Origin of the sequence: Paraburkholderia ribeironis (assembly GCF_900019265.1) — a bacterium.
Classification (GTDB): domain Bacteria; phylum Pseudomonadota; class Gammaproteobacteria; order Burkholderiales; family Burkholderiaceae; genus Paraburkholderia; species Paraburkholderia ribeironis.
Genome location: NZ_CYGX02000037.1, coordinates 57176 through 113186, shown reverse-complemented (window position 1 = coordinate 113186; position 56011 = coordinate 57176). Strand labels below are relative to the sequence as shown.

Genomic DNA, 56011 nt, shown 5'->3' with positions numbered 1-56011 from the left:
CGGCGTCGCAGTCGGGATACACGTCCGGCTTCTCGGTCGACACGCTCGCGGCCCGCACTTGCGGATGCTCGAGCATGGTCCTGACGAGGTCGTCGCACAGCGTTTCCTGCAAGTGGATATGGCCTTGCTCGACGCGGCGCGCAATGGTGGAGCGCATGAAGTCGTAGTCGACGACTTCGTGCAGCTTGTCCTGAACCGGCGTGGATAGCGCGAGCGGCACGAACAGTTCGACGTTGATCACGACGCGCTGTTCGCCGCGCTTTTCGAAGTCGTGCACGCCGATGTTGATGTGCACTTCGTAATTGCGCAGAAAGAGCCGGCGGCAATCGGCGAGCCGGGGATGCGAAAGAGCGGCAAACATGTTCGTTCCAGTCGAAAAAAGCGTGCGTGGCACGCAAAGGGGCGCTTCAGGCGCCCGTCAAAAACATTACGTCGCGCGGCAGCGGCACGAGATGCTGCCCGCCGTCGACCACCAGCGTCGTTCCCGTGACGCCGGTTGCATCCGCGAGATACAGCGCGGCGGCGACAATATCCTCGGGACGCGACGCGCGACCCAAAGGCGTGGCACGGTGAGCGGCTTCAAAACCATCCTGCGTCTGATCGGCGGATTGCAGCGTCAGGCCTGGCGCGAGCCCGACCACCCGCAGCTTCGGCGCCAACGCCTGCGCCAGCGCGACCGTGGCGGTCTGCAACGCCGCCTTCGACAGCGTATACGACAGGTAATCCGGATTCATGTTGTACAGCTTCTGATCCAGCACATTGATAACCACGCCCCGCTGACTTTCGTCGGTGCACGCGGTGTCCGGCGTCGCGTCGAACAGCATGCGCGCCAGCACCAGCGGCGCGCCGAGATTCATCGCGGTCAGCTTCAGCAGCAGCTCGTAGCCGACGTTGCGCGCCGTGTCCTCCTCGAAACGCGAAGCGTTGTTGACGATACACACCGGCCGGCCCAGCGCGGCGCTACAGGCCGGCAACAGCCGCTCGACCTGCGCCTCGTCGCCCAATTCCGCGTGCAGCGCAACCGCGCGGCGGCCTAGCGCGGCGATTTGCGCCACTACCTCGTCGGCTTCTTCGCGCGAGCCACCGTAGTGGACCGCTACGTCCCAGCCACGCGCGGCAAAGCCGAGCGCGAGCGCGCGCCCGATACGGCGGGCGGCGCCGGTAATCAGCACGACGCGCGGCGCGTCAGGCGTGCGGGGGGCGGCGGTGTCCAGAGAGACGGTCATTTACAATGCGGGGATGAATCCGAAAGCTCACCAACCCGATAGTTTACCTGCTCCCGGCCCGAGCGCGCTCGCGCAGTCCGCGGCGCTGGTCGCGCTGATCCGCGCGGAGCTCGACAGCGCCGGCGGCTGGCTGCCGTTCGACCGCTACATGGAGCGCGCGCTTTACGCGCCGGGACTCGGCTATTACAGCGGTGGCGCGCGCAAATTCGGACTACGCGGCGACGACGGCAGCGACTTCGTCACCGCGCCGGAGCTATCGCCGCTGTTCGCCGCCACGCTCGCGCGCCCGGTGGCCGAGGCGCTGCAGACAAGCGGCACGCGCGACGTGATGGAGTTCGGCGCCGGCACCGGCAAGCTGGCCGCCGGATTGCTCAACGCGCTCGAAACGCTGGGCAGCGAGTTCGACAGCTACTCGATCGTGGATCTGTCGGCCGAGTTGCGCGAGCGTCAACGCGAGACGATCGAGGCCGCCGCGCCGGCGCTGGCCGCGAAGGTACGCTGGCTGGACGCATTGCCGGAGCGGTTCGACGGCGTGGTGATCGGCAACGAGGTGCTGGACGCGATGCCCGTGCGGCTTTTCGCATCGACCGGCGGCGCCTGGCATGAGCGCGGCGTGGTCTGGCGCGATGGAGCGTTCGCGTTCGACGACCGTCCGGTGTCGGCGCAAGCGGACCTTGCATTGCTCGCGGAGATTGCGGAAATCGACAGCGCAGGTGGCGACTACGTGACCGAAACGCACGAAGCCGCCAGCGCGTTCACGCGCACCATTTGCACGATGCTTGCCCGCGGGGCGGCCTTCCTGATCGACTATGGTTTTCCGCAGCACGAGTACTACCATGCGCAGCGCGCGCAAGGCACGCTGATGTGCCACTACCGGCATCGCGCGCATGGCGATCCGTTCCTCTACCCGGGGTTGCAGGACATTACCGCCCACGTGGAATTTACCGGCATCGCGCAAGCCGGCGTGGAGACGGGCGCGGACTTGCTGGGCTTCACGTCGCAAGCGCGGTTTTTGCTGAATGCGGGGATCACCGAGGCGTTGTCCGCCATCGATCCTGCCGACACCGCGCGGTTCCTGCCCGCGGCGAATGCGGTGCAGAAGCTGTTGTCCGAGGCGGAGATGGGCGAGCTGTTCAAGGTAATCGCTTTTTCGCGCGGACTGGATGACACGCTGCAGGCGTTTGCCAGCGGCGACCGTTCGCATACGCTGTGATTTTTTGCCCTACTGACGCGAGGAACTCGCGATGATCCGCTGGCTGTTGACCACGTTCGTTGCGACGGCGGTGTTGTCGTCCTGCTGGCCGTGGCTCAGAAAGATCGGCATTGGGCGGTTGCCCGGCGACGTGACGCTGCACCTGTTCGGTCGGGAGTATCCGTTTCCGTTCATGTCGACACTGGTGTTGTCGATGCTGCTATCGCTTTTGGTGAGGGTGCTGTAAGCGCCGCCTGCCTCCGGCCACGGCGGCATGCGCCGCGCCAGAGGCAAGCACACACCTTGCTGCGTCAACCGAGCGCCGCTTCCACCGCGCGCACGCGCTCCTGATGAACGGCGTCCTTGATGCCAGCGGGCGCATCGGCCAGCCGTTGCGCCACCGCCCCAGCATCGACGCCACGCGCGGCGACCAGCGCCACTCTGAGCCGCTCAGCCTGCGGATACTCGCTCATCTCGAAGCCGAGCCGGCCACGCGCATCGGCCTCGCAAGCCTGCAGGGCTTCGGCAAAGCGCGCCGGCTTACGGATCGCATCGCTGCGCTCGATCAATCTCACCAGCGCGGCAGCCCCCATCTCCATCACACGATGAATGTTGCCGTGCTCGCGCGCCACCAGCTGCGCAAGGTCGCGGCAGTCGTTCGGCACCCGCAGCCGTTCGCATAGCGGCTTCAACAGATCCACACTGCGCCCCTCGTGGCCGATATGTCGGGGCAGCAGGTCTTCGGGTGTGGTGGCCTTGCCCAGGTCGTGCGTCAGCGCGGCAAACCGGACCGGCAACGCGTAGCCCTGCTGTGCGGCATGATCGACGACCATCATCACGTGCACGCCGGTATCGACCTCGGGGTGATAGTCGGCCCGCTGCGGCACGCCAAACAGCGCGTCGATCTCCGGCAGAATCCGCGCGAGGGCGCCGCATTCGCGTAGTACGTCGAACATCCGCGAAGGCTTCTTCTCCATCAGGCCGCGCGACACTTCCTGCCATACGCGTTCGGCGACCAGCGCATCCACTTCGCCATCAGCGACCATCTTGCGCATCAGCGTCTGCGTCTGCGGCGCCACCGTGAAATCGACGAACCGCGCCGCGAAGCGCGCAATCCGCAAGATCCGCACGGGGTCTTCGAGAAACGCGTCGCTGACGTGGCGGAAAAGCCGCGACTGCAAGTCGGCCTGACCGTTGAACGGGTCGAGCACCGGCCCGGTCAACTCGCCGTCTGGGCGCACTTCGCGCGCCATCGCGTTGATCGTCAGGTCGCGGCGCGCGAGATCCTCCTCCAGCGTGACGTCCGGCGCATAGAAAAACTGGAAGCCGTGATAGCCCGCCGCCGTCTTGCGCTCGGTGCGCGCGAGCGCGTACTCCTCATGCGTGTGCCGATGCAGGAACACCGGAAAGTCCTTGCCCACCGGACGATAGCCTTGCGCCACCATCTGCTCCGGCGTCGCACCGACCACCACGTAATCGCGGTCCTGCACCGGCACGCCCAACAGTTCGTCGCGGATCGCGCCGCCTACCGCGTAGATCTTCATGGGCATACGTCTTGGTAGGCAATCGCGTGGGTTTCCTGCTGCGCGGCGTCGATCCATGCTGTTACCGCCGGCAACGCGGTGAGCCGCTCGACGTAGCCCGACGCGGTGGCGGACAACGCCGGCCGCCAGGTGTTGAAGCGCATCGCCACTGGCGCATACATCGCGTCGGCAATGCAGAACTCGCCAAACAGGAAAGGGCCGCCATACGTGTCGAGGCAGTCGCGCCAGATCGCCTCGATCCGCGCGATATCGGCCAGCGCGCCCGGCGTCGCGTTCTTGCCCGGAAACGACGCGCGAATGTTCATCCACATGTTCGAGCGCAATTCACCGAAGCCCGAATGCATCTCGGCACTCACGCTGCGCGCGTGTGCGCGCGCCACCGCGTCGCGCGGCCACAGCGCATGCTGCGCAAAGCGCTCGGCCAGCGTCTCGGCGATCGCCAGCGAGTCCCACGTGGCCCGGCCCGCATCGTCGATCAGGCACGGCACCTTGCCCGGCCCGCGCGGCGCGTGCGCGAGGATCGCCGCGGTCGTACCGGGTTCATAGAGGTGGATCAGCACCTCTTCAAAAGGGATGCCGAAATGCTTCAGCAGCAGCCATGGACGCATCGACCACGACGAATAGTTCTTGTCACCAATCAGCAGTTTCATGCTTCGTATGAATGGGCAGTGAGAAAGTGAGGAAGGGGTTCAGCGGCCCGCGCTGGCGCGGAACGTATCGAAGCGCGAACGCGACGACGCGCCCGTCAGATACACAGGTGCGATCGCTTCGATGCTGGTCGGCTCGATGCCGAGTTCAGGCGCAAGCGGCCCGCTCAACACGTTGTCGACTTTCATCGAATCCAGATTGTCGCGCGAGATCACCGGCTCGCCGGGCGCCATTTCGAAGGTCAGCGCCTGCAGGCGCGCCAACGCGTCCGGCAGACGGATGATGCTGGCATGCTTGCCGATCACGCTACCGCAATACGCGACGAGGTCTTCGAGCGTATAGACGGTCGGGCCGCCCAGCTCATAGGTCCGGCGGCTCGCAGCATCGAGATCGAGCACGTTGACGATCGCCTTCGCCACGTCGTCGACATACACCGGCTGGAATTTCGCATCCGGCATGGCGAGCGGAATCACCGGGAACATGCGCTGCAGGAACGCGAACTTGTTGAGGAAGCGGTCTTCGGGACCAAACACCACGGACGGACGAAAGATCGTCCACGCGACGTTCGCCGCGTGCACCGCTTTCTCGCCGTCGCCCTTCGAGCGCGCGTACATGCTCGGGCCGTTCACATCGGCGCCGAGCGCGCTGATGTGAATCAGCCGATGCACGCCCTTGCCTTCGCAAGCTGCGACGATTCGGGTCGGCAGCTCGACATGCACTCGCGCAAATTCCGGGCCGTAGGGCCTGGCGCGTTTGCCATTGAGGGTACCCACCAGACTGATCACGCAATCGGCGCCTTCGACGAAACGCGCAAGCTGTACCGGATCGAACACGTCGGCTTCGATCACGTCGATGGGCAGCATGGAGAGATGGCGCGCGTTGTAGCGCCGCCGTGTGGCGATGCGCACGTCCTTGCCGAGTTCGACGAGCGCGTTGACGAGGTGGCTGCCGATAAATCCAGAACCACCGATGATCGCAATGGCTTGATGTCGCATTTTCGACTCCCTGGTGGAAGCCGTGGCAACGGCTGGCGTGGCGCGCCGCGGCCTCGGAGCGAGGCGGCGGCGGCACGGCGCTTACGGTGCGATATAACCCAGACGCGCCTTCAGCGATTGCGGACGGCCTTCGAACAACGCCGCGTAGTAGACCGTATTGGACAGCACGTTCTTGACGTAGTCGCGGGTTTCCTGGAACGGAATCGCCTCGGCGAAGATCGCGCCTTCGACCGGATGCTGCAGCGACTGCCGCCAGTTGCGCGGGCGCCCCGGGCCAGCGTTATAGCCTGCCGTGGCGAGCACGGCGGACCCGTCGAACTGATTGTAGATCATCGACAGATAGTTCGTGCCGAGCAGAATGTTGGTGTTGATGTCGTTCATCTGCTCGCGCGAAAGCGGGCCGAGGCCGATCTTTTTCGCGACCAGTTGTGCGGTGCCCGGCATCAGTTGCATCAACCCGCCCGCGCCGACTTCCGAGCGCGCGTTGATGATGAAGCGCGACTCCTGGCGAATCAACCCGTACGCCCATTCCACATCGAGCCCGCTCGATTGCGCATCGCGCTCGACGATATCGCGAAACGGCGACAGATAACGCAGCGAGAAATCGTGCTCGCTCTTCGTGCGGTCCGCGGTGTTCACGGTGCGGTCATACAGCTGGATACGGCGCGCGTATTCGGCGACCGCGAGCAGTTGCCGGTCGGTCATATTGCGCAGCGGCCAGTTCCATTCGCGATTGCCTTCGAGCCGCAGATTCAGCGCATAGAAACGCTGCGCCAGATCGAAGCCCGGCGTGTTGCCGGCCTGTTGAATTTCGGCGTCGGTCACCGTGGTTTTCGGCGGCACGGTGATCTTCTGGCCAAGTTCCTCGGCGGCCAGCTGGCCGTAGAAGTTGTAGCCCTGCGCAATCGATTCGAATTCCTGATTGGCCGTGCTGGTTTCGCCCGCCTGCTTGAGCGCGCGCGCATGCCAGTACACCCACGACGGCTGGTTACGCAGCGTCTCCGGCATCTGTTCGATCGACCAGCGCACCATGTTCCAGTCGCCGGCCAGAAGCGCGGTGCGGGTGCGCCATTCGTACGCGGGGTTCGACAGCGGCGCATTCACCGACAGCCGGTACCAGTCCACCGCGCTCGGCATCTGCTTCGCGGCGGCCTGATAGGCAATCGTGCCCCAGCCGATCGCACGCTCGGGCGAATTCAGCGACGGCGCCACTGAAGCGAACGTGGCCGCAGCCATCGCCGGATCGTTGCGCGCCATCCGCGTGATCGCCAGCAACGCCAGTTGATGCGACTGCGCATCCGCACCGACGCCACGCGCCAGCAACAACGGCGGCGTGTCCGCCGCCTGGCTGAACAGCACCGGGTCGGGCGCCTGGTCGCCGAGCGCATCGACCAACTTGCTGCCCGTGCTGGTGTTGTTCTGCTCGTACGCGAGACGGATCTGCTGCCAGATGTCGTCGGCGCTGAACTGGTGGTGGATGCCCAGCACCGTGATCAGATCGACACAGCCGTCACCGTACGATTTCGGATCGACCAGCAGCGCGCGTGCCGCGTCGGCGACGTTTTCACCGCGCGACGCACGCGATTCGAGCGCGTAACACTTTACCTGGGTATCGTCGTTCAGCACGAAGCGAGCGTATTGCTGATCGAAGTTGCGCCAGTCGTGACGCGTGCCGAGCACGGTGAGGTAGTCGTTGCGCAGGCGGTCGGCGATCGCCTCGCCGTCGTACTTCTGCAGGAACGCGAGCACCGGCGCATCTGGCGCATCGACCCGCGCATGACCGGTCGAATCGAACAGTTGCGGCTTGAGCTGGAAGTACTCCAGATACGAAGGCGCGGGATAGTTCGGGATCATGCTCGCCAGTTGAGCCGCACGCGCCGCGTCGTTGTTGCGGGCGGCTTCGCGTAACTGGACGAAGGTCTGGTCGTCGTTGGTAAGCTGCGAAAGGGGAAGTGGCTTGACAGCCGAGGCGGTGCTGCACGCGACGAGTGCCGCCGCAGCAAGCGCCAGACCGGCCGCGCGATATACTCGGTAAAGGCGTTTTGACATCGTTGTTTCTGGAGCGCGAATTGGACCCAAGCATAGCACGCAACCCTGACCCGGCAGCGAAAAAGGCGCTGCGTCGAATGCTATTGGAAGCAAGGCTGCAAGCGGCTTCCGAGCCGGCGCACAATGCCGCGCTCGGGCGTCGCGTGCTCGATGCGTTAAAGCGCTATGACGTAGACCACGTGGGATTCTACTGGCCCCTCGCGGGCGAATTCGACGCGCGCCCCGCGATCTCGATCTGGCTGGCGGCCAATGCGCGGCGCGAGGCCAGTTTGCCGGTCATCAAGGAACGTGGCACGCCACTCGAATTCCATGCATGGACGCCCGATACGCTGATGAAAATCGGTCATCACAAGATCGCCGAGCCGACCTCGGGGCAAGTGGTGATTCCGGGCCTGCTGTTGGTGCCCTGCGTCGGCTTCGATGCCAACGGCTACCGGCTCGGCTATGGCGGCGGCTACTATGACCGCACGCTGGCCGCGTGGCCGGGCGCGCACAAGCCCATCACCGTCGGCATCGCGTACGAAGCGTGCCACACGCACGCGTTGCAATGCGAAGCCCACGACATCCCGCTCGACCTGATCGTCACCGAAGCCGGGTTCTATCCGGGCCCGTCGCGCTGAGCGGCCGGCGCCGCACTCGCCGCCGCACCCATCGCGCGGTTATAGAGACGCTGCCGCTCGCGCCGCCGTGTCGTACAGGCCGGACGCGTTGCGCATCAGCTGCGCCGCCTCGCCGATCTGCTCATTGGTCAGACCGCTTTCCTTCAGCGTCGAAATCAGGCAGCTCTCGCGCACGTCGCGATACTTCAGACACAGCTCGCGGCCCGCTTCAGTGACCGAGAAAAACACTTCCTTGCCGGTCTTTTCGCTTTTTACATACCCTCTAGCTACGAGCTTCTTCAGTGCGTACGTGGCGACGTGCGTGTCTTCGATGTTCAGCACGAAGCAGATGTCCGCCAGTTTCTTGCGACGCTCGCGATGGCTGACGTGGTGCAGCAACGACACTTCGATGGCGGTCATGTCCTTGTCGCCGGCCGCCGACATGCAGCGCACCATCCATCGGTTGAAGGCATTGCCCGCCATGATCAGCGCGTACTCGAGTTCGGACAGTTCCGCGCTGGTCTCGGACACGAGATGTTCCGAGGAGACGATCTTGGTGGGATGGCGCGGCATGGCAGGAACTCTCGTGGCACAGGATAAGAAAGTGTCGGAAGTGTACGACGAGCGGCCGACGCCGGGGGAGCCTGGCAAAAACTCTTATTTATAAATTGTTGATATTTTATTGATAATGTACGCTTCGAACACCGCGTACCGATCCCGACAACGGCCCCGGGGGGAAGCATGAATAGATCCGCCGACTCGACCAGGGCCGTCAAGCGATATGAGCCAACCTAGAATCTTTCCGCTCGGCGACGCCGCGCTTGTCTGCGAAATGCCGCCGCCGGCCACACTGGAATGCCAGCGGCGCGTGTGGGCGGCGGCCGTTGCGGCGCGCGACTGGCCGCATGTGCTGGACGTCGTCCCGGGCATGAACAATCTGACGCTGGTCTTCGATCCGCTCGAAGCGGATCGCGAAGCGCTGGCCAAGCAACTGCTGGCGGCATGGGACACGGTCGGCGAAACGCCCGCGCCCGGCCGCGAAGTCGCCATTCCGGTGCAGTATGGCGGCGAGTTCGGCCCCGATCTGCAAGCGGTCGCCGACCACACCGGCCTGAGCGTGCGCGAGGTCGTGCAGCGTCACGCGCAAGGCGATTACGTGGTGTTCTTTCTCGGCTTCCAGCCGGGCTTCGCCTACATGGGCGGGCTCGACGCCGCGTTGCACACGCCGCGCCGCGCGTCGCCGCGGCTGGAAGTGCCGGCCGGTTCGGTCGGCATCGGCGGCGAACAGACCGGCATTTATCCGGCCGCCTCGCCGGGCGGCTGGCAGTTGATCGGCCGCACCGAACTGCCGCTCTTCGACCCGGCACGCCGCCCGCCCACGCTGTTGCAGCCCGGCGACCGGGTGCGCTTCACCATTGCGGGGATGCACGCATGATCGACGTGATTCGCGCGGGTCTCTTGACCACCATTCAGGATCTCGGCCGTCACGGTCACCGGCACCTGGGCGTCGCGATGGCTGGCGCGCTCGATCGTCTCGCGCTCGAAGTCGGTAACCGGCTGGTCGGCAACCGGCCCGACGCGGCCGGTCTGGAAATCAGCTTCGGCCCGACCGCGTTGCGTTTTCTGCGGGCGACGCGGGTCGCCATCACCGGCACCGAATTCGGCGCGACGCTCGACGGCAGGCCAGTCTATTCGTGGTGGAGCCTGCCGGTGCAGGCCGGCCAGGAACTGGTGCTGAACTCGGCGAAACGCGGCATGCGCGGCTATGTGTGCGTGGCGGGCGGCATCGACGTGCTGCCGATGCTCGGCTCGCGCAGCACCGATCTCGCCGGCCGCTTCGGCGGACTCGGCGGCCGCGCGCTGCGCGACGGCGACCGCCTGCCGGTCGGCGTGCCGCCACAGCGCGGCCGCGTCGGCTTCACGCCCGAGGCGCCGGAGTTCGGCGTGAAGGCGCCCAGCTGGTGCAAGTTCGTGCGGGTGCACGAGCCGCTGCGGCGCGGCCGCCACCCGTCGGGGGTGCCGTGGGCCGTGCCGATCCGCGTGCTGCGCGGCCCGGAGTACGACAGCTTCACCGACGCCGCGCACGAATCGTTCTGGTCCGATGAGTGGCTCGTCACGCCGAACAGCAACCGCATGGGTTATCGCCTCGCCGGCACGGAACTGGAGCGCACGCGCAAGACCGACCTGCTGTCACACGCGGTGCTGCCCGGCACCATCCAGGTGCCGCCGAACGGCCAGCCGATCGTGCTGATGAGCGATGCGCAAACCACCGGCGGTTATCCGAAGATCGGCGCGGTGATTCAGGCCGACCTGTGGAAGCTCGCGCAGGTTCGCCTGAACGCCGCCGTCCGCTTTATGCCGACGACGCCATATGAGGCGCGTCAGGCTTTGCTCGAAGAACGCACGTACTTGCGGCAGATCGATGCTGCGATCGCGATGCATGAAGAACGCTGCGCGCGCCAGTTGGCGATCGCGGTGCTGTGATACTCGGTAGGGGAACACCATGGAAATCGATTTGAACGCCGACCTCGGCGAAGGCTGCGGCTCCGACGAAGCGCTGCTCGATCTGGTCAGCTCGGCGAATATCGCATGCGGCTGGCATGCGGGCGGACCCAACGCGATGCGCGACTGCGTGCGTTGGGCGGTGCAAAAAGGCGTGTCGATCGGCGCGCATCCGAGCTTTAACGATCCGGAGAATTTCGGCCGCAAGGAAATGGATCTGCCGGCCGGCGAGATCTACGCGGGCGTGCTGTACCAGCTCGGCGCGCTGTCGGCGATCGCCCAGGCCGAGGGCGGGCGCATCGCGCACGTCAAGCCGCACGGCGCGCTGTACAACCAGGCCGCACGCGACGCGAAAATCGCCGACGCAATCGTCTCGGCGGTACATGATTTCGATCCGTCGGTCGCGGTGTTCGCGCTCGCCAACAGCGGTCTCGTGACCGCCGCGCGCAACGCGGGGCTGACCGCCATCGAAGAAGTGTTCGCCGACCGCGGCTATCGCGCCGACGGCTCGCTCGTGCCACGCAGTGAACCCGGCGCGCTGCTCGACGATGAAGACGAAGTGCTGCAGCGCACGCTCACGATGATCCGCGAGCAGCGCGTGCAGGCCGTCGACGGTCAATGGGTGCCGCTGAACGCGCAAACCATCTGCCTGCACGGCGATGGTCCGCATGCGCTGGCCTTCGCGCGACGCATCCGTGGCGCGCTGGAAGCGGCCGGCATCGAAGTCCATGCGGCCGGCGCGACCCGCGTCTGAGCGCCGGCACGGCCGCGAGCCAGACAGCGATTCAACTCCCTTGTCCCCTCTGACGCCCCGCCATCAGCGGGGCGTTTATCAGGTGCCGGACGCGTTGCAGTAGTCGCGCAGCAAATCAGCAGGTGCAGCAGCACGTGCAAGTGAATGCAGTTCACAGCAACGCGGCCGTCAAGAGCCGCGACAAGAAGACGGCGTATGTAACACGACGCCGGCCCACGTAAGCCGCCACCCGCGGCGAGGTTGAAACCCTGTTTGGAGATCCTGATGCAAACGACAGTCAGTCTATGGCCGCTCATTGGCGTGGCCGTCATCATCGTCGGCTTTTTATTGCGGTTCAATCCAATGCTGATCGTGGCGGTCGCCGCGATCGTCACGGGTCTGGCCGCTCACTTCCCGCCTGAAAAGATCCTAGCGTTGATCGGCACCGGCTTCATCAAGACGCGCAATATCCCGTTGATCATCCTGCTGCCGCTCGCCGTGATCGGTCTGCTCGAACGACACGGCCTGCGCGAGCGCGCACAGGCATGGATCAGCGGCATCAAGGCGGCCACCGCCGGGCGTCTGCTGATCGTCTATCTGCTGGTGCGCGAGTTGACTGCCGCGGTCGGCCTGACCGGGCTTGGCGGCCATCCGCAGATGGTGCGTCCGCTGATCGCGCCGATGGCCGAAGGCGCGGCTCAAACCCGCTTCGGCCAGATCAGCGACGCGGTGCGTTTCAGATTGCGCGCGTTCGCCGCCGCGACCGACAACGTCGGCCTGTTCTTCGGCGAGGACGTGTTCGTCGCGTTCGGTGCGATCGTGTTGATGACCACCTTCCTGAAGGAAGCGGGCATTGTCGTCGAGCCGATTCACGTCGCAGTGTGGGGCATTCCGACCGCGATCAGCGCATTCATCGTTCACGGGTTCCGCCTGTACCTGCTCGACCGCAAGCTCGAGCGTGAATTGCGCGGCAATGTCGACAGCGGCCCCGTCGCTGCTGCGCCTGTCCAATCCGCGGGAGACCAGGCATGACGTTCACAATGACCTATCTGTTCTGGCTGCTGGGTGCGGTGCTGCTGATCGTCGGCGGCATGATCGTCACGGACCGGGAGCACCCGCGCCGTTTCACCGCGGGCGGCTTCTGGATTCTCTACGCGCTCATCTTTCTGATCGGCGACCGCCTGCCGCCGGCCGTGATCGGCGTGGCCGTGATCGTGATGGCGCTGATCGCCGGCTTCGGCGGCGTCACCGCGGGCAAGCCCAAAACGCTGTCGCTCGACGCGCGCAAGGCGAGCGCCGCGCGTCTTCGCAACAAGCTGTTCGTGCCGGCCCTGACGATTCCGATCGTCACCGTCGTCATTACGTTGGCGGCCAGTCATCTGGTGTTCGGCGGCATGCCGCTGATCGAGAAGGCGAACGTCACGCTGATCGGCTTCGGCATTGGCTGTGTGATCGCGCTCGCGGTTGCCTGCGTGATCACGCGCGACACCGTAGGTCAGTCGATGAAAGAAGCGCGCCGGCTGGTCGACGCGTTGTCGTGGGCCGCGGTGCTGCCGCAGATGCTCGGCATGCTCGGCCTCGTGTTCTCGGATGCCGGCGTCGGCAAGGCCGTCGCGCACGTCACCACGTCCTACATCAGCCTCGACTACCGCTTCGTCGCGGTGGTCGTGTACTGCATCGGCATGGCGCTGTTCACGATGGTGATGGGCAATGGCTTCGCCGCGTTCCCGGTGATGACCGGCGGCGTCGGCGTGCCGATTCTGGTGGGCGTATTTCACGGCAATCCGGCCGTGATGGCCGCAATCGGCATGTTCTCCGGCTACTGCGGCACACTGATGACGCCGATGGCCGCGAACTACAACATGGTGCCGGCCGCGCTGCTGGAACTACCGGATAAAAATGCGGTGATCAAGGTGCAGGTTCCCACCGCGCTGACGTTGCTGGTCATCAACATCTTCCTGTTGAATTTCCTGATGTTCCGGTAGCACGCCGGCATTCGCCGACGGTGCTCATCAATGCATCGCAGACTGCGGCTGCGGTGCATCAACCCGCCTCGACCACGAACCCGTGCTGCCGCAAAACCTGCAGCACGCCTTTCGGCCCGCCCAGATGCAAGGCGCCGATCGCCACGAACAACGGCTTGTTCGGCGCGGCGAGCTGCAGCATCCGCGACACGAAGCGCCGGTTGCGTTCATAGACGATCCGGTTGTCGATCGAATCGGAGATGCGCTTGTCGCGGGCGAGATTTTCAGACTTCGCGGCTTGCCACGCGGCAATCGCGTCGGCATCGCCGACCTGCCACAAGCGATGCAACGCGCGCACGTCGGCGACGTTTTGCGCGGCCGTCTGCACCAGGTCCTGCGCGAGCATCTCGCGCTGCTGCGCAAGCGAAAGCCCGGTGAACGCGTGCATCTGTTGCGGCAACGTTTCGAGGCCGACGATCTTGCCGCGCGTCTTGAGATACACGTTCTGCAATTGCGCTTCCGTGCCGTACTCGGTCTGCAGGCCGGCGCTCAGCGAATCGTAGGTTTCGACCACCAGCGACGCGAGCCACGGCCGCATCTTCTTGATCGCCTCGAGCGCGGCGGGGTTGCCGCGCAGACGCAAAGCGAGCTTGTGCCACAGCGGGTCAGTCAGCAAACGGGGCAGACAGTCGTGCCGGCAGACGCCGTACTTCGACACATCGTCTTGCGAGACCAGCAGTTCGTCGGGCGAGAGTTCGAGCGCGAGCGTCGGCGACGCGGCCAGCGCGGCGAGGATGGGTGCGCGAAATGGCTGGTCGGCCGGATAGTCGGCTGGATCGCCGACATGCAGCGTGCCTAATACATAGATAGTGGTCGCGCCGCGCGTTGCGACATAGAACGGCATGCGCGCAGGCTGCGCGCGCACCGGACCGCCTGCGGTAGTGCCGGGTGTGGCCGGCGGCGGGTTGGGGCCCGGCAAGTTCGCGCGAGGCTGCGCTGGCACGCCGGGCACCGGTACTGCTGGGCGCCCGGCCTGGGCGGGTGTGTTAGCCGCCGCACCGGCCGCGTGTGCGACACCGAGCGGTTCGAGGCCGAAAAAAAAGATGCAACATACGCCGATGAGCGCGGCACCGGTGAGTGCACGCGCCCTCCAGCGCCACGCCAAAGCAGCACGGCGGCCGCCATCACGCAAGCGGCGCGCAAGACGACGCGCCGCCACCGCTTCAGGCATCCACGTCCCCTACCTCCTCGGCGCGGTGACATGAGACCTGACGGCCATCCACTTCACGCAGCTTCGGTACTTCGCTGCGGCAGCGGTCGATCGCATACGGGCAGCGCAGATGGAACGTGCAACCCGAAGGCGGATTCAATGGCGACGGCATTTCACCTTGCAGCTTGATCTTGATCGTGCGATCCGCTTCGAAGATCGAAGGCGTCGCCGACATCAGCGCACGCGTGTAGGGATGCCGCGGCTTCGAGAAGATGCGCTTCTTGTCGCCGAGTTCCGCCACGCCGCCGAAGTACATCACCATCACATCGTCGGCGATATGCTCGACTACCGACAGGTTGTGCGAGATGAACACGTAGCTGGTCTTGAACTCATCCTGCAGATCCATGAACAAATTCAGAATCTGCGCCTGGATCGACACGTCGAGTGCCGACACGGGTTCGTCGGCGACCACGATTTGCGGGTCGAGAATCATCGCACGCGCAATCGCCACACGTTGGCGCTGACCGCCGGAGAACATGTGCGGATAGCGCTTCGCATGCTCGGGACGCAGGCCGACGGTGCGCATCATCTGCGCGATCCGATCGGCGCGTTCGGTGGCGCTCAGTGGCGTGTTGATCGCGAGCGGCTCGCCGAGCGTCTGCTCGACCGTCTTGCGCGGATTGAGCGACGCAAACGGATTCTGAAACACCATTTGCACGCGCCGCCGCAGTGCCGCGATCTTCTCGCGGTCGGCGCCGGCCACGTCTTCGCCGTCGATCAACAGACGGCCCGCGCTCGGCGTTTCAATCATGGTCAGTTGACGCGCGAGCGTGGACTTGCCGCAACCGGATTCGCCGACCACCGCCAGCGTCTTGCCGCGCTCCAGCGCGAACGACACGCCGTTGAGCGCCTTCACCGTGCCATGCGCGAACATGCCGCGCTTGACCGTGTAGTAACGCGCGAGCTGCTCGGCGACCAGCACGTGATCGCCCGCGTGGCCCGCGTGGCCCGAGTGGCGCGTTTCGGGTACTGCGTTCATCGTGCGCCTCCACGGGTGTGAACGTTGGCGTCGCCGCTCAGGTTCAGGGGTTTGATGCAGCGCACGCGCGCCACTTCGACATGACCTTGCATCGGCGCGAGCGCGGGCCGCGCCTTCATGCAATCGTCCACCACGTACTTGCAGCGCGGTGCGAACAGACACCCTTTGGGCCGGTCGTCGCGGCCCGGCACCATGCCCGGCAACGCGGCGAGCCGCACCGCGCCGACGTTGTGCTCGGGAATCGCGGCCAGCAACGCTTCCGTGTAGGGGTGATGCGGCGCGGCGAAGATATCCGGCACGCGGTTGGTCTCGATCACCTCGCCAGCGTACATGACCGCGACGCGCTGCGCGACCTCGGACACCACCGCGAGATCGTGCGAGATCAGCACGAGCGCCATGCCGCGCTCCTTCTGCAGCTTGATCAGCAGCTCCATGATCTGCGCCTGGATCGTCACGTCGAGCGCGGTGGTCGGCTCATCGGCGATCAGCAGCTTCGGGTTGCAGGCAATCGCCATCGCGATCATCACGCGCTGGTTCATGCCGCCCGACATCTGATGTGGAAACGAGCCGATGCGGTTCTTCGCGTCGGGAATGCCGACCTGGTCGAGCAGTTCGAGTGCGCGTTTGTCGAGCGCGCTGCCGCGCAGGCCTTCGTGCAGTTTCAGCACTTCTTTGATCTGATAGCCGACCGTGTAGCTCGGATTCAGACTGGTGAGCGCGTCCTGGAACACCATCGCGATGTCTTTGCCGATGATCTTGCGGCGCTCCTTCGCCGATGCGTTCAGCAGGCTCTTGCCGTTGAAGGTGATTTCGTCGGCGGTGACTTTGCCCGGCGCGTCGATCAGACCCATCAGCGCCATCATCGTCACGCTCTTGCCCGAGCCCGATTCGCCGACCACGCCGACGACTTCGCCTGGTGCGATGTCGAGGTTGATTCGATCGACAGCGGGCAAGCCGCTGAAATTCACCGCGAGATTGCGGATGGTCAATAAGGTGCTCATATCAGGCCATCCGTTTGAGTTTGGGATCGAGGGCGTCGCGCAGCCCGTCGCCGAGCAGATTGATCGCGAGCACCGAGATCAGGATGGACAGACCCGGCATCGTGACGATCCACCACGCGCTATCGATGTAGTCGCGCGCCGAGGCCAGCATCGCGCCCCACTCCGCCGACGGCGGCTGCACGCCGAGCCCGAGAAAGCCGAGCGCGGCGGCGTCGAGAATCGCCGACGAAAAGCCCAGCGTGGCCTGCACGATCAGCGGCGCGGTGCAGTTCGGCAGCACTTGCGAGAACATCAGCCGCAATGTGCCGGCGCCCGCGACGCGCGAAGCCGTCACGTATTCCTTCTGCAACTCACCCTGCGCCGACGCACGTGTCAGACGCACGTAGCCGGGCAGCGCGACGATCGCGATCGCCAGCATCGTGTTGATGAGACCCGGGCCGATGATCGCGACCACCGCCACCGCGAGCAGCAACGACGGCAGCGCGAGCAGCACGTCCATGATGCGCATGATCGGCGTGTCGGCCCACTTCTCGAAGAACGCCGCGATCAGCCCGAGCACGACGCCCGGGATCAGCGCGAGCACCACCGACACGAAGCCGATCCAGAACGACAGCCGCGCGCCGTACATCAGACGCGAGAGGATGTCGCGGCCCGCTTCGTCGGTGCCGAGAATGAACTTCCAGTTACCGCCGTCGAGCCACGCGGGCGGAATCTTCACGGAGTCGCGGTATTGCTCGATCGGACTGTGCGGCGCGATCAACGGTGCGAAGATCGCGACGAAGATCAACACCAGCACGATGATGCCGGCGCTGACCGCGCCACGGTTGTGCGAGAAATTCGCCCAGAATTCGCGTGCCGCGATGGCACGGCCGCTCGGGGGTGTGACCGCCTGGGGGACGGTGTTTTGTATATCTGCCATTGCTTCATGCCTCCCGCAGAGCCGCCTCAAGGGAGGCATGCGCCCCCTCGGGGGGCAGCGAACACAAGTGAGCGTGGGGGTTCATAATTTCACCTCGTATGGCGGATGCGTGGATTGAGCACGCCGTACAACAGATCGACGACGAGGTTCACAACGATCACCAGTGTTGCGATCATCAGGATACCGCCCTGCACGACCGGATAGTCGCGCCGGCCGATCGCGTCGATCAGCCACTTGCCGATACCCGGCCACGAAAACAGCGTCTCGGTCAGCACCGCGCCCGCGAGCAGCGTGCCGACCTGCAGGCCGATCACCGTCACCACCGGAATCAGGGCATTGCGCAGCGCATGCACGACGATCACGCGCGCCGGCGACAAGCCCTTCGCACGCGCGGTGCGGATGTAATCCTCGCGCAGCACTTCGAGCATCGACGAGCGCGTCATGCGGGCGACGACCGCCAGCGGAATCGTACCGAGCACGATCGCGGGCAGGATCAGGTGGCTCAGCGCGGATTTGAGCGCGCCTTCGTCGGTGGACATCAGCGCGTCGATCATCATGAAGCCGGTCACGTGCGGAATGTCGTATTCGACCGCGATGCGGCCCGACACTGGCGTCCAGCCGAGCTTCACCGAGAACATCATGATGAGGATCAGCCCCCACCAGAAGATCGGCATCGAGTAGCCGGTCAGCGCGGTGCCCATCACGCCGTGATCGACCATCGTGCCGCGCCGCAGTGCAGCGAACACGCCAGCGGGCAAGCCGATGATCAGCGCGAACAGCATCGCGCAGACCGACAGTTCGACGGTGGCGGGAAAGCGCGCGAGGAATTCGCCCATCACGCTGGTGTTGGTGATGATCGAAGTACCGAGATCACCGCGCAGCGCACGTCCAATGTAATGGACATACTGCATCGGCAAGGGCTCGTCGAGTCCGAGCCGGTGCATCGCGGCGGCATGCATGGCGGGATCGACACCGCGCTCACCCATCATCACTTCGATGGGGTCGCCCGGTATCAGGTGAATCAGCGCGAACGCGAGGATCGTGATGCCGATGAAGGTCGGTATCACCATGCCGATGCGGCGCAAAACGAAGCGGAACATGGTTCGTCCCTATGGTCTTGGGTGAGAAAAAACGCAACCGGCGACGAGGGCTCGTGACCCCGGTCGCCGGACCATTTCGACCAGTTTTCTAACTGTGCAAAAAGCGTACTGCGTAAACGTTACTTGCGTTACGACTTGCGTTGCGGCTTGCTTGTCGAATTACTTGATGCTGACGCCGTCGAAACGCGCATAGCCGAGCGGTTCGATGCGCATGTCGACCACCTTCTTGCTGACCGGCTGGTAAACAGTCGAGTGCGCGACCGGCGAGAACGGCAGCTGCTGCGCGAAGACCTGTTGCGCTTCGCCGTAGATCTTCGTGCGCGCGGCGACGTCGGACGTCGTGCGGCCCTTCTGGACCAGCTCGTCGTACGGCTTGTAGCACCACTTCGAGAAGTTGTTGCCGTTGATCGCTTCGCAGCCGAGCAGCGTGCCGAGCCAGTTGTCCGGGTCGCCGTTGTCGCCGGTCCAGCCGATCGTCAATACGTCGTGCTCGCCCGCGTGTGCGCGCTTGATGTACTCGCCCCACTCGTACGTGACGATCTTCGCCTTCACGCCGATCTTCGCCCAGTCGGCCTGGATCATCTCGGCCATCAGACGCGCGTTCGGGTTATACGCGCGCTGCACCGGCATCGCCCACAGCGTGATGTCGAAGCCGTTCGACAAACCGGCCTTCGCGAGCAGCTCCTTCGCCTTGGCCGAATCGAACGACGCGGCCTTCAACCCCTTGAAGAACGACCACTGCGTCGGCGGCATCGGATTCGTCGCCAACTGGCCCGCGCCCTGGTAAACCGAGTCGATGATCGCCTTCTTGTTGATCGCCATGTCGAGCGCTTCACGCACTTCGACCTTGTCGAGCGGCTTGTGCGTCACGTTGTACGCGAGGTAGCCGAGGTTGAAGCCCGGCTGCGACGGCATGTCGATGTTCGGTTCGGCCTTCAGCGGCGCGATGTCGGCCGGACGCGGATAGCTCATCACCTGGCATTCGTCGCGCTTGATCTTCTGCACCCGCACGCCGGCATCCGGCGTGATCGAGAAGATCAGCTTCGAGATCTTCACCGCGTTCGGCTTCCAGTATTCCGGATTGCCGTCGAAGCGGATCGTCGCGTCTTTCGTGTAGCTGCGGAAGATGAACGGGCCCGTGCCGACCGGGAACTGATTGATGTCGGCGGCCTTGCCGGCCTTCAGCAGCTGGTCCGTATATTCAGCCGAGAGGATCGACGCGTATTCCATCGCCAGATTCTGGATGAACGGCGCGTTGACTTCCTTCAGCGTGAACTTGACCGTATAGGGATCGACCTTTTCGACGCCGGTGATCAGCTTGTCGAGACCCATGTCGGTGAAGTACGGGAACTGCACCGGGTAGGCCTTGCGAAACGGCTGGTTCGGGTCCAGCATGCGCTGGAACGTGAACACGACGTCGTCGGCGTTGAACTCGCGGGTCGGCTTGAAGAACGACGTAGTCTGGAATTTGACGCCATGGCGCAGATGGAACGTGTAGGTCTTGCCATCCGAAGAGACGTCCCACTTTTCCGCGAGACCCGGCTCGACCTTGGTGCCGCCGCGTTCGAATTCGACGAGCCGGTTATAAACGGTGAACGTGTTGGCCGTGAAATCGACACCCGTCGTATATTGGGCCGGATCGAAACCCGCGGGGCTGCCTTCTGAGCAGTACACGAGGGTCTTGTTCGGAATCTCAGCGCGCGCGCTGTTCGCACCCATCAGAGATGCCGCTGCAGCTGCGACGAGCGTCGTAACACGCGCGGCACGCAACAGACTGTTTTGCTTCATGTTTCCTCCTGGTTCGGGGCCGGCTCCCGCCGGCGTAGCGCGATCTTACTTGAGCTTGGTTGGGGGGAACAAGCGGAGGAAATTCCCTCTGTTGCCGATCGGAAACGCTTTGATCACCCTTCCGGCACCAAGTCAGCCGCACGACGGCCGGGGCCGGAGCGTGCGGCTATAGCGCGGGAGCCAAGCAAAAAAGCGGCCCGCCGCGCCTATTTCAGTCCGACATTCATGAATTGCGTCGGGCCGAACGGGTCGATCTTGAAGCCCTCGATGTTCTTGCTGATCGGCTGATAGACCGTGGAGTGGGCGATCGGCGTGAACGGCACCTGATCCTTGAAGATCTCCTGGGCCTGCGTATAAGCCTTGGTGCGCTCAGCCATATCGGTCGTGCCGCGGCCTTTCTTGATCAAGTCGTCGTAAGGCTTGTAGCACCACTTGGAAAAGTTACTGCCGTTGACCGCGTCGCAGCCCAGCAATACGCCGAGCCAGTTGTCGGGATCGCCGTAGTCGCCGGTCCAGCCTATCAGCATCGCTTCATGCTCGCCCGAATGGGCTCGGCGAATATATTCGCCCCATTCATAGGTGCCGATTTTCACCTTGACGCCGATCTTCGCCCAATCGGCCTGCAGCATTTCCGCCATCAGGCGCGCGTTCGGGTTATACGGCCGTTGAACCGGCATCGCCCACAGCGTCAGGTCGAAGCCGTCAGGATAACCCGCCTGCTTCAGTAGCGCTTTGGCTTTCTCGGTGTCGTAAGGGGCGTCTTTCAGGTTCTTGTCATAGCCCCATTGCGTCGGCGGCATCGGGTTGGTGGCCGCCTGGCCGGCGCCCTGATAGACCGATTCGATAATCGCCTTCTTGTTGATCGACATATCGAGCGCGCGGCGCACCAGCACGTTGTCGAGCGGCTTTTTAGTGGTGTTGTACGCGATATAGCCGAGGTTGAAACCCACCTGGCTCGGCATCGCCAGCGACGCCTCGGTTTTCACCGCTGGAATATCGGCGGGACGCGGGTACGACATCACCTGACATTCGCCGCGTTTCAGTTTCTGCAGACGCACGGCCGGATCGACGGTGATCGCGAAGATCAGCTTGCTGACCTTGACCACGCCCGGCTTCCAGTAATCGGGATTGCCGTCGAAACGAATCGTGTCGTCCTTCGTATAGCTGCGGAAAATGAACGGGCCGGTGCCAACCGGATACTGATTGATGTCCGACGCCTTGCCCGCTTTCAATAGCTGATCGGCATATTCGGCCGACAGGATCGACGCGAACGGCATGGCGATCTGCTGCAGGAACGGCGCGTCGACTTCCTTCAGTGTGAAGCGCACCGTGTACGGATCGACCTTCTCGATCTTCGCGATATTCTTTGCCAACCCGAGATCGTTGAAATACGGAAACGGCACTGCGTACGCCTTGCGGAACGGTTGCTCGGGATCAAGCATGCGCTGATAGGTGAAAACGACATCGTCAGCGTTGAAGTCGCGCGTCGGCTTGAAGAACGACGTGGTCTGGAATTTCACGCCGGGGCGCAGATGGAACGTGTAAGTCAGGCCGTCCGGCGACACGTCCCATTTTTCCGCGAGGCCCGGTTCGATATCGGTGCTGCCGTGTACGAACTCGATCAGCCGGTTGTAGACCGTGTACGAACCAGCGCTGAATTCGATGCTGGTCGTATATTGAGCGGTGTCGAAGCCTGCCGGACTGCCTTCGGAACAAAACACGATGGTTTTGTCGGGCAGCGTGGCCGCTTGCGCCGCGACGGGCGCCATGCCGCTCGTGGCGACCGCACAGGCGGCGAGCGTGGGCAGGCAGAACCGGGAAACCGCAAACAGCCTGTTTGACACTGTCATATCGTCCTCCGCAGAGCAGCCGGGTCAGCTGCGTTTCGATCATAGACAGCCCAAAAACGCGCTTCAACAGGGACTTACCACGTTACGCAACGCGCTAGCGCACGCCCGCCGTCGTCTTTTTTGAAATAGCCGATGCGCAATAATGGCCAATTCAGGTGATCTCTCAATTGACAGCATGACCTTGTATCAATTCACCAACAACTGGTTCGACACCGTCGCGAAAGGCCTGTGGGATCAGTTTATGGCGCGTTACGCGCCGGCCAGGATTCTCGAAATCGGCTCGTACGAAGGCGCAAGCGCGTGCTATCTGATCGACACACTGGCGCCCCATCATCCGGTCGAGCTGCATTGCATCGACAGTTGGGAGGGCGGCCTGGAACACCAGGCGGAGGGAGTCTCGCCGGCCGACATGGCTGCGGTCGAGTCGCGCTTTCATCACAACGTGACGCAGTCGGCCGGTCAGCATGCCGGGCGCGCCAAGGTCGTGGTGCACAAGGGCTACTCGGATGAATGCCTCGCGCGTTTGATCGCCGAGGGCAAAAAGGGCTATTTCGACTTCGTGTATGTCGACGGTTCGCACCAGGCGGCGGACGTACTGGCGGATGCCGTGCTCGGTTTCAAGCTGTTGAAGGTCGGCGGTGTCATCGCATTCGACGACTACCTGTGGTCGGAACAGTTGCCAACCGGCAAAGACCCGCTGCGCTGTCCGAAGCCCGCGATCGACGCGTTCGTCAATCTGAACTGCCGCAAGCTGGACGTGCTGTCCGCACCGTTGTACCAGCTTTACGTGCGCAAGCTGGCGGACTAGGCCGCGCGGCCGTTGCAGCCGCGCGGTGTTGGACTCACTGGACTACACGCCCAGCCGTTCGCAAATCGCCTTGGTCGCCGCGGCGCCGTTCAGCGTGTAGAAATGCAGGCCCGGCACCTTTGCGTCGATCAGCCGCTTGCACAGGTCCGTCACCACGTCCAGCCCGAACGCGCGAATCGACTCGCGGTCGTCGCCGAAACTTTCCAGCCGGCGCGCAATCCAGCGCGGCACTTCGGCGCCACACATCTCCGAAAAACGCATTAGCTGCGAGAAGTTCGTGATCGGCATGATGCCCGGCACGATTGGCACTTCCACGCCGAGCTTGCGCGCGTCGTCGACGAAGCGGAAATACGCGTCCGCGTTGAAGAAGTATTGCGTGATCGCCGAATTGGCGCCGGCCTTCACCTTGCGGGCGAAGTTTTCCAGGTCGTGACGCGGCGAACGCGACTGCGGATGATATTCCGGATAGCCGGCCACCTCGATCCAGAACCAGTCGCCGAACTCGGCGCGGATAAAGCTCACCAGTTCCGACGCATAGCGCAATTCGCCGACTGCGCCCATGCCCGACGGCAGATCGCCGCGCAGCGCCACGATGTGGCGAATGCCATGCGCGCGATACTGATTGAGGATCGCGCGCAGGCTCTCTTTCGACGAGCCGATGCACGACAGGTGCGGTGCTGCCTCGAGCCCTTCCTTCGCCATCTCGACGACGGTATCGAGCGTGCCCTGTTGCGTCGAGCCGCCGGCGCCGAACGTGACGGACACGAACTTCGGTTTGAGCAATGCGAGTTGGGCGCGCGTGGCGCGCAGCTTGTCGACGGCTTCCTGCGTTTTCGGCGGGAAGAATTCGAATGAAAGTTCGATTGGATTCATAGTCAAAAGGTCAACCTAGACTGCGGTTGCCAAAAACAAGCGCGGACAGCAGCCACGAAACGATGCTGTACAGAATGGAGCCGAAGAACGCCGACCAGAAACCCGACACTTCGAAGCCCTTCAGCAGCGACGCGCACAGCCAGAAGCACAGCGCATTGACCACCAGAATGAAGAGACCGAGCGTGACGATCGTGACAGGCAGCGTCAACAGGATCAGCACCGGCCGCAGCACCGTGTTGATCAATCCGAGCACCACCGCGACGATCAGGGCGGTGCCGAAATTGCGGATGTGGATCGACGGCACGATGTAGGTAATGATCAGCAGCGCGAGCGCGTTGATCAGCCAGGTCAGCAGCAGGGTCATGTAGAGCTCCTCGTAGCAGTATGTCCGTCAATCGAAAAAAGGCGGGCATGGCGAACCAGGCGGCGCATTGCGCGCCGCCCCGTGGTCAGACTGTCATGCCGTGACGACCGGCCGCGTGCCCGGCGTACCGGACGCACGCAGCGAGGCGCGCATGCCTCGCCCGCGTGCTTAGTAGCGGTAGTGGTTCGGCTTGAACGGACCGTTCTTGTCGACGCCGATGTAGCCTGCCTGCGCGTCCGACAGCACGGTCAGGTTCGCGCCGATGCGCGCGAGATGCAGGCGCGCGACCTTCTCGTCCAGATGCTTCGGCAGCACGTACACCTTGTTCTCGTACTGCTTGCCTTGCGTGAACAGCTCGATCTGCGCGAGCGTCTGGTTCGTGAACGAGTTCGACATCACGAACGACGGATGGCCCGTCGCGCAACCCAGGTTCACGAGGCGGCCTTCGGCCAGCAGGATCACGCGCTTGCCGTCCGGGAAAATGATGTGGTCGACTTGCGGCTTGATGTTGTCCCACTGGTACTGGCGGGTCGACGCGACGTCGATTTCCGAGTCGAAGTGACCGATGTTGCAGACGATCGCGTTATGGCGCATCGCCTTCATGTGATCGTGGTTGATCACGTGGTAGTTGCCGGTGGCCGTCACGAAGATGTCGGCCTTGTCGGCCGCGTATTCCATCGTCACGACGCGGTAGCCTTCCATCGCGGCCTGCAGTGCGCAGATCGGATCGATTTCGGTGACCCACACGGTCGCGCCCAGACCGCGCAGCGATTGCGCGCAGCCCTTGCCCACGTCGCCGTAACCAGCGACGACCGCGATCTTGCCCGCGATCATCACGTCGGTCGCGCGCTTGATGCCGTCGACCAGCGACTCGCGGCAGCCGTACAGATTGTCGAACTTCGACTTGGTGACCGAGTCGTTGACGTTGATCGCCGGGAACGGCAGGCGGCCTTCCTTTTCCATCTGATACAGACGGTGCACGCCGGTGGTGGTTTCTTCCGTCACGCCCTGGATGTGCGCGAGACGCGTGGAGTACCAGGTCGGGTCCGCGTCGAGGTGCCGGGCGATCGATTTGTACAGCGCGACTTCTTCTTCGTTGGTCGGCTTGGCGATCACCGAACGGTCTTTCTCGGCCTTCGAGCCGAGGATCAGCAGCAACGTGGCGTCGCCGCCGTCGTCGAGGATCATGTTGGCGAATTCGCCATTCGGCCATTCGAAGATGCGGTGCGAGAATTCCCAGTATTCGTCGAGCGATTCGCCCTTGAACGCGAACACCGGCGTGCCGGCTTTGGCGATGGCGGCGGCGGCGTGATCCTGGGTCGAGAAGATGTTGCACGATGCCCACCGGACGTCGGCGCCAAGCGCGGTCAGCGTCTCGATCAGCACGCCAGTCTGGATGGTCATGTGCAGCGAACCGGCGATGCGCGCGCCCTTCAGCGGCTGCTGCGCCTTGTACTCTTCACGCGTTTGCACGAGGCCGGGCATTTCCGTCTCGGCGATGTCGAGTTCCTTGCGCCCCCAGTCGGCGAGCGACATGTCGGCAACGACGTAATCTTTGGAAGCTTGCGAATCGATAACTGCGGCGTTCATCACGCCCTCCTTTCTAAGAAATTGACTAGAAATTTGACGTGAGCGCGGTTCGATGCGGTGGATAGGACAGCGCTTTTGCGCATCCGGGCCCTCCGATTGAAGCCTTCGAGCCTGGCGGGCGGCCGGCGAATATGCGGATTCGCGGTACCCGTCGCAACGCTCCTCGAAGACGAAGGGCGATTGTAGCAAATCGAGATGGCTTCGGGGCGTGGATCGGATTTTCGAAGCGGCGGGATTCGGCGGGTGGAGACCGGCCGCGACCGGGCGTCTCGCGGTGATTGGCTGACGCTTATGCAGCGCTTTTTACGCCGCGTTCTTTTTACGCCGCGTTATGCGGAGCAACCTGTGCGGCAGGCGTCAGCCATCAATCACCCTGGCCGCGCGCAATTGCTTGACGCCCGCCCGAGCGGTGTCGAGGAACTGCCTGGAGAAGCGGAACGCATCGGCGACATCGGCGGGGGGCGGGATCTGCAGTCCCAGTGCGACGCGGAAGAAGCGTTCGGCGTGGATGCCCGTGTGGTAGTGCATACGCACGCGCTTCACGTCGTCCAGACGCGGGTTGCCGAAAATCTCGCGTAGCGCCCACGAAAACGCGCCATCTTCACCGCCGATGCGGCGAAACGCGTCGTCCATCGGAAAGCCGCCAAGTGCGGCGTAGGCCGCGCGGCGGATGATCAGGCTGCTCGGCACCGTATTGCTGAGCGTCGCCGCATGTAAGGCGAAGTCGGGGTGAGCGGTAAGCTCGGCGGGAAAGCCGGTGTAGTCGACGTCGAGCCGCACCGAGACTTCCGTGGGATTGTGCGCGAGGAACGCGCTGGCCGCGGCCAACGCGCCGGGCAGGTATTCGTCGTCGGCGTCGAGGAACGCCAACAGATCGTGCGATGCATGCAGCGCGCCCCAGTTGCGCGCCCGCGCCGCGCCACCGTTGTAAGGCATGCGCAGCAGGCCGATGCGCGGGTCGAGACGGCCGTAGTGGGCGACGATGTCCGCGGAGGCATCGGTCGAGCCGTCGTCCACCACGACGATCTGCGCCGCTGCGGGCTGGATCCGGCAACTTTCCAGCGCACGCGCGAGCGTCGCCGCGCCGTTGTAGCAGGGAATGATGATCGAAATGGGCGTCATGGAGCGAAGTGCGCGGGGCCAACGGTGAGAACCGTTGATCTTATCCGGTTTTTGGCGTCGGCTGTCCTGAAATGGGCGACGGGGTTGGGCGTGTGGACCGATCGGCGCACGCCGGCGCGCGTGAGATCGTTCGGCGCGTAAATCAAGCCGGAGACGGCGCACGCGAACGGCGCCGACACCGAACGGGCCATCAGGCTGCGTTGCAACTCCGACGACAGACGCAGCAGTTGCGCGAGCATCAGGGAGCCGCCGACCGCGACCACGATTCCCGCCATCACGCCGACAGTCAGTGAAATGTCGTGCCCTTACGGCAGTTCGCTGTATTCATAGGCACACCGCAATATAAACACGATGACTTACAATCACTCAAGTCATTCCAATTTGGAATTCTGGGAGCCCGGATCGTGGAATTACGTGCGCTGCGGTATTTCGTCGAAGTGGTTCGCCAGCAGAGCTTCACCGTCGCCGCCGAGCAGATGTTCGTCACGCAGCCGACCATCAGCAAGATGGTCAAGTCGCTGGAGGACGAGATCGGTTCGCCGCTGCTGTTGCGCGACGGGCGTCAGATGGTACTCACCGATGTCGGCCGGATCGTCTATCAACGCGGTCAGGATGTGCTGGCGGCGCACGCGCAACTCCAGGCCGAACTGAACGATCTCGACACGCTCGGCCGCGGCGAACTGACCATCGGCATTCCGCCCATGGGCGGTGCGCTGTTCACTCCGGCCATCGCCGCGTTCCGTCAGCGTTATCCGAAGATCGAGCTGAAGTTGTTCGAACAGGGCTCGCGTGCGATCGAGGCGGCGCTGATCAACGGCGAGCTCGAATTGGGCGGCGTGCTGCAACCAGTCGATCCGGAAAATATCGACGTATTGCCGATGACGCGCCAATTGCTGTGGCTCGTCGCGCGGACTGGTTCGCGGTGGGATCGCCTGCACGAGGTGTCGCTTGCCGAGCTCGCCAGCGAACCGTTTGTGTTCTACGGCGAGAGTCTCGCGCTCAACGACGTGGTGTTGAAGGCATGCCGCGCGGCCGGTTTTGCGCCGACCATCGTCGGGCGAAGCGGGCATTGGGATTTCATGGCGGCGCTGGTACTGGCCGGCGTCGGCATCGCGCTGCTGCCGGCGCCGTACTGCCGCCGGCTCGATCCTGCGCAGTTCACCTGTCTGCCGGTCGTCGATCCGGAAATTCCGTGGGAAATGGCGATTGGCTGGCGCCGCAACGGTTATCTGTCGCACGCCGCCCGCGCATGGCTCGAGGTTGCCCGGGAGGCGCTGCCGGGGCAGGCTGGCGACGATTTCATGCTGGCGCCCGGCCTCGGTGTGGCTGGTATTACGGTGCAGACGCCGACGCCGTCCGACGAGTGACATTTCGCAGGCTGACTGTCCGCCCGCGCTGGCTGTATGGCTGTATGGCTGTATGGCTGTATGGCTGTATGGCTGTATGGCTGCATGGCTGCTTGGCTGCTTGGCTGCTTGGCTGCTTGGCTGCTTGGCTGCCTGGCTGCCTGGCTGCCTGGCTGCATCGCTGCATCGCTGCATCGCTGCATCGCTGCCTGGCCGCCTGGCCGCCTGGCAGGTCGGCAGGTCGGCTACCCGCCCGACCACAGCCTCAAGCCACCGACGCAGCCCGTCCCGCCACCCCACCGAAGTCCGCTTGCGTCGTGTTCAACACCGCCGGCCCGTCGCGACGGCTAGTCGCGATCAACTCGGCCGCGCGTTCGCCGATCATCACGGTCGGCGCATTGGTGTTGCCGCCGATCAGCGTCGGCATCACCGACGCATCGACGATCCGCAGCCCGGTCACGCCGCGCACCCGCAGTTGCGGATCGACCACCGAACGCGCATCGCCGCCCATCCGGCAGGTTGCCACCGGGTGATAGATCGTGTCGGCGTGCTCGGCGATGGTCCGGCGCAACTCCGCGTCCGACTGCCGGGCATGCGTGTACAGCTCGGCGCCACCATGCAGCGCGAGCGACGGCGCATCGAGAATGCGCCGCGCCATCTTCACGCCGTCCACCAGCAGATCGAGATCGCGCGCATCGCTCAAAAAACGCGGATCGATCACCGGCGCCGTGCGCGCATCGGCGCTCGCCAGCGTCACCGCACCGCGGCTGTATGGCCGCAACACGCATACGTGCAGCGAATAGCCATGGCCCCAATGCATGTGACGGTTGTGATCGTCGACGATGGCCGCGCAGAAATGCAGTTGCAGATCCGGCCGATCCAGTGTCGGCCGGCTCTTCAGAAAGCCGCCCGCCTCGGCGACGTTGCTCGACAGCATGCCGCGCCCGTGACGCATGAAGGTGACGAATTGCGGCAGCATCCGCGCGATGCCGCGCACCGAAAACCCGGTCGGCTCGATCGACGACACCCGCTTGTTGATCGTGAAATCGATGTGATCGATCAGGTTCTGGCCGACCTCCGGTGCATCGTGCAGCACGCCGATGCCAAGCGACTGCAGATGCGCCGCCGGCCCGATGCCCGAGCACATCAGCAGTTGCGGTGAATTGAACGCGCCCGCTGCCAACACCACCTCGGCGCGCGCCTCCAGCGTCTCGGTGCGCCCTCCGCGCACGATCTCCACGCCACTCGCGCGCTTGCCGTCGAAGCTCACGCGCAGCACGGTGGCATCGGCGATCGTGTGCAGGTTGGCACGCGTGCGATCGTAGATATAAGCGCGTGCGACGCTGCAACGGCGTCCGTCGCGCTGCGTCACCTGATAGAAGCCCACGCCTTCCTGATCCGCGCCGTTGAAATCGCGATTCGCTTTGTAGCCGGCTTCGAGTGCCGCCTGCACGAAGCGCTTCGAAAACGGATTCTGGAAGCGCAGATCGGCAACAGTCAGCGGACCGGCGTCACCGTGCCACGCATCGGCGCCGCGCTCGTTGCCTTCAGCACGGCGAAAGTACGGTAGCACTTCGTCCCACGACCAACCATCGCAGCCGAGCCGCGCCCATTCGTCGTAATCGAGCGGATGGCCGCGCGTGTAGATCATCGCGTTGATCGCACTCGATCCGCCGAAGCCACGCCCGCGCGGCTGATAGCCTTGCCGGCCGCCAAGCCCCGGCTGCGGCGTGGTCAGATAGCCGTAGTTGGTCTTGAGCTTGTTCGGCACCACGGCCGCCACGCCGACCGGCATGTTCACGAGCAGATTGCGATCGGTGTGCGGACCGGCTTCGATCAGCGCGATCGTTGCCTCGGGGCAGCTGTCCGCGAGACGGCTCGCAAGCGAGCAACCGCCCGAGCCCGCCCCGACGACGATGTAGTCGTATTGCATCCGCTCCTCCTGATGGGTCGCGTTGCTCGCGAACCCTGTCTCGTGCACACTTGTCTACGTGTGTTGTTCCGGCATTGTAGGGAGCGATCCCAGCCCGCGGCGAGATCGCGCCAGAACGATTCCTCTAAACGCGAGCGCCGTCCCAACCCTATGATGAACGACGCGCGTGCGGCCGCCGGCCGGCCGCGCAGCGCATTCAGGCATCGCGTGGCACGCGCCCTCCCCCCAGCGTGCGGCACGACACGCGGCGATCCAACGATACACCGTCGATCAGCACCGGCGAGCCCGCGGCGAACGGAGACAGCAGATGGAACGGCATGCCTTTGGCGAGACCCACGAGGTGACGAATCAGGTTCCGCCGCTAGCGGACTACAACCTCTTTTCCACCGACACCGCATTGTCCACGGCGCTCGAACGCGACGGTGCGCTCTGGCATCGCGACGCGCTGCTGCGAGACGGCGCGGCGCTCACCACACCGGACACGCTCGCGCTGGCCGAACTGGCCAACCGCCATACGCCCGAGCTGTTCACACATAGCCCGCGCGGCGAGCGCATCGACGCGCTGGAGTTTCATCCTGCATGGCATACGCTGCTTTCGCTCCTGCGTCGCGAAGGTCTGCACGCGCTGCCGTTTTCCGATCCGCGCGACGGCGCGATGGTCGCGCGCTGCGCCGGCTATTTTCTGCATGCGCAACTCGAATCAGGCTCGCTCTGTCCGCTGACGATGACCTTCGCCAGCATTCCGGTGCTGCAACGCGAACCGGCTCTGTTCGACACGCTGCGCGACAAGCTCTACTCGCGCGAGCACGATCCGCGCGACGTGCCGCTCACGCAAAAGCAATCCGCGATGATCGGCATGGGCATGACCGAGAAGCAAGGCGGCTCGGATGTGCGCAGCAATCAGACCCACGCGCATGCGCTCGCCGCCGGCGGCCGCGACGGCGCATACCGGCTCGTCGGCCACAAGTGGTTTTTCTCCGCGCCGCAATGTGACGCGCACCTCGTGCTCGCGCGCACCGACGATCACGCGAGCCTGTCATGCTTCTACGTGCCGCGCTTCGCACCGGACGGCAAGAAGAACGCGGTGCAAATCCAGCGTCTGAAAGACAAACTCGGCAACCGCTCGAATGCCAGCAGCGAGGTCGAGTTCCTCGACGCGTTCGGCATCATGATCGGCGAAGAGGGACGCGGCGTGCCGACCATCATCGAAATGGCGAACTACACCCGGCTCGATTGCGTGATCGGCAGCGCGGCATTGATGCGCGCGGCACTGGTGCAGGCGATCCATCACACGCGTCATCGCAGCGCGTTTGGCCGGCAGCTCGTCGATCAGCCGCTGATGCGCAACGTGCTGGCCGATCTGGCGTTGGAGTCGGAGGCCGCGACCGTGCTGTTTATGCGCCTGGCGCGCGCTTTCGAGGCATCCGGTGATGCCTCGTCCGCGTCAGCGACCTCACCCGTCGAGCGCGCATGGCGGCGCATCGTTACGCCGGCCGCGAAGTACTGGGTCTGCAAGCGCGCGCTGGAATTCACCGGCGAGGCAATGGAAGTGTGGGGCGGCAACGGCTACGTCGAAACCGGTCCGATGGCGCGCTTCTATCGTGAAGCGCCAGTGAATTCGATCTGGGAAGGCTCCGGCAACGTGATGTGCCTCGACGTACTGCGCGCGATGGAGCGTGAGCCGGAATCAGCGCAAGCGTTGTTCGCCGCGTGGCAGGCGGATGCGCACGCCGATCCGGCGTTGTGCGCCGCACTCGGCAGGTTCACCGCCACGCTCAAGGCGCCAGCGGAGCAGCGCGAAAGCTCGGCGCGGCGGATCGCACAGCAAATCGTGCTGATCGCGCAGGCCGCCTTGCTCATCCAGCACGCTCCCGCTGAGGTCGCGGATGCGTTCATCGCGACGCGTCTGGCCGATGGCTGCGGCCAAAGCGGCCGCGTATACGGCACGCTCCCAGCCACGTTCGACCACGCGGCGATCATCGAACGGGCGTTTTCCGTGTGAGATGCGGGTACGCCCGGGCGCAGCAGCCACCAATCACATAAACGCAACATAAGCTCGACCCAACGCGCACCGTCATCCAGCAGAGAGTGGACACACATGAAGAACGATTTGTCAGAGGTCGCCGCGCTCGAAGCGCTGCTGCGCGACCAACGCCATGCATATTTACGCGCGCCGTATTCGTCATGGGAGACGCGCGCCACGCATCTGCGCGCGTTGCGCAAAGTCATGCTCGACCATCGCGACGAACTCGCCGGTGCGATGAACGCCGATTTCGGCAATCGCGCGAAACAGGAAGTGTTGCTGGCCGAATTCCTGCTGGTGAAGGAGGAAATCGACGCCGCGCTCAGACACGGCAAGCGCTGGATGAAAGCGCAGCGCCGCAGCACCAACAAATGGCTGCTGCCGGCACGCGCGAAAGTCGTGCCGCAGCCGCTCGGCGTGGTCGGCATCATCGTGCCGTGGAATTATCCGGTGCTGCTTGCCGTCGGACCGCTGATCAGCGCGTTGACGGCCGGCAATCGCGCGATCATCAAGATGTCCGAACTCACGCCGCGCACGTCGGCGCTGTTCGAGCAGCTGATCGGCCGGACCTTCGCTCGCGATCACGTCGCGGTGGTGAACGGCGACGCCACGCTCGCCGCCGCGTTCAGTGCGCAGCCGTTCGATCATCTGCTGTTCACCGGTTCGACCAAGGTTGGTCATGAAGTGATGCGCGCGGCCGCCGAGCACCTGACGCCGGTCACGTTGGAGCTCGGCGGCAAGTCGCCGGCGATCATCGGTACGCATGCGCGCTTCGACAACGCAGTCGATAACCTCGTGGCCGGCAAGACGCTCAACGCGGGCCAAACCTGCATCGCACCGGACTACGTGCTGGTGCCGCGCGGCAAGGAGCAGGCGTTCATCAAACGGGCGCGCACGCGGATGGCGAAGATGTACCCGCGTTTCGCGAACAACCCGGACTACACGTCGATTATTTCGGCGCGCCATTTCGCACGCCTCGAACGCCTCATCGACGAAGCCCAGGCCGCCGGCGCGCAACTGCATGCGCTCACCGACGCCGCGCCCGATCCGGCGAGCCGCCGCTTCCCGCTGATCGCGCTCACGAACGCACCGGACGACTGCGCGCTGATGCAGGAGGAAATCTTCGGGCCGCTGCTGCCACTCGTGCCCTACGACACGCTCGACGACGCGATCGCGTGGATCAACGCGCGCCCTCGCCCGCTCGCGTTGTATCTGTACGCCGACGACGCCGCCACGATCGAACGCGTCACGCACGAGACGATTGCCGGCGGCATGGCGGTCAACGAAACGCTGATGCATCTGGCGTGCGAGAGTCTGCCGTTCGGGGGCGTCGGCGCAAGCGGGATGGGCGCATATCACGGCTATGAAGGCTTCGTAACGTTCTCGAAGATGAAGCCGGTGCTGACGCAGGCGCGGCTGAATGCGCGCGGCTGGATCTCGCCGCCGTATGGCAAGCGGGTCAATGCGTTGCTGAAACTGATGATGCGCTTCTGACGGGATCGGACGGCGGCACGATCACACCACGCCACCACGCCACCATGGCGCTCAGCGCGCCGCGCTGCCGCTGGTGACGTCGGTGGCCACCACGTCGGTGACATCCTGCGCGGTTGCGTTGGCGTCGTGTGCCGGTTGATCCTCGGCGCCGCTTTCCAGCCGATGCAGCCACGCGAGCAATTCCGCCACCGCCTGATACAACTGCGGCGGGATGCGCGCGTCGAGGTCCACCTGCATCAGCAGCGACACCATCTCGGGCGCTTCGTGAACATACAGACCCGCTTCCTTGGCCCGCTGCACGATCATCTCGGCCAGTAGGCCGTAGCCTTTGGCGACCACGCGCGGTGCGGGCTCGCCGTTTTGGGCGTCGTAGACGAGCGCGGCCGCGCTGCGGCGATGCGTGCGGCTCATCAGATGTCCCACTCGAAGTCATCGCGCCGCCCGGCTCGCGCGCTGCCAACGCGGGTGGCACGACGGGCGGCCGTGGCCTCGTTGGCCGCCGCGCCGGTGGAAGCCGCCGAAGCGGAAGAAGCCGCGGCAGCCGACGCAGCCGTAGCCGCTGAAGCGGAAGAAGTCGCGGCGGCCGACGCAGCCGCTGTCGCCACCGACGCCGACCGCGCATACGCCGAAGCCGCCGCCTGCGCGTCCGCCGCGCTGGCCGCAGTGGCCGGTACACCACCGCCGATCTCGCGAATCGTCAGGCCGCTGAGTTCGATGCCCGCCGCCGCGAGCCGCTGACGGAAACTCTCGCCCTGCATCGCCAGCCGTGCCGCACCGCCCGGACTCGCCTGCACGCGCGCCGCGAGCCGCGTGCCGGTCAGCGTCAATTCCGCATCGACGGTGCCGAGCGTCGGCAACGACAACGTCAGACGCGTGCGCCACGGATGGTCGTCCTCACTGGCGATGCCCCCGCCACTGCGGTCCCACTCGTCACCGTCCTGCTCGATGGTCCAGTCGAGCCGCGCGCCCGGCCACGCTTCGCCGGTCCAGCGAAACTGCCCGGTCGCGAGCAGATCCAGCTGCTGACGCACCAGCGGCACGGTCGCGGGATGCACGGCGGCTGCCGTCGATGGCGAATTCTGCGGCGAACCGGCGTCGGCCGGTTGCGCTGCCGCACTGTGCAGGCTCGCGTGCGTGGGCTGACTGTTCAGGTCCGACACGGAACTGGCCAACACCTCGCCGGCCACGAAACGCGCGGCCTGCGCGGTGAGGATCGATGGCAGCGCGCGTGCGGCAGGGCCGTTGTTGTCGGCCGCGCCGGTTTGCAGACCGCTCTGCATTGCGTTTTGCACCCCGTTCTGCGCCGCGCCCATGCCCGCCTGCCGCGTGGCGCCACTTGGGGCGGCGGCGTCGTCGGCCTGGTTAGTCCAGTCGGGCGGCAATTGCGTGGCAGCGGCCACCAGCCGGTTTTGCGGTTCGCCCGCGAGGGTCGCCGGCGCACGCTGACCGGCTAGCCACGCCGCGAGATGGGCTTCGTAGAACAGGCCACTGTCGCTGACCGTCTGCTCGAGTGCGACGGCAAGCGCCGCAACCGGCACTTGGGCGGGCGCCACATTGGCGGTGCCCGTGGCACTCGTGGCACTCGCAGCACTCGTGGCACTCGCGGCACTCATGGCACTCATGGCACTCATGGCACTCATGGCACTCGCGGCACTCGCGGCACTCGCGGCACCGGTGGCAGCTGCGGCACCCGTGGCAGCCGGGTTGGCGTTTGCAGCGGCAGACGTGGCAGGCGTATCGAACAGCGCCAGGCCGTCAACTTCGATATCGAGCGCCGGCGCGGCTGGCCAGATCGGCGTCTGGCCGAGCACGGCGGGCGTCGCCTCGCCGCCCGCATGCGCGATCGCATTGAGCGTCAGCGCGACGGCGGACAGTGCGGTTTGTGCGGACGGCGGCGGCGCAGGCGGCGCAACGGTGGGTGTGGTGGTCGGCGCGGTATCGACGCCCGCCGCGCCGGTCTGCGAGGTGGTCGCGCTCCCCGGCGCGATGTTGAGCAAACTGTCGACCCGGCTCGAGAGCACCGAAGCGATGGCCGTGTCGATTCCGTTCATGCCGATTCCTTGGTCACATTGGCGGCAGCGCGCCCACGTTCCGCATCAGTCCATGCGGTCGGGCGCGGCAGCCGCATGCGGCGCGCGGGCACGCTCAGCGCGTGCCGTACAGTTCCTTGAGCACGCGTGTCGGCCGGCCGGCGAACAGCGCCGACAGATTGGCCATGCGCGGATTCGCCAGATCGCGGATAGCGGCGTCGTCCGCAAGGATCTGGCGGATCAGCGCGTATTTGCGCAGGCGCTCGGCCTCGTCGAGCTTGACACCGGCGTCGGCTTCCTTCAGCGCCTCCACCAGTTGCCGGTATTGCTCCTGCAAGTCGACCAGATCATTCCACCGTGCGCGCCGGGCAGCCATCAGCATGCGGCAGGAAATCGCTGCGACCGCTTCGTAGCGGGCAAAATAGTCTGCGTTCGATGTCATCTCATGCTTTCCGCGGCTGGCTGGGCTGCCATTCGCGCGATCTCAGGGGCAATCCCGACCCATGCTTCTTCGAGCGTCGCCAGCAGGCCGTCGACTTCGACCAGCATCGCCTCGCTCTGTTTGGTATTGGCTTCGAGCAGCCGTCGCGCCATGTAGCTGTATAGCGCGCTCAACCGCTCCGCAATCTCGCCGCCCGCCTCGAGGTTGAGCGACTGCTGCAGCCCGCTTTCAACGATGCGAATCGCCTTGCTGATGGCGATGCCGCGATCGGACACATTGCCTTGCTGCAAATGCATACGAGCCTGCGCGATAGCCTGCCTGGCACCCTGGTACAGCATCACGATCAGTCGATGCGGACTTGCGCCCATCACCCCTGTCTCGACACCGACGCGTGCGTACGCGCTGGCTCCAGCGTGTCCTGGGGAAAACATCGGCGCTCCTCCTCTCATACAGACTGCGGTTTGGTCGTGGCGTTGCCGTCCGGGACGCCGCGGCGCGCCGGAGTAAGCCTGTACCCGGGTTATCGGATATGCATCGACAAAGCTTTAGGCCGATGTAAGGAGGATTAAGGGCATATCGGGCACCGGTCAGCGCGTGCGGCACGCATGCAGATTCACGCAAGGCGGGCAGCGCGAGCGGCGCGCCGTCCGCGCTCCGTTCAGACCGACATCTGCGCGATCTCGTTGTAGGCGCTCACCAGCTTGTTGCGCACCTGCAGGCCGAACTGGAAACCGACGTTAGCCTTCTGCATGTCGACCATGACGTCGTTCAGCGAGACGTTCGCCGAACCCAGCTCGAACGCCTGCGATTCGCTCACCGCGGTCTTCTGATCGTTGCTGATCTTGTCGAGCGAATCCTTCAGCGCCGACGCAAAGCCGCCGGCGGTCGCCGCACCGGACTCGCCGGCCGCCGCCGGGCTGGTGCCGCCGGCCGCCTGCGCCGCCATCGACTGCAGCTGTTGCAGCGCCGACGACAGCGCGTTCACGGGCATGGTCATGTTCTCTCCGTTAAATGAATGACCGGCGCGTACAGCCGTACCGATCTGACCGAAAGCATAGCAGCGCCCCCATTTGGACAGCCCCGAAAGTAGGGGGGAAACCCGGCTCTATTCAAGCAATCGGGTTGAGCGGCGCTGCGGATAATTTCAATGGTGAAAGTCTCTGTCCGTGCGCCCGCCGACCCCCGGTGCGGCGGCAGGCGGCAGAACGCAAAGGCATCCCGGAGATACCCGACGCATGGATTCGTCAGCCAACTCTTTGATCAACCCCGATGCCCGCATGGGGCTGGCCGGTGCGCAGCCGGGCGCCGGCGCGGCCGGCAACGGCCAGGCCGGCGGCGCGGCCGACCTCGGCGGACTCGGTGGCATGGGCGGCAACTTCACCCAGCGTCTGTCGGGGCTCGCGCAGATGCGCGGCAACCCACGCGCGCCGCTGATCTTCGCGGTTGCGTTGCTGGTCGCGATCGTCGCCGGGTTGTTCCTGTGGTCGCGAGCGCCGGACTACAAGGTGCTCTACAGCAACCTGTCCGACCGCGACGGCGGCTCGATCATCGCCGCCCTCCAGCAAGCCAACATCCCCTACAAGTTCTCGGATAACGGCAGCGCCATCCTCGTGCCGTCCGAGCAGGTGCACGAGATGCGCCTGCGCCTCGCGTCGCAAGGCCTGCCCAAGAGCGGCTCGGTCGGCTTCGAACTGATGGACAGCCAGAAGTTCGGCATCAGCCAGTTCGGCGAGCAGATCAACTACCAGCGCGCCCTCGAAGGCGAACTGGAACGCACCATCGAATCGATTTCGACGGTGAAGTCGGCGCGCGTGCATCTGGCGATTCCAAAGCCGACCGTTTTCGTGCGCGACCGGGAAGCGCCGTCCGCGGCCGTGCTGGTGAATCTCTATCCGGGCCGCGTGCTCGACGAAGGCCAGGTGGTGGCGATCACCCACATGGTGTCGTCGGCGGTGCCGGAAATGCCGCTGCATGGCGTGACGATCCTCGACCAGGACGGCAACCTGCTGACCCAGCCGGCCAACGGCAGCGGTCTGGACGCGTCGCAGCTGAAGTATCGCCAGCAGATCGAGCGCAACACGCAGCAGCGCATCGACGCGATCCTCGCGCCGCTGTTCGGCTCCGGCAACGCGCACTCGCAAGTCAGCGCCGACATCGATTTCTCGCACAGCGAGCAGACCTCGGAAAACTACGGCCCGAACGGCAATCCGCTGCAGGCGGCGATCCGCAGCCAGCAGTCCAGCAGCGCCACCGAGATGTCGCAAGGCGGCGCGTCGGGCGTGCCGGGCGCGCTCTCGAACCAGCCGCCACAACCGGCGTCCGCGCCGATCACGGCGGCCAACGGTGCAAGCGGCGTGGTTACCACGCCGGTCAGCGACCGCAAGGACTCGACCACCAACTACGAACTCGACAAGACCGTGCATCACATCGACAGGCCGATGGGCGGCATCCGGCGTCTGTCGGTGGCGGTGGTGGTGAACTACATGCGAGTGGTCGACGCGAAGGGTCACGTGAGCATGCAGCCGGTCACCGCCGACAAGCTCGTGCAGGTCAATCAGCTGGTGAAGGACGCGATGGGCTTCGACGCGGCGCGCGGCGACTCGGTCAACGTGGTCAACAGCGCGTTCACTGCCGACGTCGACCCGAACGCCGACTTGCCGTGGTGGCGCACGCCGGACATGCTGGCGCTCGCCAAACAGATCGCGACGTATCTCGGCATCGGTGCGGTCGCCTTGTTCCTGTACTTCGTGATGGTGAAGCCAGCGTTGCGCCGCGCGTTCCCGCCGCCCGAACCCCCTGCCGTCCCCGCGCTGGCATCGCCGGAGGAGCCGGTGCTGCTGGACGGCATTCCGTCCATCGAAGGCGACGGCGCCGTGGTCGAGATCGAAAGCGACAGTGAGAAGCTCGCCCTCGAAAACGCGAAGCACAAATACGAGCGGAACCTGGAGTTCGCACGCAACATCGCGCGCCAGGATCCGAAGATCGTCGCAACCGTCGTGAAAAATTGGGTGTCCGATGAGCGCTGAAGGCGTAGTGAAGAGCGCACTCCTGCTGATGTCGATCGGCGAGGAAGAAGCCGCGCAGGTGTTCAAGTTTCTCGGGCCGCGCGAAGTCCAGAAGATCGGCGTCGCGATGGCCGCGCTGAAGAACGTGACCCGCGAGCAGGTCGACGAAGTGCTGCAGGAATTCGTGCGCGAGGCGGAGCAGCACACCGGCATGTCGCTCGATTCCAACGAGTACATCCGTTCGGTGCTCACCAAGGCGCTCGGCGACGACAAGGCCGGCGTGATCATCGACCGGATCCTGCAAGGCAGCGACACCAGCGGTATCGAAGGCCTGAAGTGGATGGATTCCGCGGCCGTCGCTGAACTCATCAAGAACGAGCATCCGCAGATCATCGCGACCATCCTCGTGCACCTGGACCGCGATCAGGCGTCGGAAATCGTCGCCTGCTTCACCGAGCGTTTGCGCAACGACGTGCTGCTGCGGATCGCGACGCTCGACGGTATCCAGCCGGCCGCGCTGCGCGAACTCGACGACGTGCTAACGGGTCTGCTGTCCGGCAGCGACAACCTCAAGCGCAGCCCGATGGGTGGCATCCGCACGGCGGCCGAGATTCTCAACTTCATGTCGAGCAATCATGAAGAAAGCGTCATCGAGAACGTTCGCACGTACGACGCGGAACTCGCGCAGAAGATCATCGATCAGATGTTCGTGTTCGAGAACCTGCTCGATCTGGAAGACCGCGCGATCCAGCTGTTGCTGAAGGAAGTGGAGTCCGAAGCGTTGATCATCTCGCTCAAGGGCGCGCCGCCCGCGCTGCGCCAGAAGTTCCTGTCGAACATGTCGCAGCGTGCGGCCGAACTGCTCGCCGAAGACCTCGATGCGCGCGGCCCGGTGCGCGTCTCCGAAGTCGAGACGCAGCAGCGCCGCATCCTGCAGATCGTGCGCAACCTGGCCGAGAGCGGTCAGATCGTGATTGGCGGCAAGGCGGAAGATGCGTATGTCTGATCCGAACTCCACAGCGAAGGCGAGCCTCTCGGCCTACCAGCGCTGGGAGATGGCCTCGTTCGATCCGGTGCCACCGGCGCCGCCGCCCGAACCCGAAGTCGACGACGGCGCGTTCGAAGCCGAACTCGAGCGCCTGCGCGAAGCAGCGCACGCCCAAGGCATCGCGTCCGGCCATGTGGCCGGCCAGGCGCTCGGCTACCAGGCCGGTTACGAGCAGGGTCATGCGCAGGGGTTCGAGCAGGGCCAAAGTGAAGCGCGCGAAGAAGCGGCGCGGCTCGCTGCGCTGGCCGCCACCTTCAAGGCGGCGCTCGACGGCGCGCAGGGTGCGATCTCCGAAACGCTCGTGACGCTGGCGCTGGACATCGCGCAGCAGGTGGTGCGCCAGCATGTGCAGCACGACCCGACCGCGCTGATCGCCGCCGCTCGCGAGGTGCTCGCCACCGAACCGGCACTGGCCGGCGCGCCCGCATTGATTGTGAGTCCTGCCGATCTGCCGGTCGTCGAAGCCTATCTGATGGAAGAACTGCAAGCGCGCGGTTGGACCGTGCGCACCGATGCATCGGTGGAGCGCGGCGGTTGCCGCGCGCAGGCCGGCACTGGTGAAGTGGACGCCGGCATCGACACGCGCTGGGAGCGCGTGGCGGCCGCGCTCGGCAAGGTGAGCACGTGGTGAAGCCGACGCTCGAAGAGATACGCGCGAGCGACCTGACGCCGCTCGAACGCGAACTGGCGCTGGCGTCGTTCGGCGCCGAGGCGCTCGCTGACGCGTCGCCGCAAACCGTGGAGCATGGCGCTTCTACAACGGCGGCGGCGGCGGGCGCCTCCAGCCTTGCACAACGACAGCCGGCAACGGAGCCGGCGGCGAGCCGCGAGCCGGCCGCTTCGGCGTTGCCTTCGAGCCTCGCTTCAAACGCCGCCGCTCACCTCCGCTACGATCCCGCGCTCGACAGCAATCCGCACATGCAGGCCTGGCGTGGCCGGCTCGACGCGCTACGCGAGCGCAACGCGCTCGCCCGGCCGTTGCGCGCCTGCGGACGCCTGACGCGCGCCGCCGGTCTGGTGCTCGAAGCCGTGGGCCTGCGCCTGTCGGTCGGCGCCGAAGTGATGATCGAACTGCCGCCCGGCAGTTCGTTGCCCGTGGCCGAAGCTGAAGTGGTCGGCTTCTCCGGCGACAAGCTGTTTCTGATGCCGACTACCGAAGTGATCGGCCTTCTGCCCGGCGCCCGAGTCTATCCGCTCGAAAGCGCACCCATCGCCGACCCGCTGGCGGGCGCGAAGCGTCTGCCAGTCGGCTGGGAACTGCTTGGCCGCGTGCTCGACGCGTCCGGCCGTCCACTCGACGGGCTCGGCCCGCTCGGCGCGCCTGCCGACGCGCCGCTGTCCGCGCCGGTCATCAATCCGCTGAACCGCGAGCCGATTCACCAGGTACTCGATGTCGGCGTGCGCGCGATCAACGCGCTGCTGACCGTTGGCCGCGGCCAGCGCATGGGGCTGTTCGCCGGCTCGGGCGTCGGCAAGTCGGTGCTGCTCGGCACGATGGCGCGCTACACCTGCGCCGAGGTGATCGTGATCGGCCTGATCGGCGAGCGTGGCCGCGAAGTGAAGGAATTCATCGAACAGATTCTCGGCGCAGAGGGTCTCGCGCGCTCGGTGGTGATCGCCGCTCCCGCCGACGTGTCGCCGCTTTTGCGGATGCAGGCCGCCGCCTATTCGACCTCGCTCGCCGAATATTTCCGCGATCAGGGCAAGCACGTGCTGCTGCTGATGGATTCGCTGACGCGTTACGCGATGGCGCAGCGCGAGATCGCGCTCGCGGTCGGCGAGCCGCCTGCGACCAAAGGCTATCCGCCTTCGGTGTTCGCCAAGCTGCCGGCGCTCGTCGAGCGGACCGGCAACGGCCCGGCGGGCGGCGGCTCGATCACCGCGTTCTACACCGTGCTGACCGAAGGCGACGACCAGCAGGACCCGATCGCCGACTCCGCGCGTGCGATTCTCGACGGCCATATCGTCTTGTCGCGCTCGCTCGCCGAGGCCGGCCACTATCCGGCGATCGACATCGAAGCGTCGATTAGCCGGGCAATGACCGCGTTGATCGACGATGACCATCTGAACCGGACGCGTATGTTCAAGCAGATGCTCTCGCGCTATCAGCGCAACCGCGATCTGATCAATGTCGGCGCGTATTCGGCAGGACGCGACGCGGTGCTCGACCGTGCGATCGCGCTGTATCCGCGGATGGAAGCATTTTTGCAGCAGGGTTTTCGGGAATGCGCAAACTTTGAACCGAGCGTCGAGATGCTGAACGCTCTGTTTGCCTGAGGAGGCTGACGACGATGGCGAAACACTTTCCGATCAAGACGCTTGTCGGCCTCGCCAAGGACGATGTGGATGCAGCGGCGCAACGTCTGGGCCGTGCGCAGCGCGAGCGCAACGACGTGCAGACGCAGCTCGACTCGCTCGTGCAGTACCGCGACGAATATCATGCGCGCTTCAACGCGACCGCGCAGAGCGGAATGCCGGCTGGCAACATGCGCAATTTTCAGGCGTTCATCGACACGCTCGACGCGGCCATCGAACAGCAGCGCAATCTGCTGGCCGCCGCCACTGCGCGCGTCGAGGCTGCCAAGCCCGACTGGCAGCGCCAGAAGCAGAAGCTCGGCTCGTACGAAGTGCTGCAGGCACGCGGCGAGGCAGCCGAAGCGAAAACCGCGGCGCGCCGCGATCAGCGCGACGCCGACGAATTCGCCGCGCGAGTTCTGCGAATGCGCGCCGAAGGCGTCTAACCCGAAGCGAGCACCATCTCGCCTGACCGAACACCTCGTTTGACGGATTGACAGGACTCCTTATGTCGCTTCTTTCACAGATCGGCTCGCTGCTTGGCTCCACCGGCACTACCTCGACCAATGCGGCGATGGCCGCCGCGGCGAACGCCACGCCGTTCTCGCAGACCTTGCAGCAGAGCATCGACCAGCAGAACAGCGCGGCGGCGCAAAGCGCGAGCCAGCAGCAGGCTGCGGCGTCGTCCTCGGCGGCGGCGTCGAGCGTGCACGACTCGCCGCCGCCCGCCGCCCGCGCCACCAGCAGCGCGAGCGACACGAGCAGCAGCAGCGGCAGCAGCGCGAGCGACACGAGCAACAGCTCAGGCAGCAGCTCAAGTGGCAGCGGCGCGACTGGCACGGCGACGTCCGCCTCGCCGGCGAGCAACACGCAACAGGCTTCGACCGGCAAAACCGCGGCGACGCCGTCCAGGTCCAGCAATACGACGAACCGGACCGACGCGGGCGCAGCGGCGGCAGCGGCGGCAGCGGCAGCGGCCGCCGCCCAGGCCCAGGCTCAACTACAAGCCCAACTGCAGGCACAAGCCCAGGCGCAGGCCGACGCGAACAGCGCCACGGCGACCACCAGCGACTCCGCCATCGCCACGACCGCCACCGACGCCCTGACAGCGTTGGCCGGCACGGCCGCGAGCGCGACGACCGCCGCTACGTTGGTCAAAAAAACCGCCGCCACCGATCCAACGTCGGTGCAGGACGCGCTGCAAGCAGCACTCGCCGCGCTCGCAGGTGGCCAGGGCGCCGTGTCGACGCAAGCGTTGGCGAGCGGCGCGGCCGTGCATGCCGCGACAGCGTCGAGCGCACTGGCGAGTGCGACCAGCGCGGTGAGCGCAACGGCGAACGGCAAGACGTCGGCGACCGGTTTGCTCGGTGACGGCAAGGGATCGAACGCCTCCAAAGCCGCGTTGACGTCGACCGCGACGGCAACGGCAACGGAGGCGGCGACGCCAACCGATCCCACGGCGGAAAAATCGGCGCTCGACTCGCTGACCGCGACGACTGCCAGCAGCGCGCAGGCCGACAACCCATCGTCCTTCAAGAGCGCGGTCGACGCCGCGAACGCGGCACTGGCCGCAACGCAAGCGGCAGCTACTGCGGCGAGCACGACGGCTGCCGCGCAGACCACCGGCAACGCGAGCGCGGCGGACGCCGCGAACGCGCTCGCGCCGCAGGTCGGCACAACCGACTGGGAAGATGCGCTGAGCCAGAAGGTGGTGTTCCTGTCCAACGCGCATTCGCAGAGCGCGGAGCTGACCTTGAATCCGAAGGATCTCGGCCCGCTTCAGGTTGTCTTGCAGGTTGCCGATAACCATGCACATGCGTTGTTCGTCTCGCAGCACCAGTCGGTCAGAGAGGCCGTCGAAGCGGCATTGCCGAAGCTGCGCGAGGCGATGGAATCCAACGGCATCGGGTTGGGCAGCGCGAGCGTGAGCGACGGCTTCGCGCGCCAGAGCAGCGGCCAGCAAAACGCCGACTCAGGCCGCTCCGGCGGCAAGTCGAGCGGCAGCGGTTCGTTTGCCGGCAACGGCACGTCCGACGCAATCGACACCGTCGACACGGTCGCCAACGTCGCCGTGCAGCGTACGGTGGGGCTTGTCGACACGTTCGCCTGACGGTTTGCCACCGACGCGGCATGCGCCGGTCCGTCCACGCATTGGCCGTTTGCTGACCTGATTCCGGTCGGGCAGCGTGCGCCCTGTCGTGCGCCCTGTCGTGCGCCCTGTCGTGCGCCCTGTCGCGCGCCCTTTCGGACGCTCCGAGCGCGCCGGCCGCGTGTCGAAACATCGCCACGCTGCGTCCGGGGCTGCCTGCCCGCGGGCATGTCCCTGCCGGCTATCCAACCCAAAAACCAGAGATAGCCTGCAATAACCCTTCTTTTCGGCCCATCACCGCACACTCAAATCAACAACAATCACCATCACCAGCACTAAAGGCAAGCAAAGCAAACCTCATGGCAACCACGACCGCAACCCAGCAAGCCGCGCCCGCCTCGCCGGGCCCCTTGAAGCGCATCATCCTGATCGCCCTCATCGCGATCATCGCCGCAGGCGCAGCCGGCGCGGGTGTGTGGTTCTTCATGTCGAAACGCGCTCCGGCCGCCGCTTTGGCCGACGCCGGTCCAGCCCCCGTCGCGGCGCCGCTGTTCTTCCCGCTCGAATCGATGACGGTCAACCTGCAATCGGACGACGGCCAGCCGCACTTCCTGCGCATCGGCCTGACGCTCAAGCTCGGCGATGCGGCAGCCCAGCAGCAGCTCACCGACCATATGCCGGAAGTGCGCAGCCGCATTCTGCTCGCGCTGTCGAACAAGCATCCGGAAGAACTCGCGCCGCTCGAAGGCAAGCGCGCGCTCGCCGAAGAACTCAAGACGCTGATCGAGCAGCCCACCGACAAGGGCACCGCGCCGATCCACGTGCAGGACGTGCTGTTCACCGAATTCGTCGTGCAGTGACGCTCAGTGACGTTATCTAGCGCTGCCATCATCAACCGCCACGGGACGCACGAGGAATAAGCAATGGGCCACGAAGAGTTCATGTCCCAGGAGGAGGTCGATGCCCTCCTCAAGGGCGTCACCGGCGAGTCCGACTCGGAAGCCGAGCAAGGCGACCGGGCGGGTGTACGCCCATACAACATCGCGACGCAGGAACGCATCGTCCGGGGCCGGATGCCCGGCCTCGAAATCATCAACGACCGTTTCGCGCGTCTGTTGCGCGTCGGCATTTTCAACTTCATGCGGCGTTCGGCGGAAATCTCGGTCGGTCCGGTGAAGGTGCAGAAGTACAGCGAATTCACCCGCAACCTGCCGATCCCGACCAACCTGAACCTCGTCCACGTGAAGCCGTTGCGCGGCACGTCGCTGTTCGTGTTCGACCCGAACCTGGTGTTCTTCGTGGTCGATAACCTGTTCGGCGGCGACGGGCGTTTCCATACGCGCGTCGAAGGACGCGACTTCACGCAGACCGAGCAGCGCATCATCATGAAGCTGCTCAATCTGACCTTCGAGCACTACGCGACGTCGTGGAAAAGCGTGCGCCCGCTGCAGTTCGAATACGTGCGCTCGGAAATGCACACGCAGTTCGCCAACGTCGCGACGCCCAACGAGATCGTCATCGTCACGCAGTTCTCGATTGAGTTCGGCACGACGGGCGGCACGCTGCACATCTGCATGCCGTATTCGATGATCGAACCGATCCGCGACATCCTGTCGTCGCCGATCCAGGGCGAGGCGCTCGAAGTCGACCGCCGCTGGGTTCGCGTGTTGTCGCAGCAGGTGCAGGCAGCCGAAGTGGAATTGACCGCCGACCTCGCGCAGTTGCCGGTCACGTTCGAACAGATCCTGAACATGCGCAAAGGCGATGTTCTGCCGATCAACATTCCCGAGCACATCACGGCGAAAGTCGACGGCGTGCCGGTGATGGAATGCGGCTACGGAATTTTCAATGGTCAGTACGCGTTGCGGGTCCAGAAGATGATCAGTGCAGCCGAAACGATGAAGGAAGGTGGATATGAGTGACCTGAACGCGAAGCCCGAGGACGAGCTGGCCGCTGGCGAGCAACTGGCCGCCGGCGCGGCGAGCACCGAGGACGACGACGCGATGGCCGACTGGGCCAGCGCGCTCGCCGAGCAGAACCACAACGCGGAAATCAACACCACGGCGGCCGGCGTGTTCCAGCCGCTGTCGAAAGTCGAGCCGACCTCGACGCGCAACGACATCGACATGATCCTGGACATTCCGGTCCAGATGACCGTCGAACTCGGCCGCACCAAGATTGCGATCCGCAACCTGCTGCAGCTCGCGCAAGGTTCGGTGGTGGAACTGGACGGCATGGCCGGCGAACCGATGGACGTGCTGGTCAACGGCTGCCTGATCGCCCAGGGCGAAGTGGTGGTCGTGAACGACAAGTTCGGTATCCGTCTGACCGACATCATCACGCCGTCCGAACGTATCCGGAAGTTGAATCGATGACACGCATTACCGGTCGCGCCGTGCCGCACGCTGCGCGCGACGTTCTGTTGCGGGCCGCGGTCGCTGCGGCCATCACGGCCACGCTCGACGCGCCGCTCGCCGCGCAGGCGGCCGACATGAACGCGGTCAACCACGCCGCAAGCATCGCTTCCACTGTCGGCGCCGGCACGGCCGTCCCGGCGCTCGGCTTCGGTGCGGTATTGCAAACGATCGTCGGCCTGCTGGTCGTGATCGGTCTGGTGTTCGGTTGCGCCTGGCTCGCGCGCCGCTTCGGCTTGCAGCCGGGCAATCGCGGCGGTCTCGTGAAGACCGTCGGCGGTGCGTCGCTCGGCGGCAAGGAACGGGTCGCGGTGGTCGAGATCGGCGACACGTGGCTCGTGCTCGGCGCGGCGCCCGGCAATGTGCGTCTGCTGCATACGATGCCAGCGGGCGCCGCCGCGCTCGATGCCGTCGCTGGCACGACTCAGCCTCAACCCGGCGCGCATGCGCCGTTGCCTGGCAGCTTCGCTTTACGCTTTCGCGATGCTCTGAAAGGCGAGGTGGGCAAACGTTTCAACGTGCAAGGCGGCGGGGACCGGTAATGCAGTTCAGTTCAACGCAGTTCAGTCCAATGCAGCTGAGTCCCCAGCCGGCGCATCATGCGCGCGCTGCTCGCGGCGCTACCGCTGCTGCGCAAGTCGTCGCCGTGCTGCGCCGCTGCGCGCCGAAGCTTGTGCCTGTGATCCTGCCGGCGCTGATGCTCGCGCTGCCGACGCTGTCGTTCGCGCAAACCGCTGGTCTGCCGGCCTTCAACACGAGCCCCGGTCCGAACGGCGGCACGACCTACTCGCTGAGCGTGCAGACGATGCTGCTGCTCACGATGCTGTCGTTCCTGCCGGCGATGGTGCTGATGATGACGAGCTTCACGCGCATCATCATCGTGCTGTCGCTGCTGCGCCAGGCGCTCGGCACGACCACCACGCCGCCCAACCAGGTGCTGATCGGACTCGCGCTGTTTCTCACGCTGTTCGTGATGTCGCCGGTGCTCGACAGGGCTTATAACGAAGGTTACAAGCCGTTTTCCGATGGCACGATCGCGATGGACCAGGCGGTCTCGCGCGGCGTCGCGCCGTTCAAGACTTTCATGTTGCGTCAAACCCGCGAAACCGATCTCGCGCTGTTCGCCCGCATCTCGCACGCGGCGCCGATGCAAGGTCCGGAAGACGTGCCGTTGTCGTTGCTGGTGCCATCGTTCGTGACCAGCGAATTGAAGACCGGCTTCACGATCGGCTTTACGATTTTCATCCCGTTCCTCATCATCGACATGGTGGTGGCGAGCGTGCTGATGTCGATGGGGATGATGATGGTGTCGCCCGCCACCATCTCGCTGCCGTTCAAGCTGATGTTGTTCGTGCTGGTCGACGGCTGGCAGCTGCTGCTCGGCTCGCTCGCGCAGAGTTTCGTTTAACCGCACATCGTGCCTTTCACGCTTCCGGACCCGTCACCATGAATCAGGAATCCGTCATGACGCTCGCGCACCAGGCCATGTATGTCGGCCTGCTGCTCGCCGCGCCGCTGCTGCTGGTCGCGCTGGTGGTCGGTCTGGTGGTGAGCCTGTTCCAGGCCGCCACGCAGATCAACGAAAGCACGCTGTCGTTCATTCCCAAGCTGCTGGCGATTGCCGTCACGCTGGTGATCGCCGGCCCGTGGATGCTGACGACCATGCTCGACTATCTGCGCCAGACGCTCGCCAACATTCCGACGCTCGTCAACTGAGCGCCGCGCCGGTCCCCACTTCTTCCCTCGCGCGATGTTCTCCGTCACCTACGCGCAACTGAACACCTGGCTCACCGCGTTCCTGTGGCCGTTCGTGCGGATTCTCGCGCTGGTCGCCACCGCGCCGGTGCTCGGCAACCGCTCGGCGCCGATCCGCGTGAAGATTGGCCTTGCGGCCTTCACCACGATCATCGTCGCGCCCACGCTCGGCGCGCTGCCGCAAGTCACGGTGTTCTCCGCCGAAGGCGTGTGGATCATCGTCAACCAGTTCCTGATCGGCATCGCGCTCGGCGTGACCATGCAGATCGTGTTTCAGGCGATCAGCGCGACCGGTGACTTCGTCGGCCTCGGCATGGGTCTCGGCTTTGCCACCTTCTTCGACGCGCAGGCGAGCAGTTCGAGCCAGGTGCTGTCGAGCTACATGAACACCATCGCGATGCTGGTGTTTCTGGCAATCGACGGCCATCTGCAGATGATCGGCGCGCTGCTCGCCACGTTCCAGTCGGTGCCGGTGTCGGCGAACATTCTCGGCGCGCCCGGTTGGCGCACGCTGGCGAATTTCGGCAGCACGGTGTTTTCGGCGGGGCTGCTGCTGTCGCTGCCGGTGGTCGTCGCGCTTCTGATCACCAACCTCGCGCTCGGCATTCTGAACCGCGCCGCGCCGCAGATCGGCGTGTTCCAGATTGGCTTCCCGCTGACCATGCTGATCGGCTTGCTGCTTCTGCAGTTGATGATCCCGAACATGATTCCGTTCTTCACACGGCTGTTCGACGTCGGCATCGATCAGATGGGACGCGTGGCGGCAGGATTCAGATAGCACGCGTCTCTTTCGCATCAGGGTACGCAAAACGAAGCAGGGCGGAACCGGCTCGCACCGGTTCCGCCCTGCTTTGTTTCAAGCCGCGCGTGCGGTCAGCTCAGGTACTGGAACAGCGACATGTTCTGGATTTTCGCGAATGCCTGTTGCGCCGCTTGCAGCGCGGTCTGCGTCATCGTGTACTTGCTGATCGTCTTTGTCATGTCGGTCTGCGTCAGGTCAGCAAGATTGCTCGACGTTTGCAGCGTGTTGGTCTGCGTGACCGTCTGCAGCGCCTGCACTTCCTGCTCACGGCCGCCTACCGCTGCTTGCGCGGTCACGATATTGTTCATCGTGTTCTCGAGCTGGGTCATGCTGGTGGTCAGCGCGCTCTGGAAACTGGCCGTCGAGGCGCCGGTGGTAACCGGTGTTTGCAGTGTGGTGATCAACTGGCTCAGATTGGCGAACACGTCCATGCTGCCTTGCGTGGCCGGCGTCACTGTGAAACTGTCGCCTGCGTTCGGCGCGCCGGTGATCGTGACCGACTGACCGCCAATCGTGATGGCCGAACCGGACGTGAACGTCTGGGCCGCGCTCGTGGTCACCGCGCCGGTCGCCGGATTGGTCTGGCTGATGGTGTAGGTGGTCGCCGATGAAAAGGCGATCGAATACTTGTCCGCATTCGTCGGATCGGTCGGATTGTTCAGGCTCACCTGGCTCACCACGCCGGTGCCGGTGTTGCCGGTGGCCGCGGCCGGCACCGAACTCGTACCGATCGGCGCCACGCTGCCGAAGATCGCAATGCCGTTGTCGCCGGTCTGCACGATGTGCGAGTCGGTGACCTGTACGGCAGGCGTGCCGGTGTCGCCCGAATAGGTCACGACGCCGGCGGCGTTGGTGGTGTACGGCTGCGCGGTGCTTTGATAACCGGCGAACAGATAGTTGCCCTGCGGATCGGTCGAATTGGCAAGCGTCATCAACTGGCTGCGCAAGCTTTGGAGTTGCGTCGCGATCGAGCCGCGATCGCCGTCGTTGAGCGAACCGTCGCCGGCGCGCAGCACCAGCGTGTGAATGCTTTGCAACACGGTGTTGACGCTGCCGAGCGTGGTGTCTTCCTGCTGCAGCGAGGCGAGCGCGGTGGTCTGATTGGTCGTGTACTGCGCGAGAGTCGTCCCCGTCGTGCTCAACTGCACCGCCTGCGCCGCGCCGAGCGGATTGTCCGACGGTGTGGAGAGGCTCACGCCGCTCGAAATCTCGGCGTACAACTGCGACAACTGAGCTTGCTGATCGCTCATCGTCGCCACGTTCATGCTGAAGTACTGCGTACTGGAGATGCGCATGTTCAACGCCTCACTGGAAGATGCCGAGCAACGTCTGGAACAGGGTCTGCGCGGTCTGAATGACCTTGCTGTTGGCCTGATAGAGCTGCTGATACTGAAGCAGGTTGGCTGCTTCCTCATTAAGGTTCACGCCCGACACCGACTGCTGCGCGGTGGTGATCTGCGTCACCAGCGACGTCTGTGCCGTGCTGGCGGTCTGAACCTGGTTGGTCTGGTTGCCGATCTGGTTGACGTAGTTCGCATACGCGCCCGTCAGCGTGACCGTGCCGCCCGACATCACTTTCGCAGTGGAGAGGTTCGACAGCGCTAGCGCGTTGCGGCCGTCGTTGGACGCGCCGGTATTCGGGCCGATGGTGAACGTGTCGCCCGCGGCCGGTGCGCCGCTGAGCGTCACCGACACGTTGTTCATCTGGCCGGCGGTCGCGTTGTTGATCGTGAGCGCGGCGCCCGTGCTCGACGAATACGGCACGACGGTCGCCGTGCTGGCGATCGTGTACGTGGTCGCGGGCGAGCCCGCCACCGTCACCGTCGAACCTGCCGGGAAGCCGGACAGGCCCGTGCCGTCGTACGAGAGCGTGGTAGTCGAGTTCGGCATGGTGTAGCCGGCCGTCACCGTGCCTTGCGTGATCGTGCCGGTGCCGGTGTTGCTCGATGAGGCCGCGGCCAGCACCGGCGCCGCGGCGGCAATTGCCGATGCGTCGGTGGTGGCGGCCGCGAAGCTGTTCAGCGCGCCACGGGTCGGCTCGACCGTGAACGAGTCGCCGGCATTCATCGTGCCGGTGGTCGAGAAATTCAGGCCGTTGATCGGCTGGCTCAGGCTGGTCGCCGAACCCACTACCGAGCCCGTCGAATTGTCGGTCAGCGTGTAGGTCGTGCCGTTGTAGGCCAGTGTGTAGTCGCCGGTGCTCGGTTGCGTGGCGTCGGCGAACGATACGTTCAGCGTCGCGTTGCCGGTGTTTTGCGTATTCGCGTAGACCGTCGGGCTGCCCACCGAGAACAGCGCGCTCCCCTTCGCGCCGGCGAGCGTAATGCCCAGCCCGTTCTGCGCGTTGACCTGCGAGGCGAAGCTCACGGCAATCGCGCCGAGTTGCGCTTCGCCCGGATCGAGCGTCTGACTGCGGAATGCGACCAGACCGCCGAGCGTGCCGCCTTCGATCTTGCTGTCAGGCAGGTTTTGCGGCGTCGCGGCCGGATTGGCGCCGGCCTGGCCGAGATACTGCACGGACAGTTCGCTGGTGTCGCCCGTCGAAGACGCGGTGCCCAGGTTGTAGCTGTTGCCGGCCGACACGAGCGGCTGGCCGTTGCTCATGAATACGCTGTAACTGCCGTTGCTGTTGACGACCTGCACGCCGATCAGCTGCGACAGGTTGGACACGGCGAGATCGCGCTGATCCAGCAACTGGTTCGGCGGCTGGCCTTGCGTGCTGGCCGCGGCGATCTGACCATTCAACTGCGCGATCTGCTGCGAGTAGCTGTTGATCTGCGAGACGGTGTTGGTGAGCTGCGTGTTGACGCTCTGGCGCAGCGCGTCGTATTGCTGACCCGCGGCATTGATCTGGTTTGCCAACGTCTGCGCGGCGCTGATTGCGGTCTGCCGCGTGGCGAGACTCGACGCACTGTTCGAGACGTTCTGCAAGCTGGTGAAGTAACTGGTGATCGCGCTCGCAATCCCGGAGGTCGGGCTGCCGATCACATTGTTCAGTTGCGAAATCAGCGAGTTGTAGGTCGACAGCGAGCTGCTCGACGACTGCGCGTTGTTCAGTTCAGTGGTCAGATACTGGCTGTACTGGCGCTTCACGGTGACCGTCGTGACGCCTTGCGGCAGATAGCCCGAACCCGTGTACTGGCCGTCGCTTTCCGCGTACACCGGCGTTTCGATGGTGTAGCCGGCCGTCGACGCGTTGCTGATGTTCTGGCCAGTCGTCGTGAGTCCCCACTGGGCTGCGTTCAGTCCACTGAGGCCGAGATTGATGAGATTGGACATTCGTCATCCTGAAGGGCGACACCGCAGACATGCCGCCGCGTTACTTGAACATCCTGTTTAACGGCCCGCGGCGTGAAAAATTAAGGGCCATTCCGAGGCGTGCGCGACGTTTGTTGCAACGTTTGCGAGGCTTGCCTCACGCGCTTGTGATAGGGCTCGCGTGACGCGGGCAGCCTGCACGCATCCCTCATGCATCCCTCAGTATCCGAGCGCGTTGCCAGTCCAGCCTTCGCTCAGCGCACCAGCGAACGCCGCTTCATTTCAAGCTGCGTAATCAGACGTTGCAGCGTGTTTTCAGCACTGCCCGGCAGCGTCACAAAACGGAAACCGAGTTGATAGCGCCGCGTGCCGTTCGGCAGCGCGGTGGCGCGATGCGACACGAGTTGCAGATCGAGCGAGAGCCGGCCAAGCCCCCCGCCGAACGACAACTCGCAATCCAGCAGACGCGTGCCCATCGGCAGTTCGGCCACGCGCTCGTCGGTGGTGCGCATGCCGACGCCGCCGAGCGACAGGTCGTGCACTTCGAAGCGGAACGTGTCGCCTTCCGGGAGCCGGCCGCTGCACATGTACGGATTGAGAATGGGCGCATCGACACGGAAATATTCGCGGCGTTGCACGTAAAACAGCACCTCGGGGAAGTCGGCCTCGAATGCGGGTAGTCCTTCGAAACGCGTCTCGCGCGGCGTCGCGGTCGCGAACTCGACGCGCACGCCGTCCGGCGTCGCGTGAAACTGACAGCGCGGCGCGGCCAGCAGGCCATTGTTCTGCTCGGGCAGCGCGCCCCAATCGAAGGTGAAGGTGCGCCCGCGTACGTCAACGTCGAGCAGGCGCGTCACCAATTGGCCGCCGGCATATTCGACGGTGAGGAAATCGGCGCGATTGACGAGGTTGCGCAACTGAACGCCGATCTCAAGCGGGTTGCGACGGCCGAAATCGGGAGCGCCTTCGTCTTGCGGGGCGTGCGGCTGACCGTGCGGGTCGGTCTGACCGTTCGACTGGTTCATATCCATGGGCTTGCCGGTATGCATGTTCTTGCGGGCGCGTGCCAAGGCTGCTGCCGTGGCTTTCTCGCAACCTTCATGAAAGCCGCGGCACGCGCATTCTGCCGGAACTTACGACGGTTTCCGGCATTGTGTCTAACTCGTTAGCGGCAGCATCGGGCCAAAATTTAGGGGCCCGGAATGAAAATATTTGCCGCAAACGTTAAAACGCAATTTGCCTGTCGTGGCTGGACCGGCCACCCGAAGGGCGGCTGGTCTCGTCCGGCTTGCCATGCGCCTTGCCCCATCACATCCATGCTTTTTGATCGGCAAAATCAACCTGCTTCAGGCGAGCGCCAGTGAATCTCGCACTCGCGCCGCTTTGCCCGATCGACGGCAGATCAGCCCATCTTCTGCATGATGGACATCAGTTTCTTCGCGTAGTGTGGGTCGGTCGCATAGCCCGCGCGCTGCATGCCGTTGGCAAAGCCGTTCACGTCGTGCGAGGAATTGATCACCTGCGCATAACGCGGGTTGTCCTTGAGCATGCTCGCGTAGTCGGTCATCGCTTCCTGATACGAATCGTACGCGCGGAATTTCTCGACGGTGCGCTGCGGCTTGCCGTTCACATACTCGGTCGTCACGGTCGACACGGTCTTGCCGGTCCAGTCCTTGGTCGCCTTGATACCGAACACGTTGTGGCTGGTCGAGCCGTCGGCCTTCTTGATCTCGCTCTTGCCCCAGCCCGATTCGAGCGCGGCCTGGCCGATGATGAAGCGCGCCGGAATGCCGGTCGCGGCGCTCGCGGCCTGGGCCGGCGCGGCCAGCTTGTCGACGAACGCGTCCACCTTCGGCGAACTGCCGTCGCCGCGCAACGGCGGCGTCAATGCGCTATTGGCCGAGTAGCCCTTGCCCATCGCCAGCTGACCGTTGGCCTGGGCGTTGCCAAAGGCTTTCGCGAGCGCGTTCAGCGCCGCGGTCTGGCCTTCGTCGCCGCCGCTGCCGCCGCCCAGCGCATTGGCCATGCCGGCAAGCCCGCCGGCGCCGCCCGCACCACTTGCGCCGCCGCTCACCTGCATGCCTTGATTGCGCATCAGCTGCTTGAGCATCGCATCGGCCACGCCGATGCCCTTCTTCGATAACTGTTGCGCCAACTGCTGATCCATCATCGACGTGAAGGTGGCGCTATCGTGCGAATCGAACGGACCGTCCTGGGGCGTCGCGTCGCGCATGCTCTTCAACATCATCTGCGTGAAGACGGCGTCGAACTGCTGCGCAGCCATCTTCATGCCGGCTTGCGGCGAAGCCTTGGCTTGCGCGCTCAGGCTGGCGAAGCCCTGTACGTCGAGGGCAAACCGCTGGGTCAGGTCGTTCGCGGTATTGGTCGTATCCGAATTCATCTGGCGTCTTCCTTAGATGATTTCCAGGTCGGCGCGCAACGCACCCGCCGCCTTCATGGCCTGCAGGATCGACATCAGATCCGCGGGCGTCGCACCCAATGCATTGAGTGCCTTCACCACTTCGGCGAGATTCGCGCCGGCGGTCACGAGCTTCAATGCGCCGTTGTCCTGCTTCATCTGAATCTGCGACTGCTGCGCGACCACCGTCTGGCCGTTCGAGAACGCACCCGGCTGGCTCACCACCGGCTGCGTGTTGATCACCACCGAGAGATTGCCGTGTGCGACCGCGCAGTTCTGCAGCGTGACCATCTGGTTCATCACGATCGAGCCGGTGCGCGCGTTCAGGATCACCTTAGCGGCGGCCTGTGCCGGCCTGATGTCGAGATTCTGCAATTGCGCCATGAACGACACCTGCTGCTGCGGATCGCTCGGCGCGCGCAACTGGATGGTGCGGCCGTCGAGCGCCGTGGCGGTGTCGCTGCCGAACGCGTTGTTGACGGCCGCGACCACGCGTTGCGTGGTGTCGTAGTCCATCTCGTTCAGATCGAGCTGCATGGTG

General features: G+C 64.8%; 54 protein-coding genes, 1 pseudogene and 1 riboswitch (2 of these 56 cut by a window edge). Of the genes and pseudogenes, 25 read left to right on the top strand and 30 right to left on the bottom strand.

What is annotated here, in order from left to right:
* Nucleotides 1-361, bottom strand: the 5' portion of a protein-coding gene (locus tag BN2475_RS17530) for a dihydroneopterin aldolase (protein WP_094780767.1). 35 nt of this gene lie to the left of the window's left edge; only the first 361 of its 396 coding nucleotides appear in the window; its start codon is at nt 359-361; its stop codon lies off the left edge, out of view.
* Between the two features lie 46 nt (nt 362-407).
* Nucleotides 408-1226, bottom strand: coding sequence for an SDR family oxidoreductase (locus BN2475_RS17525; protein WP_094780766.1), 819 nt, complete (start codon nt 1224-1226; stop codon nt 408-410).
* Between the two features lie 13 nt (nt 1227-1239).
* Here BN2475_RS17525 and BN2475_RS17520 point away from each other — a divergent pair, with 13 nt between their 5' ends.
* Complete coding sequence (locus BN2475_RS17520) at nt 1240-2439, top strand: class I SAM-dependent methyltransferase (RefSeq protein ID WP_094780765.1); 1200 nt, start codon at nt 1240-1242, stop codon at nt 2437-2439.
* Between the two features lie 31 nt (nt 2440-2470).
* A complete protein-coding gene (locus tag BN2475_RS17515; RefSeq protein WP_094780764.1) occupies nt 2471-2665 on the top strand; it encodes a DUF2905 domain-containing protein in 195 nt (64 codons plus the stop codon).
* Between the two features lie 64 nt (nt 2666-2729).
* Here the strand turns inward: BN2475_RS17515 and BN2475_RS17510 are convergent, their stop codons facing one another.
* The 4 genes from BN2475_RS17510 to BN2475_RS17495 form a co-directional block, all read right to left on the bottom strand.
* Complete coding sequence (locus tag BN2475_RS17510) at nt 2730-3962, bottom strand: multifunctional CCA addition/repair protein (RefSeq protein ID WP_094780763.1); 1233 nt, start codon at nt 3960-3962, stop codon at nt 2730-2732.
* On the bottom strand, nt 3959-4612 hold the full coding sequence (locus BN2475_RS17505) for a glutathione S-transferase family protein (RefSeq protein WP_094780762.1): 654 nt from the start codon (nt 4610-4612) through the stop codon (nt 3959-3961). Before BN2475_RS17505 ends, BN2475_RS17510 begins: the two co-directional genes overlap by 4 nt.
* Nucleotides 4613-4651: 39 nt before the next feature.
* The gene (locus BN2475_RS17500) at nt 4652-5605 is read right to left on the bottom strand and encodes a complex I NDUFA9 subunit family protein (protein ID WP_094780761.1); all 954 of its coding nucleotides are present in this window, start codon (nt 5603-5605) and stop codon (nt 4652-4654) included.
* Nucleotides 5606-5686: 81 nt separating this feature from the next.
* Nucleotides 5687-7654, bottom strand: a complete 1968-nt coding sequence (locus tag BN2475_RS17495) for a lytic transglycosylase domain-containing protein (RefSeq protein WP_094780760.1) — start codon at nt 7652-7654, stop codon at nt 5687-5689.
* Nucleotides 7655-7731: 77 nt separating this feature from the next.
* On the opposite strand from BN2475_RS17495, the gene BN2475_RS17490 reads away from it, so the two are divergent.
* A complete protein-coding gene (locus BN2475_RS17490; protein WP_245841361.1) occupies nt 7732-8274 on the top strand; it encodes a 5-formyltetrahydrofolate cyclo-ligase in 543 nt (180 codons plus the stop codon).
* 39 nt (nt 8275-8313) lie between these two features.
* Here the strand turns inward: BN2475_RS17490 and BN2475_RS17485 are convergent, their stop codons facing one another.
* Nucleotides 8314-8826, bottom strand: coding sequence for a winged helix DNA-binding protein (locus tag BN2475_RS17485; RefSeq protein ID WP_094780759.1), 513 nt, complete (start codon nt 8824-8826; stop codon nt 8314-8316).
* A gap of 208 nt (nt 8827-9034) precedes the next feature.
* Between BN2475_RS17485 and pxpB the strand changes: the two genes are divergently transcribed.
* The 5 genes from pxpB to BN2475_RS17460 all read left to right on the top strand — a co-directional run bounded on the left by pxpB (nt 9035) and on the right by BN2475_RS17460 (nt 13473).
* Nucleotides 9035-9688 (top strand): 5-oxoprolinase subunit PxpB, encoded by a 654-nt coding sequence (gene pxpB, locus BN2475_RS17480; protein WP_094780758.1) that lies wholly within the window; start codon nt 9035-9037, stop codon nt 9686-9688.
* Nucleotides 9685-10737 (top strand): 5-oxoprolinase subunit C family protein, encoded by a 1053-nt coding sequence (locus BN2475_RS17475; protein WP_094780757.1) that lies wholly within the window; start codon nt 9685-9687, stop codon nt 10735-10737. Before pxpB ends, BN2475_RS17475 begins: the two co-directional genes overlap by 4 nt.
* A gap of 19 nt (nt 10738-10756) precedes the next feature.
* Nucleotides 10757-11509, top strand: a complete 753-nt coding sequence (gene pxpA, locus BN2475_RS17470) for a 5-oxoprolinase subunit PxpA (RefSeq protein ID WP_094780756.1) — start codon at nt 10757-10759, stop codon at nt 11507-11509.
* A gap of 264 nt (nt 11510-11773) precedes the next feature.
* The gene (locus BN2475_RS17465; protein WP_094780776.1) at nt 11774-12520 is read left to right on the top strand and encodes a DUF969 domain-containing protein; all 747 of its coding nucleotides are present in this window, start codon (nt 11774-11776) and stop codon (nt 12518-12520) included.
* The gene (locus BN2475_RS17460; protein ID WP_094780755.1) at nt 12517-13473 is read left to right on the top strand and encodes a DUF979 domain-containing protein; all 957 of its coding nucleotides are present in this window, start codon (nt 12517-12519) and stop codon (nt 13471-13473) included. Before BN2475_RS17465 ends, BN2475_RS17460 begins: the two co-directional genes overlap by 4 nt.
* 58 nt (nt 13474-13531) lie before the next feature.
* Here the strand turns inward: BN2475_RS17460 and BN2475_RS17455 are convergent, their stop codons facing one another.
* From BN2475_RS17455 to BN2475_RS17425, 7 genes are all read right to left on the bottom strand, one after another.
* Entirely contained in the window at nt 13532-14683 is a 1152-nt protein-coding gene (locus BN2475_RS17455; RefSeq protein ID WP_094780754.1) for a TraB/GumN family protein, read from the bottom strand.
* On the bottom strand, nt 14676-15701 hold the full coding sequence (locus BN2475_RS17450; protein ID WP_094780753.1) for a peptide ABC transporter ATP-binding protein: 1026 nt from the start codon (nt 15699-15701) through the stop codon (nt 14676-14678). Before BN2475_RS17450 ends, BN2475_RS17455 begins: the two co-directional genes overlap by 8 nt.
* Nucleotides 15698-16702 carry an ABC transporter ATP-binding protein gene (locus tag BN2475_RS17445; RefSeq protein WP_094780752.1) on the bottom strand — a complete coding sequence of 335 codons (1005 nt, stop codon included), beginning with the start codon at nt 16700-16702 and terminating at the stop codon, nt 15698-15700. The genes BN2475_RS17450 and BN2475_RS17445 overlap by 4 nt, the downstream gene beginning before the upstream one ends.
* A gap of 1 nt (nt 16703) precedes the next feature.
* Nucleotides 16704-17621 carry an ABC transporter permease subunit gene (locus BN2475_RS17440; protein ID WP_094780751.1) on the bottom strand — a complete coding sequence of 306 codons (918 nt, stop codon included), beginning with the start codon at nt 17619-17621 and terminating at the stop codon, nt 16704-16706.
* Between the two features lie 89 nt (nt 17622-17710).
* Nucleotides 17711-18721, bottom strand: coding sequence for an ABC transporter permease subunit (locus tag BN2475_RS17435; RefSeq protein ID WP_094780750.1), 1011 nt, complete (start codon nt 18719-18721; stop codon nt 17711-17713).
* Nucleotides 18722-18880: 159 nt separating this feature from the next.
* Nucleotides 18881-20509, bottom strand: coding sequence for an ABC transporter substrate-binding protein (locus BN2475_RS17430; protein ID WP_094780749.1), 1629 nt, complete (start codon nt 20507-20509; stop codon nt 18881-18883).
* A 206-nt stretch (nt 20510-20715) separates the two neighbouring features.
* Entirely contained in the window at nt 20716-22359 is a 1644-nt protein-coding gene (locus tag BN2475_RS17425; RefSeq protein ID WP_094780748.1) for an ABC transporter substrate-binding protein, read from the bottom strand.
* 175 nt (nt 22360-22534) lie between these two features.
* Here BN2475_RS17425 and BN2475_RS17420 point away from each other — a divergent pair, with 175 nt between their 5' ends.
* The gene (locus tag BN2475_RS17420) at nt 22535-23167 is read left to right on the top strand and encodes a class I SAM-dependent methyltransferase (protein WP_094780747.1); all 633 of its coding nucleotides are present in this window, start codon (nt 22535-22537) and stop codon (nt 23165-23167) included.
* Between the two features lie 42 nt (nt 23168-23209).
* On the opposite strand, the gene metF is transcribed toward BN2475_RS17420, so the two are convergent.
* The 5 genes and pseudogenes from metF to BN2475_RS35580 all read right to left on the bottom strand — a co-directional run.
* Nucleotides 23210-24040: a methylenetetrahydrofolate reductase [NAD(P)H] gene (metF, locus tag BN2475_RS17415; protein ID WP_094780746.1), complete on the bottom strand. Its 831-nt coding sequence runs from the start codon at nt 24038-24040 to the stop codon at nt 23210-23212.
* A 10-nt stretch (nt 24041-24050) separates the two neighbouring features.
* Complete coding sequence (locus tag BN2475_RS17410; protein WP_094780745.1) at nt 24051-24404, bottom strand: phage holin family protein; 354 nt, start codon at nt 24402-24404, stop codon at nt 24051-24053.
* A 168-nt stretch (nt 24405-24572) separates the two neighbouring features.
* On the bottom strand, nt 24573-25994 hold the full coding sequence (gene ahcY, locus BN2475_RS17405; RefSeq protein WP_094780744.1) for an adenosylhomocysteinase: 1422 nt from the start codon (nt 25992-25994) through the stop codon (nt 24573-24575).
* Between the two features lie 33 nt (nt 25995-26027).
* A riboswitch (S-adenosyl-L-homocysteine riboswitch) is annotated at nt 26028-26165 on the bottom strand.
* Nucleotides 26166-26351: 186 nt separating this feature from the next.
* Nucleotides 26352-27116, bottom strand: coding sequence for a glycosyltransferase family 2 protein (locus BN2475_RS17400; protein WP_094780743.1), 765 nt, complete (start codon nt 27114-27116; stop codon nt 26352-26354).
* Nucleotides 27117-27235: 119 nt separating this feature from the next.
* Nucleotides 27236-27418: pseudogene (locus BN2475_RS35580) on the bottom strand (LrgB family protein); the annotation flags it as partial.
* A 102-nt stretch (nt 27419-27520) separates the two neighbouring features.
* Between BN2475_RS35580 and BN2475_RS17390 the strand changes: the two are divergent.
* Nucleotides 27521-28483, top strand: a complete 963-nt coding sequence (locus tag BN2475_RS17390) for a LysR family transcriptional regulator (protein WP_094780741.1) — start codon at nt 27521-27523, stop codon at nt 28481-28483.
* A 244-nt stretch (nt 28484-28727) separates the two neighbouring features.
* Here BN2475_RS17390 and BN2475_RS17380 read toward each other — a convergent pair whose 3' ends face one another.
* The gene (locus tag BN2475_RS17380) at nt 28728-30395 is read right to left on the bottom strand and encodes a GMC family oxidoreductase (protein ID WP_245841360.1); all 1668 of its coding nucleotides are present in this window, start codon (nt 30393-30395) and stop codon (nt 28728-28730) included.
* 307 nt (nt 30396-30702) lie between these two features.
* Between BN2475_RS17380 and BN2475_RS17375 the strand changes: the two genes are divergently transcribed.
* On the top strand, nt 30703-32397 hold the full coding sequence (locus tag BN2475_RS17375) for an isovaleryl-CoA dehydrogenase (RefSeq protein ID WP_094780740.1): 1695 nt from the start codon (nt 30703-30705) through the stop codon (nt 32395-32397).
* Nucleotides 32398-32493: 96 nt separating this feature from the next.
* On the top strand, nt 32494-33912 hold the full coding sequence (locus tag BN2475_RS17370) for a coniferyl aldehyde dehydrogenase (RefSeq protein WP_094780739.1): 1419 nt from the start codon (nt 32494-32496) through the stop codon (nt 33910-33912).
* A gap of 51 nt (nt 33913-33963) precedes the next feature.
* Here BN2475_RS17370 and BN2475_RS17365 read toward each other — a convergent pair whose 3' ends face one another.
* The 5 genes from BN2475_RS17365 to fliE form a co-directional block, all read right to left on the bottom strand.
* Entirely contained in the window at nt 33964-34323 is a 360-nt protein-coding gene (locus BN2475_RS17365) for an EscU/YscU/HrcU family type III secretion system export apparatus switch protein (protein ID WP_094780738.1), read from the bottom strand.
* A complete protein-coding gene (fliK, locus tag BN2475_RS17360) occupies nt 34323-35963 on the bottom strand; it encodes a flagellar hook-length control protein FliK (protein ID WP_094780737.1) in 1641 nt (546 codons plus the stop codon). Before fliK ends, BN2475_RS17365 begins: the two co-directional genes overlap by 1 nt.
* Nucleotides 35964-36057: 94 nt before the next feature.
* Nucleotides 36058-36384, bottom strand: coding sequence for a flagellar protein FliT (locus BN2475_RS17355; protein ID WP_094780736.1), 327 nt, complete (start codon nt 36382-36384; stop codon nt 36058-36060).
* Nucleotides 36381-36815 carry a flagellar export chaperone FliS gene (fliS, locus tag BN2475_RS17350; protein WP_094780735.1) on the bottom strand — a complete coding sequence of 145 codons (435 nt, stop codon included), beginning with the start codon at nt 36813-36815 and terminating at the stop codon, nt 36381-36383. Before fliS ends, BN2475_RS17355 begins: the two co-directional genes overlap by 4 nt.
* Nucleotides 36816-37042: 227 nt before the next feature.
* The gene (gene fliE / locus BN2475_RS17345; protein WP_094780734.1) at nt 37043-37381 is read right to left on the bottom strand and encodes a flagellar hook-basal body complex protein FliE; all 339 of its coding nucleotides are present in this window, start codon (nt 37379-37381) and stop codon (nt 37043-37045) included.
* A gap of 238 nt (nt 37382-37619) precedes the next feature.
* Between fliE and fliF the strand changes: the two genes are divergently transcribed.
* The 13 genes from fliF to fliR all read left to right on the top strand — a co-directional run bounded on the left by fliF (nt 37620) and on the right by fliR (nt 49769).
* Nucleotides 37620-39410 (top strand): flagellar basal-body MS-ring/collar protein FliF, encoded by a 1791-nt coding sequence (gene fliF / locus BN2475_RS17340; protein WP_094780733.1) that lies wholly within the window; start codon nt 37620-37622, stop codon nt 39408-39410.
* Nucleotides 39400-40395: a flagellar motor switch protein FliG gene (gene fliG, locus BN2475_RS17335; RefSeq protein ID WP_094780732.1), complete on the top strand. Its 996-nt coding sequence runs from the start codon at nt 39400-39402 to the stop codon at nt 40393-40395. The genes fliF and fliG overlap by 11 nt, the downstream gene beginning before the upstream one ends.
* Complete coding sequence (gene fliH, locus BN2475_RS17330; RefSeq protein WP_174641972.1) at nt 40382-41068, top strand: flagellar assembly protein FliH; 687 nt, start codon at nt 40382-40384, stop codon at nt 41066-41068. Before fliG ends, fliH begins: the two co-directional genes overlap by 14 nt.
* Nucleotides 41062-42714, top strand: a complete 1653-nt coding sequence (gene fliI / locus BN2475_RS17325; RefSeq protein ID WP_094780730.1) for a flagellar protein export ATPase FliI — start codon at nt 41062-41064, stop codon at nt 42712-42714. Before fliH ends, fliI begins: the two co-directional genes overlap by 7 nt.
* Nucleotides 42715-42728: 14 nt before the next feature.
* Nucleotides 42729-43178 (top strand): flagellar export protein FliJ, encoded by a 450-nt coding sequence (gene fliJ, locus BN2475_RS17320; RefSeq protein ID WP_094780729.1) that lies wholly within the window; start codon nt 42729-42731, stop codon nt 43176-43178.
* Between the two features lie 62 nt (nt 43179-43240).
* Nucleotides 43241-44842, top strand: coding sequence for a flagellar hook-length control protein FliK (locus BN2475_RS17315; protein WP_094780728.1), 1602 nt, complete (start codon nt 43241-43243; stop codon nt 44840-44842).
* 338 nt (nt 44843-45180) lie between these two features.
* The gene (gene fliL / locus BN2475_RS17310) at nt 45181-45681 is read left to right on the top strand and encodes a flagellar basal body-associated protein FliL (RefSeq protein ID WP_094780727.1); all 501 of its coding nucleotides are present in this window, start codon (nt 45181-45183) and stop codon (nt 45679-45681) included.
* Nucleotides 45682-45744: 63 nt separating this feature from the next.
* On the top strand, nt 45745-46743 hold the full coding sequence (gene fliM / locus BN2475_RS17305; protein ID WP_094780726.1) for a flagellar motor switch protein FliM: 999 nt from the start codon (nt 45745-45747) through the stop codon (nt 46741-46743).
* Nucleotides 46736-47197 (top strand): flagellar motor switch protein FliN, encoded by a 462-nt coding sequence (gene fliN / locus BN2475_RS17300; RefSeq protein WP_094780725.1) that lies wholly within the window; start codon nt 46736-46738, stop codon nt 47195-47197. The genes fliM and fliN overlap by 8 nt, the downstream gene beginning before the upstream one ends.
* Nucleotides 47194-47778 carry a flagellar biosynthetic protein FliO gene (gene fliO / locus BN2475_RS17295; protein ID WP_094780724.1) on the top strand — a complete coding sequence of 195 codons (585 nt, stop codon included), beginning with the start codon at nt 47194-47196 and terminating at the stop codon, nt 47776-47778. Before fliN ends, fliO begins: the two co-directional genes overlap by 4 nt.
* Before the next feature lie 29 nt (nt 47779-47807).
* Nucleotides 47808-48644: a flagellar type III secretion system pore protein FliP gene (gene fliP / locus BN2475_RS17290; protein ID WP_094780775.1), complete on the top strand. Its 837-nt coding sequence runs from the start codon at nt 47808-47810 to the stop codon at nt 48642-48644.
* Between the two features lie 38 nt (nt 48645-48682).
* A complete protein-coding gene (gene fliQ, locus BN2475_RS17285) occupies nt 48683-48952 on the top strand; it encodes a flagellar biosynthesis protein FliQ (protein WP_094780723.1) in 270 nt (89 codons plus the stop codon).
* 34 nt (nt 48953-48986) lie between these two features.
* Nucleotides 48987-49769 (top strand): flagellar biosynthetic protein FliR, encoded by a 783-nt coding sequence (gene fliR, locus BN2475_RS17280; RefSeq protein ID WP_094780722.1) that lies wholly within the window; start codon nt 48987-48989, stop codon nt 49767-49769.
* Nucleotides 49770-49864: 95 nt separating this feature from the next.
* On the opposite strand, the gene flgL is transcribed toward fliR, so the two are convergent.
* The 5 genes from flgL to BN2475_RS17255 all read right to left on the bottom strand — a co-directional run.
* Nucleotides 49865-51088, bottom strand: a complete 1224-nt coding sequence (gene flgL, locus BN2475_RS17275) for a flagellar hook-associated protein FlgL (protein ID WP_094780721.1) — start codon at nt 51086-51088, stop codon at nt 49865-49867.
* A gap of 10 nt (nt 51089-51098) precedes the next feature.
* Nucleotides 51099-53072, bottom strand: coding sequence for a flagellar hook-associated protein FlgK (flgK, locus tag BN2475_RS17270; protein WP_094780720.1), 1974 nt, complete (start codon nt 53070-53072; stop codon nt 51099-51101).
* Between the two features lie 233 nt (nt 53073-53305).
* The gene (locus tag BN2475_RS17265) at nt 53306-54082 is read right to left on the bottom strand and encodes a flagellar brake protein (protein WP_174641970.1); all 777 of its coding nucleotides are present in this window, start codon (nt 54080-54082) and stop codon (nt 53306-53308) included.
* A gap of 371 nt (nt 54083-54453) precedes the next feature.
* Nucleotides 54454-55452, bottom strand: coding sequence for a flagellar assembly peptidoglycan hydrolase FlgJ (gene flgJ, locus BN2475_RS17260; RefSeq protein ID WP_094780719.1), 999 nt, complete (start codon nt 55450-55452; stop codon nt 54454-54456).
* Between the two features lie 12 nt (nt 55453-55464).
* On the bottom strand, nt 55465-56011 hold the end of the coding sequence (locus tag BN2475_RS17255) for a flagellar basal body P-ring protein FlgI (RefSeq protein WP_094780718.1). 626 nt of this gene lie beyond the right edge of the window; 547 of the gene's 1173 nt are visible here — the last part of the coding sequence; the start codon falls outside the window, past its right edge — the gene reads right to left on this strand; it ends in the stop codon at nt 55465-55467.

Excerpts from the sequence above, each read along its gene's own strand:
- BN2475_RS17370 (WP_094780739.1), top strand. The coding sequence starts at position 32,494 with ATGAAGAACGATTTGTCAGAGGTCGCCGCGCTCGAAGCGCTGCTGCGC.
- fliL (WP_094780727.1), top strand. The coding sequence starts at position 45,181 with ATGGCAACCACGACCGCAACCCAGCAAGCCGCGCCCGCCTCGCCGGGC.
- BN2475_RS17460 (WP_094780755.1), top strand. The coding sequence starts at position 12,517 with ATGACGTTCACAATGACCTATCTGTTCTGGCTGCTGGGTGCGGTGCTG.
- flgK (WP_094780720.1), bottom strand. The coding sequence starts at position 53,072 with ATGTCCAATCTCATCAATCTCGGCCTCAGTGGACTGAACGCAGCCCAG.
- fliO (WP_094780724.1), top strand. The coding sequence starts at position 47,194 with ATGACACGCATTACCGGTCGCGCCGTGCCGCACGCTGCGCGCGACGTT.
- flgJ (WP_094780719.1), bottom strand. The coding sequence starts at position 55,452 with ATGAATTCGGATACGACCAATACCGCGAACGACCTGACCCAGCGGTTT.
- BN2475_RS17380 (WP_245841360.1), bottom strand. The coding sequence starts at position 30,395 with ATGCAATACGACTACATCGTCGTCGGGGCGGGCTCGGGCGGTTGCTCG.
- BN2475_RS17265 (WP_174641970.1), bottom strand. The coding sequence starts at position 54,082 with ATGGATATGAACCAGTCGAACGGTCAGACCGACCCGCACGGTCAGCCG.
- BN2475_RS17410 (WP_094780745.1), bottom strand. The coding sequence starts at position 24,404 with ATGACCCTGCTGCTGACCTGGCTGATCAACGCGCTCGCGCTGCTGATC.
- BN2475_RS17520 (WP_094780765.1), top strand. The coding sequence starts at position 1,240 with ATGAATCCGAAAGCTCACCAACCCGATAGTTTACCTGCTCCCGGCCCG.
- BN2475_RS17440 (WP_094780751.1), bottom strand. The coding sequence starts at position 17,621 with ATGGCAGATATACAAAACACCGTCCCCCAGGCGGTCACACCCCCGAGC.
- BN2475_RS17510 (WP_094780763.1), bottom strand. The coding sequence starts at position 3,962 with ATGAAGATCTACGCGGTAGGCGGCGCGATCCGCGACGAACTGTTGGGC.
- BN2475_RS17455 (WP_094780754.1), bottom strand. The coding sequence starts at position 14,683 with ATGCCTGAAGCGGTGGCGGCGCGTCGTCTTGCGCGCCGCTTGCGTGAT.
- BN2475_RS17445 (WP_094780752.1), bottom strand. The coding sequence starts at position 16,702 with ATGAGCACCTTATTGACCATCCGCAATCTCGCGGTGAATTTCAGCGGC.
- ahcY (WP_094780744.1), bottom strand. The coding sequence starts at position 25,994 with ATGAACGCCGCAGTTATCGATTCGCAAGCTTCCAAAGATTACGTCGTT.
- BN2475_RS17400 (WP_094780743.1), bottom strand. The coding sequence starts at position 27,116 with ATGACGCCCATTTCGATCATCATTCCCTGCTACAACGGCGCGGCGACG.
- BN2475_RS17495 (WP_094780760.1), bottom strand. The coding sequence starts at position 7,654 with ATGTCAAAACGCCTTTACCGAGTATATCGCGCGGCCGGTCTGGCGCTT.
- BN2475_RS17365 (WP_094780738.1), bottom strand. The coding sequence starts at position 34,323 with ATGAGCCGCACGCATCGCCGCAGCGCGGCCGCGCTCGTCTACGACGCC.
- pxpB (WP_094780758.1), top strand. The coding sequence starts at position 9,035 with ATGAGCCAACCTAGAATCTTTCCGCTCGGCGACGCCGCGCTTGTCTGC.
- metF (WP_094780746.1), bottom strand. The coding sequence starts at position 24,040 with ATGAATCCAATCGAACTTTCATTCGAATTCTTCCCGCCGAAAACGCAG.
- BN2475_RS17355 (WP_094780736.1), bottom strand. The coding sequence starts at position 36,384 with ATGACATCGAACGCAGACTATTTTGCCCGCTACGAAGCGGTCGCAGCG.
- fliK (WP_094780737.1), bottom strand. The coding sequence starts at position 35,963 with ATGAACGGAATCGACACGGCCATCGCTTCGGTGCTCTCGAGCCGGGTC.
- fliF (WP_094780733.1), top strand. The coding sequence starts at position 37,620 with ATGGATTCGTCAGCCAACTCTTTGATCAACCCCGATGCCCGCATGGGG.
- fliS (WP_094780735.1), bottom strand. The coding sequence starts at position 36,815 with ATGTTTTCCCCAGGACACGCTGGAGCCAGCGCGTACGCACGCGTCGGT.
- fliP (WP_094780775.1), top strand. The coding sequence starts at position 47,808 with ATGCAGCTGAGTCCCCAGCCGGCGCATCATGCGCGCGCTGCTCGCGGC.
- BN2475_RS17425 (WP_094780748.1), bottom strand. The coding sequence starts at position 22,359 with ATGACAGTGTCAAACAGGCTGTTTGCGGTTTCCCGGTTCTGCCTGCCC.
- pxpA (WP_094780756.1), top strand. The coding sequence starts at position 10,757 with ATGGAAATCGATTTGAACGCCGACCTCGGCGAAGGCTGCGGCTCCGAC.
- BN2475_RS17420 (WP_094780747.1), top strand. The coding sequence starts at position 22,535 with ATGACCTTGTATCAATTCACCAACAACTGGTTCGACACCGTCGCGAAA.
- BN2475_RS17490 (WP_245841361.1), top strand. The coding sequence starts at position 7,732 with ATGCTATTGGAAGCAAGGCTGCAAGCGGCTTCCGAGCCGGCGCACAAT.
- BN2475_RS17505 (WP_094780762.1), bottom strand. The coding sequence starts at position 4,612 with ATGAAACTGCTGATTGGTGACAAGAACTATTCGTCGTGGTCGATGCGT.
- BN2475_RS17450 (WP_094780753.1), bottom strand. The coding sequence starts at position 15,701 with ATGAACGCAGTACCCGAAACGCGCCACTCGGGCCACGCGGGCCACGCG.
- fliR (WP_094780722.1), top strand. The coding sequence starts at position 48,987 with ATGTTCTCCGTCACCTACGCGCAACTGAACACCTGGCTCACCGCGTTC.
- fliN (WP_094780725.1), top strand. The coding sequence starts at position 46,736 with ATGAGTGACCTGAACGCGAAGCCCGAGGACGAGCTGGCCGCTGGCGAG.
- BN2475_RS17485 (WP_094780759.1), bottom strand. The coding sequence starts at position 8,826 with ATGCCGCGCCATCCCACCAAGATCGTCTCCTCGGAACATCTCGTGTCC.
- BN2475_RS17500 (WP_094780761.1), bottom strand. The coding sequence starts at position 5,605 with ATGCGACATCAAGCCATTGCGATCATCGGTGGTTCTGGATTTATCGGC.
- BN2475_RS17525 (WP_094780766.1), bottom strand. The coding sequence starts at position 1,226 with ATGACCGTCTCTCTGGACACCGCCGCCCCCCGCACGCCTGACGCGCCG.
- fliH (WP_174641972.1), top strand. The coding sequence starts at position 40,382 with ATGCGTATGTCTGATCCGAACTCCACAGCGAAGGCGAGCCTCTCGGCC.
- BN2475_RS17465 (WP_094780776.1), top strand. The coding sequence starts at position 11,774 with ATGCAAACGACAGTCAGTCTATGGCCGCTCATTGGCGTGGCCGTCATC.
- BN2475_RS17435 (WP_094780750.1), bottom strand. The coding sequence starts at position 18,721 with ATGTTCCGCTTCGTTTTGCGCCGCATCGGCATGGTGATACCGACCTTC.
- BN2475_RS17475 (WP_094780757.1), top strand. The coding sequence starts at position 9,685 with ATGATCGACGTGATTCGCGCGGGTCTCTTGACCACCATTCAGGATCTC.
- fliM (WP_094780726.1), top strand. The coding sequence starts at position 45,745 with ATGGGCCACGAAGAGTTCATGTCCCAGGAGGAGGTCGATGCCCTCCTC.
- BN2475_RS17375 (WP_094780740.1), top strand. The coding sequence starts at position 30,703 with ATGGAACGGCATGCCTTTGGCGAGACCCACGAGGTGACGAATCAGGTT.
- BN2475_RS17515 (WP_094780764.1), top strand. The coding sequence starts at position 2,471 with ATGATCCGCTGGCTGTTGACCACGTTCGTTGCGACGGCGGTGTTGTCG.
- fliJ (WP_094780729.1), top strand. The coding sequence starts at position 42,729 with ATGGCGAAACACTTTCCGATCAAGACGCTTGTCGGCCTCGCCAAGGAC.
- fliE (WP_094780734.1), bottom strand. The coding sequence starts at position 37,381 with ATGACCATGCCCGTGAACGCGCTGTCGTCGGCGCTGCAACAGCTGCAG.
- flgL (WP_094780721.1), bottom strand. The coding sequence starts at position 51,088 with ATGCGCATCTCCAGTACGCAGTACTTCAGCATGAACGTGGCGACGATG.
- BN2475_RS17315 (WP_094780728.1), top strand. The coding sequence starts at position 43,241 with ATGTCGCTTCTTTCACAGATCGGCTCGCTGCTTGGCTCCACCGGCACT.
- BN2475_RS17430 (WP_094780749.1), bottom strand. The coding sequence starts at position 20,509 with ATGAAGCAAAACAGTCTGTTGCGTGCCGCGCGTGTTACGACGCTCGTC.
- fliQ (WP_094780723.1), top strand. The coding sequence starts at position 48,683 with ATGAATCAGGAATCCGTCATGACGCTCGCGCACCAGGCCATGTATGTC.
- fliG (WP_094780732.1), top strand. The coding sequence starts at position 39,400 with ATGAGCGCTGAAGGCGTAGTGAAGAGCGCACTCCTGCTGATGTCGATC.